This is a genomic window from Allomuricauda sp. ARW1Y1 (assembly GCF_013407935.1).
Lineage (GTDB): Bacteria > Bacteroidota > Bacteroidia > Flavobacteriales > Flavobacteriaceae > Flagellimonas.
The window spans coordinates 346,029-403,699 of sequence record NZ_JACBZU010000001.1; the positions used below are offsets into that span (position 1 = coordinate 346,029).

General features: G+C 43.6%; 55 protein-coding genes, 1 tRNA gene and 2 pseudogenes (1 of these 58 only partly in view). 36 read left to right on the plus strand and 22 right to left on the minus strand.

What is annotated here, in order from left to right; translation table 11 throughout:
- Together recJ and GGE08_RS01540 are read right to left on the minus strand one after the other, a co-directional pair.
- Positions 1 to 551, minus strand: the 5' portion of a protein-coding gene (recJ, locus tag GGE08_RS01535) for a single-stranded-DNA-specific exonuclease RecJ (protein WP_179383153.1). 1,138 nt of this gene lie to the left of the window's left edge; 551 of the gene's 1,689 nt are visible here — the first part of the coding sequence; it begins with the start codon at positions 549 to 551; the stop codon falls past the left edge of the window.
- A 308-nt stretch (positions 552 to 859) separates the two neighbouring features.
- Positions 860 to 1,282 carry an OsmC family protein gene (locus tag GGE08_RS01540; protein WP_179383154.1) on the minus strand — a complete coding sequence of 141 codons (423 nt, stop codon included), beginning with the start codon at positions 1,280 to 1,282 and terminating at the stop codon, positions 860 to 862.
- 55 nt (positions 1,283 to 1,337) lie between these two features.
- Here GGE08_RS01540 and GGE08_RS01545 point away from each other — a divergent pair, with 55 nt between their 5' ends.
- The 3 genes from GGE08_RS01545 to GGE08_RS01555 all read left to right on the plus strand — a co-directional run bounded on the left by GGE08_RS01545 (position 1,338) and on the right by GGE08_RS01555 (position 3,251).
- Complete coding sequence (locus GGE08_RS01545) at positions 1,338 to 1,940, plus strand: carboxymuconolactone decarboxylase family protein (RefSeq protein WP_179383155.1); 603 nt, start codon at positions 1,338 to 1,340, stop codon at positions 1,938 to 1,940.
- Between the two features lie 76 nt (positions 1,941 to 2,016).
- A complete protein-coding gene (locus GGE08_RS01550) occupies positions 2,017 to 2,598 on the plus strand; it encodes a hypothetical protein (RefSeq protein WP_179383156.1) in 582 nt (193 codons plus the stop codon).
- A gap of 68 nt (positions 2,599 to 2,666) precedes the next feature.
- On the plus strand, positions 2,667 to 3,251 hold the full coding sequence (locus GGE08_RS01555) for a Crp/Fnr family transcriptional regulator (protein ID WP_179383157.1): 585 nt from the start codon (positions 2,667 to 2,669) through the stop codon (positions 3,249 to 3,251).
- Here GGE08_RS01555 and rsmI read toward each other — a convergent pair.
- The gene (rsmI, locus tag GGE08_RS01560) at positions 3,248 to 3,922 is read right to left on the minus strand and encodes a 16S rRNA (cytidine(1402)-2'-O)-methyltransferase (RefSeq protein ID WP_179383158.1); all 675 of its coding nucleotides are present in this window, start codon (positions 3,920 to 3,922) and stop codon (positions 3,248 to 3,250) included. The two genes, GGE08_RS01555 and rsmI, sit on opposite strands and share 4 nt — an antisense overlap.
- 48 nt (positions 3,923 to 3,970) lie before the next feature.
- A complete protein-coding gene (locus GGE08_RS01565) occupies positions 3,971 to 4,666 on the minus strand; it encodes a hypothetical protein (RefSeq protein ID WP_179383159.1) in 696 nt (231 codons plus the stop codon).
- 155 nt (positions 4,667 to 4,821) lie between these two features.
- Between GGE08_RS01565 and GGE08_RS01570 the strand changes: the two genes are divergently transcribed.
- The 4 genes from GGE08_RS01570 (at position 4,822) to GGE08_RS01585 (ending at position 8,385) form a co-directional block, all read left to right on the plus strand.
- Positions 4,822 to 5,466: a thymidine kinase gene (locus tag GGE08_RS01570; protein ID WP_179383160.1), complete on the plus strand. Its 645-nt coding sequence runs from the start codon at positions 4,822 to 4,824 to the stop codon at positions 5,464 to 5,466.
- Entirely contained in the window at positions 5,459 to 6,565 is a 1,107-nt protein-coding gene (gene alr / locus GGE08_RS01575) for an alanine racemase (protein ID WP_179383161.1), read from the plus strand. The genes GGE08_RS01570 and alr overlap by 8 nt, the downstream gene beginning before the upstream one ends.
- A 79-nt stretch (positions 6,566 to 6,644) precedes the next feature.
- A complete protein-coding gene (gene mscL, locus GGE08_RS01580) occupies positions 6,645 to 7,052 on the plus strand; it encodes a large-conductance mechanosensitive channel protein MscL (protein ID WP_127140285.1) in 408 nt (135 codons plus the stop codon).
- Positions 7,053 to 7,386: 334 nt separating this feature from the next.
- Positions 7,387 to 8,385: an aspartate-semialdehyde dehydrogenase gene (locus GGE08_RS01585; RefSeq protein WP_179383162.1), complete on the plus strand. Its 999-nt coding sequence runs from the start codon at positions 7,387 to 7,389 to the stop codon at positions 8,383 to 8,385.
- On the opposite strand, the gene GGE08_RS01590 is transcribed toward GGE08_RS01585, so the two are convergent.
- Positions 8,366 to 8,722: a hypothetical protein gene (locus GGE08_RS01590; RefSeq protein WP_179383163.1), complete on the minus strand. Its 357-nt coding sequence runs from the start codon at positions 8,720 to 8,722 to the stop codon at positions 8,366 to 8,368. The genes GGE08_RS01585 and GGE08_RS01590 overlap by 20 nt on opposite strands.
- Before the next feature lie 144 nt (positions 8,723 to 8,866).
- On the opposite strand from GGE08_RS01590, the gene GGE08_RS01595 reads away from it, so the two are divergent.
- The 5 genes from GGE08_RS01595 (at position 8,867) to GGE08_RS01615 (ending at position 15,664) form a co-directional block, all read left to right on the plus strand.
- Entirely contained in the window at positions 8,867 to 11,023 is a 2,157-nt protein-coding gene (locus GGE08_RS01595; protein ID WP_179383164.1) for a prolyl oligopeptidase family protein, read from the plus strand.
- Between the two features lie 116 nt (positions 11,024 to 11,139).
- Positions 11,140 to 12,135, plus strand: a complete 996-nt coding sequence (locus tag GGE08_RS01600) for an ABC transporter ATP-binding protein (RefSeq protein ID WP_179383165.1) — start codon at positions 11,140 to 11,142, stop codon at positions 12,133 to 12,135.
- The gene (arfB, locus tag GGE08_RS01605) at positions 12,113 to 12,520 is read left to right on the plus strand and encodes an alternative ribosome rescue aminoacyl-tRNA hydrolase ArfB (protein ID WP_179383166.1); all 408 of its coding nucleotides are present in this window, start codon (positions 12,113 to 12,115) and stop codon (positions 12,518 to 12,520) included. The genes GGE08_RS01600 and arfB overlap by 23 nt, the downstream gene beginning before the upstream one ends.
- A gap of 133 nt (positions 12,521 to 12,653) precedes the next feature.
- Positions 12,654 to 15,269 (plus strand): M14 metallopeptidase family protein, encoded by a 2,616-nt coding sequence (locus tag GGE08_RS01610; protein WP_179383167.1) that lies wholly within the window; start codon positions 12,654 to 12,656, stop codon positions 15,267 to 15,269.
- Positions 15,270 to 15,590: 321 nt separating this feature from the next.
- Positions 15,591 to 15,664, plus strand: a tRNA-Arg gene (locus GGE08_RS01615).
- A 125-nt stretch (positions 15,665 to 15,789) separates the two neighbouring features.
- On the opposite strand, the gene GGE08_RS01620 is transcribed toward GGE08_RS01615, so the two are convergent.
- Positions 15,790 to 16,545, minus strand: coding sequence for a sulfite exporter TauE/SafE family protein (locus GGE08_RS01620; RefSeq protein WP_179383168.1), 756 nt, complete (start codon positions 16,543 to 16,545; stop codon positions 15,790 to 15,792).
- A 68-nt stretch (positions 16,546 to 16,613) separates the two neighbouring features.
- On the opposite strand from GGE08_RS01620, the gene GGE08_RS01625 reads away from it, so the two are divergent.
- Positions 16,614 to 18,416 carry a sodium:solute symporter family protein gene (locus GGE08_RS01625; protein ID WP_179383169.1) on the plus strand — a complete coding sequence of 601 codons (1,803 nt, stop codon included), beginning with the start codon at positions 16,614 to 16,616 and terminating at the stop codon, positions 18,414 to 18,416.
- A 6-nt stretch (positions 18,417 to 18,422) separates the two neighbouring features.
- On the opposite strand, the gene GGE08_RS01630 is transcribed toward GGE08_RS01625, so the two are convergent.
- Complete coding sequence (locus GGE08_RS01630; RefSeq protein ID WP_179383170.1) at positions 18,423 to 19,013, minus strand: riboflavin synthase; 591 nt, start codon at positions 19,011 to 19,013, stop codon at positions 18,423 to 18,425.
- 58 nt (positions 19,014 to 19,071) lie between these two features.
- Here GGE08_RS01630 and pdxA point away from each other — a divergent pair, with 58 nt between their 5' ends.
- From pdxA to GGE08_RS01665, 7 genes are all read left to right on the plus strand, one after another.
- On the plus strand, positions 19,072 to 20,124 hold the full coding sequence (gene pdxA / locus GGE08_RS01635; protein WP_179383171.1) for a 4-hydroxythreonine-4-phosphate dehydrogenase PdxA: 1,053 nt from the start codon (positions 19,072 to 19,074) through the stop codon (positions 20,122 to 20,124).
- A 110-nt stretch (positions 20,125 to 20,234) separates the two neighbouring features.
- Positions 20,235 to 20,768, plus strand: coding sequence for a DUF177 domain-containing protein (locus tag GGE08_RS01640; RefSeq protein ID WP_179383172.1), 534 nt, complete (start codon positions 20,235 to 20,237; stop codon positions 20,766 to 20,768).
- Between the two features lie 7 nt (positions 20,769 to 20,775).
- Positions 20,776 to 20,976 carry a 50S ribosomal protein L32 gene (gene rpmF / locus GGE08_RS01645; protein ID WP_014032589.1) on the plus strand — a complete coding sequence of 67 codons (201 nt, stop codon included), beginning with the start codon at positions 20,776 to 20,778 and terminating at the stop codon, positions 20,974 to 20,976.
- Positions 20,977 to 21,150: 174 nt separating this feature from the next.
- Positions 21,151 to 22,146 carry a beta-ketoacyl-ACP synthase III gene (locus GGE08_RS01650; protein WP_179383173.1) on the plus strand — a complete coding sequence of 332 codons (996 nt, stop codon included), beginning with the start codon at positions 21,151 to 21,153 and terminating at the stop codon, positions 22,144 to 22,146.
- A 26-nt stretch (positions 22,147 to 22,172) separates the two neighbouring features.
- Complete coding sequence (gene accB / locus GGE08_RS01655; protein WP_179383174.1) at positions 22,173 to 22,670, plus strand: acetyl-CoA carboxylase biotin carboxyl carrier protein; 498 nt, start codon at positions 22,173 to 22,175, stop codon at positions 22,668 to 22,670.
- Positions 22,671 to 22,752: 82 nt separating this feature from the next.
- A complete protein-coding gene (gene accC, locus GGE08_RS01660) occupies positions 22,753 to 24,111 on the plus strand; it encodes an acetyl-CoA carboxylase biotin carboxylase subunit (protein ID WP_179383175.1) in 1,359 nt (452 codons plus the stop codon).
- 32 nt (positions 24,112 to 24,143) lie between these two features.
- Positions 24,144 to 25,262 carry an FAD-binding oxidoreductase gene (locus GGE08_RS01665; RefSeq protein WP_179383176.1) on the plus strand — a complete coding sequence of 373 codons (1,119 nt, stop codon included), beginning with the start codon at positions 24,144 to 24,146 and terminating at the stop codon, positions 25,260 to 25,262.
- On the opposite strand, the gene GGE08_RS01670 is transcribed toward GGE08_RS01665, so the two are convergent.
- From GGE08_RS01670 to GGE08_RS01705, 8 genes are all read right to left on the minus strand, one after another.
- Positions 25,259 to 25,921, minus strand: coding sequence for an ABC transporter ATP-binding protein (locus GGE08_RS01670; RefSeq protein WP_179383177.1), 663 nt, complete (start codon positions 25,919 to 25,921; stop codon positions 25,259 to 25,261). The genes GGE08_RS01665 and GGE08_RS01670 overlap by 4 nt on opposite strands.
- Positions 25,922 to 25,930: 9 nt before the next feature.
- The gene (locus GGE08_RS01675) at positions 25,931 to 28,342 is read right to left on the minus strand and encodes an ABC transporter permease (protein ID WP_179383178.1); all 2,412 of its coding nucleotides are present in this window, start codon (positions 28,340 to 28,342) and stop codon (positions 25,931 to 25,933) included.
- Positions 28,343 to 28,373: 31 nt separating this feature from the next.
- Positions 28,374 to 30,809, minus strand: coding sequence for an ABC transporter permease (locus tag GGE08_RS01680; protein ID WP_179383179.1), 2,436 nt, complete (start codon positions 30,807 to 30,809; stop codon positions 28,374 to 28,376).
- Between the two features lie 22 nt (positions 30,810 to 30,831).
- Positions 30,832 to 33,231: an ABC transporter permease gene (locus GGE08_RS01685; protein WP_179383180.1), complete on the minus strand. Its 2,400-nt coding sequence runs from the start codon at positions 33,229 to 33,231 to the stop codon at positions 30,832 to 30,834.
- 22 nt (positions 33,232 to 33,253) lie between these two features.
- Positions 33,254 to 35,671, minus strand: coding sequence for an ABC transporter permease (locus GGE08_RS01690; protein WP_179383181.1), 2,418 nt, complete (start codon positions 35,669 to 35,671; stop codon positions 33,254 to 33,256).
- Between the two features lie 84 nt (positions 35,672 to 35,755).
- Positions 35,756 to 36,451 carry an ABC transporter ATP-binding protein gene (locus GGE08_RS01695; RefSeq protein WP_179383182.1) on the minus strand — a complete coding sequence of 232 codons (696 nt, stop codon included), beginning with the start codon at positions 36,449 to 36,451 and terminating at the stop codon, positions 35,756 to 35,758.
- 59 nt (positions 36,452 to 36,510) lie between these two features.
- Positions 36,511 to 37,761 (minus strand): efflux RND transporter periplasmic adaptor subunit, encoded by a 1,251-nt coding sequence (locus GGE08_RS01700; protein ID WP_179383183.1) that lies wholly within the window; start codon positions 37,759 to 37,761, stop codon positions 36,511 to 36,513.
- 8 nt (positions 37,762 to 37,769) lie between these two features.
- Positions 37,770 to 39,143: a TolC family protein gene (locus GGE08_RS01705; RefSeq protein ID WP_257023931.1), complete on the minus strand. Its 1,374-nt coding sequence runs from the start codon at positions 39,141 to 39,143 to the stop codon at positions 37,770 to 37,772.
- 172 nt (positions 39,144 to 39,315) lie between these two features.
- Here GGE08_RS01705 and GGE08_RS01710 point away from each other — a divergent pair, with 172 nt between their 5' ends.
- Genes GGE08_RS01710 through GGE08_RS01720 form a run of 3 tightly spaced genes read left to right on the plus strand, consistent with a single transcriptional unit; the run spans position 39,316 to position 42,486 of the window.
- Complete coding sequence (locus GGE08_RS01710; RefSeq protein ID WP_179383736.1) at positions 39,316 to 40,680, plus strand: sigma-54-dependent transcriptional regulator; 1,365 nt, start codon at positions 39,316 to 39,318, stop codon at positions 40,678 to 40,680.
- The gene (locus GGE08_RS01715; RefSeq protein WP_179383184.1) at positions 40,680 to 42,032 is read left to right on the plus strand and encodes a sensor histidine kinase; all 1,353 of its coding nucleotides are present in this window, start codon (positions 40,680 to 40,682) and stop codon (positions 42,030 to 42,032) included. The genes GGE08_RS01710 and GGE08_RS01715 overlap by 1 nt, the downstream gene beginning before the upstream one ends.
- 10 nt (positions 42,033 to 42,042) lie before the next feature.
- On the plus strand, positions 42,043 to 42,486 hold the full coding sequence (locus GGE08_RS01720; protein WP_179383185.1) for a 3-oxoacyl-ACP synthase: 444 nt from the start codon (positions 42,043 to 42,045) through the stop codon (positions 42,484 to 42,486).
- A 7-nt stretch (positions 42,487 to 42,493) separates the two neighbouring features.
- Here GGE08_RS01720 and GGE08_RS01725 read toward each other — a convergent pair whose 3' ends face one another.
- From GGE08_RS01725 to GGE08_RS01740, 4 genes are all read right to left on the minus strand, one after another.
- Positions 42,494 to 43,111: a hypothetical protein gene (locus tag GGE08_RS01725; RefSeq protein WP_179383186.1), complete on the minus strand. Its 618-nt coding sequence runs from the start codon at positions 43,109 to 43,111 to the stop codon at positions 42,494 to 42,496.
- A 242-nt stretch (positions 43,112 to 43,353) separates the two neighbouring features.
- A complete protein-coding gene (locus GGE08_RS01730; protein ID WP_179383187.1) occupies positions 43,354 to 43,770 on the minus strand; it encodes a GreA/GreB family elongation factor in 417 nt (138 codons plus the stop codon).
- A gap of 202 nt (positions 43,771 to 43,972) precedes the next feature.
- Positions 43,973 to 45,295 carry a sigma-54 dependent transcriptional regulator gene (locus GGE08_RS01735; protein WP_179383188.1) on the minus strand — a complete coding sequence of 441 codons (1,323 nt, stop codon included), beginning with the start codon at positions 45,293 to 45,295 and terminating at the stop codon, positions 43,973 to 43,975.
- A gap of 5 nt (positions 45,296 to 45,300) precedes the next feature.
- Complete coding sequence (locus tag GGE08_RS01740; protein ID WP_179383189.1) at positions 45,301 to 46,392, minus strand: sensor histidine kinase; 1,092 nt, start codon at positions 46,390 to 46,392, stop codon at positions 45,301 to 45,303.
- A gap of 205 nt (positions 46,393 to 46,597) precedes the next feature.
- Here GGE08_RS01740 and GGE08_RS01745 point away from each other — a divergent pair.
- The 11 genes and pseudogenes from GGE08_RS01745 to GGE08_RS01800 all read left to right on the plus strand — a co-directional run bounded on the left by GGE08_RS01745 (position 46,598) and on the right by GGE08_RS01800 (position 55,033).
- Positions 46,598 to 48,163, plus strand: a pseudogene (locus GGE08_RS01745) (N-6 DNA methylase).
- Between the two features lie 217 nt (positions 48,164 to 48,380).
- Positions 48,381 to 48,665: pseudogene (locus GGE08_RS16240) on the plus strand (type I restriction enzyme endonuclease domain-containing protein); the annotation flags it as partial.
- 566 nt (positions 48,666 to 49,231) lie between these two features.
- Positions 49,232 to 50,356, plus strand: a complete 1,125-nt coding sequence (locus GGE08_RS01760; protein ID WP_179383190.1) for a tyrosine-type recombinase/integrase — start codon at positions 49,232 to 49,234, stop codon at positions 50,354 to 50,356.
- 320 nt (positions 50,357 to 50,676) lie between these two features.
- A complete protein-coding gene (locus GGE08_RS01765) occupies positions 50,677 to 50,835 on the plus strand; it encodes a hypothetical protein (protein ID WP_179383191.1) in 159 nt (52 codons plus the stop codon).
- 181 nt (positions 50,836 to 51,016) lie between these two features.
- A complete protein-coding gene (locus GGE08_RS01770; protein WP_179383737.1) occupies positions 51,017 to 51,994 on the plus strand; it encodes an ATP-binding protein in 978 nt (325 codons plus the stop codon).
- A gap of 113 nt (positions 51,995 to 52,107) precedes the next feature.
- Positions 52,108 to 53,091, plus strand: a complete 984-nt coding sequence (locus tag GGE08_RS01775; RefSeq protein WP_179383192.1) for a DUF6371 domain-containing protein — start codon at positions 52,108 to 52,110, stop codon at positions 53,089 to 53,091.
- 75 nt (positions 53,092 to 53,166) lie between these two features.
- The gene (locus GGE08_RS01780; RefSeq protein ID WP_179383193.1) at positions 53,167 to 53,460 is read left to right on the plus strand and encodes a hypothetical protein; all 294 of its coding nucleotides are present in this window, start codon (positions 53,167 to 53,169) and stop codon (positions 53,458 to 53,460) included.
- On the plus strand, positions 53,448 to 53,690 hold the full coding sequence (locus GGE08_RS01785) for a hypothetical protein (protein WP_179383194.1): 243 nt from the start codon (positions 53,448 to 53,450) through the stop codon (positions 53,688 to 53,690). The genes GGE08_RS01780 and GGE08_RS01785 overlap by 13 nt, the downstream gene beginning before the upstream one ends.
- 78 nt (positions 53,691 to 53,768) lie before the next feature.
- Positions 53,769 to 54,209 (plus strand): hypothetical protein, encoded by a 441-nt coding sequence (locus tag GGE08_RS01790; RefSeq protein ID WP_179383195.1) that lies wholly within the window; start codon positions 53,769 to 53,771, stop codon positions 54,207 to 54,209.
- 9 nt (positions 54,210 to 54,218) lie between these two features.
- Complete coding sequence (locus GGE08_RS01795; RefSeq protein WP_179383196.1) at positions 54,219 to 54,794, plus strand: hypothetical protein; 576 nt, start codon at positions 54,219 to 54,221, stop codon at positions 54,792 to 54,794.
- A complete protein-coding gene (locus GGE08_RS01800; RefSeq protein WP_179383197.1) occupies positions 54,794 to 55,033 on the plus strand; it encodes a hypothetical protein in 240 nt (79 codons plus the stop codon). The genes GGE08_RS01795 and GGE08_RS01800 overlap by 1 nt, the downstream gene beginning before the upstream one ends.
- Before the next feature lie 183 nt (positions 55,034 to 55,216).
- On the opposite strand, the gene GGE08_RS01805 is transcribed toward GGE08_RS01800, so the two are convergent.
- The 3 genes from GGE08_RS01805 to GGE08_RS01815 are packed head-to-tail and all read right to left on the minus strand — an operon-like array spanning position 55,217 to position 56,410.
- Positions 55,217 to 55,846: a hypothetical protein gene (locus GGE08_RS01805; RefSeq protein ID WP_179383198.1), complete on the minus strand. Its 630-nt coding sequence runs from the start codon at positions 55,844 to 55,846 to the stop codon at positions 55,217 to 55,219.
- 16 nt (positions 55,847 to 55,862) lie between these two features.
- A complete protein-coding gene (locus GGE08_RS01810; protein ID WP_179383199.1) occupies positions 55,863 to 56,177 on the minus strand; it encodes an SH3 beta-barrel fold-containing protein in 315 nt (104 codons plus the stop codon).
- 8 nt (positions 56,178 to 56,185) lie between these two features.
- On the minus strand, positions 56,186 to 56,410 hold the full coding sequence (locus GGE08_RS01815) for a hypothetical protein (protein ID WP_179383200.1): 225 nt from the start codon (positions 56,408 to 56,410) through the stop codon (positions 56,186 to 56,188).
- 203 nt (positions 56,411 to 56,613) lie between these two features.
- On the opposite strand from GGE08_RS01815, the gene GGE08_RS01820 reads away from it, so the two are divergent.
- A complete protein-coding gene (locus GGE08_RS01820) occupies positions 56,614 to 56,916 on the plus strand; it encodes a helix-turn-helix domain-containing protein (protein WP_179383201.1) in 303 nt (100 codons plus the stop codon).
- Positions 56,917 to 57,147, plus strand: coding sequence for a hypothetical protein (locus GGE08_RS01825; RefSeq protein WP_179383202.1), 231 nt, complete (start codon positions 56,917 to 56,919; stop codon positions 57,145 to 57,147).
- Positions 57,148 to 57,671: the final 524 nt, after the last annotated feature.

Here is a 57,671-nt window from a genome sequence, read left to right on the forward strand (position 1 = left end):
TCCTGCTTCGGGTCTAAAACCGCAACGGCTTCGGGCAGCTGCTGCCCTGGTCGGTGATGATCGCAAACGATGACGTCAATTCCTTTTTCCTTGGCGTATTTTATTTGGTTGATGGCCTTGATGCCACAATCCAGGGCGATCATTAGGCTAACATCATTGTCCGCTGCAAAATCAATTCCCTGAAAGGAAATACCATATCCTTCCAAGTAGCGGTCAGGAATATAGGTTGCAACATTGGGGTAGGCTTCCATCAAAAAGGAGCTCATTAATGCTACGGAAGTCGTGCCGTCCACATCATAATCCCCGTACACCAAAATATTTTCGCCCTTTGCAATGGCTTGCTCAATCCGCTGGACGGCCTTATCCATGTCCTTCATCAAAAAAGGGTCATGCAAATGGGTCAACTCTGGTCGGAAAAATGCTTTTGCCTCCTCGAAATTGGTAATTCCCCGCTGAATCAACAGTTGGGCCACCAAATTCTCCACGCCCAAAGCTTCGGAAAGTTGGTCAATGGCTTCTTGTTCGGGTTTTGGTTTAATGGTCCAGCGCATCCATGTTAGGTTTTGGAAATGGTCAGTTCGAGTGTTTCGAAAGATTTTCGAAACGTATCGAGAACCATTGGTTAAACATTTTTAGCAAGATTGGGCAACGAATCAAAATGACCGTTAATGAGGCTTCTTTTTTGGTTTGACCATTTCATACCATATTTTAAAAATAAGATGGTCACTCCAGTGCTTGTAAACTTAGTACAAAAAACTAATTCTACAATTATCCCTTTAAAAGTGGAATTGCTTGTTTTCCATGAAAGCCACTTCTCGATACAATTCTGATTTTATCAGAATTACTCGAAGTGACACTCTTACTTATGATGAAACATGGTCTTAATATCCAACTCAGCAAATTTTCTGAACATTTCCATAACACCACAATATTTTTCTACCGAAAGGTCTACCGCTTTTTTGAGTTTTTCCTCATTTAAGTTGGCTCCAGTAAAGTGGTACTCTATGGTTACGGAGTCATAGTATTTCGGATGTTCATCGGTGAGGTTCGCAATGGTCTCTATTTTAAAATCATCTACCTCCAGCTTCATTTTTTTGATAAGCGAAGCAACATCCAGACCAGAGCAGCCTGCCAAAGAGGACAACATCAATGCTTTGGGGCGCAAACCGGCACCCGAACCGCCACTTTCTGCGCCAGCATCCATACGCACTGTATGCCCAGAAGGATTGTTGCTCTCAAAGGCCATTTCGCCTAACCATTTGGTTGTGATGTGATTTGTCATGATGATTAATTTTTGTTTCTTGTAGACTTCAAAAATACAATTTATAATCTCAACGATGGCCCTAGTAGACCCCCTTTCCCCCGACCATGATATCGAAACCAAGCAACTGGCCGAATTTTTCAACGAAACCCTTGGGTTTTGCCCCAATTCGGTGCTGACCATGCAGCACAGGCCTTCCATTTCCAAGGCTTTTATCAATTTGAACAAAGCGGTAATGGCCAATGAAGACCGTGTGACCTCCGCCTTAAAACGAATGATCGCTTGGGTAAGCAGCAACGCCACGGGTTGCCGGTATTGCCAAGCACATGCCATTAGGGCCGCAGAACGCTATGGCGCCGAACAGGAACAGCTGGAAAACATTTGGGAATACCGAACCCATAACGCGTTTTCGGAAGCAGAGAGGGCTGCTTTGGATTTTGCGCTTGCGGCTTCCCAAGTGCCCAATACGGTGAATGCTGATATTAAAAATAGGTTACATCAATATTGGAACGATGGCGAAATTGTAGAAATGATGGGGGTCATATCCCTTTTTGGGTACCTCAACCGCTGGAACGATTCTATGGGCACCAACATTGAAGATGGGGCCGTGGAAAGTGCCGAAAAATATTTGGGCGAAGTAGGTTGGGAAAAGGGCAAGCATGATGGGTCTAAATATTGAAATGCTTTTCTTGACCTGTATCAACATTTAAGTCTCTTTATTGTCCAAATTTTGCCATGAACAAAAACTACCGATCATGGCAAAACTGATTTTAACACCTGAAAATCAAATCCAACGATTAAATACCATTTTCAATTCGGTTGAGCAGCTGAGGGATGTACCTTTGGTTCAACTCAAAAAGCGTGTCAATCCCAAAAGTTGGAGCGTGTTGGAGGTGATTTTACACCTCAACATCGCCTATGGACATTACCACAAGAAGTTTGAGGAAATACTGCCCAACTTATCCAGTATTGATGTGGATCAGAAAAAATTTAAATGCAGGGCTTGGCAAAAATTTGTGATTGAAGGGCAAAGGCCCAAAAACAACGTCAGAAAATGGAAAATGAAGACGCTAAAACGTTTTGAGCCCATAATCGATTTGGAACATGTGAATGACAATAAAGCAAATGAAATTATTGATTCATTCTTTGCGTTGTACGGACATTTAAAGGAAACCATTGTAACTAGCAGGGGAAAGGACGTTACGAAAATAAAGTTTGCGTCCGCAATCGGACCCATTGTTAATTTTTATCTGCCAGAAAGTTTTGAGTTTCTCATTTGCCATTTGGAACGTCATTTGGTTCAGATTAGTGAAATTTTGAAACAGGTGGAAAACTAATCTGTTCATAAATACCTTACTGATTTTGCCCATTGTAGTATTTTTAGAAAAAATATCCTTTGGGCAATATGCAAGATGAAGATTTTTTGCTTTTAAAAAACCTCTTTTTCAATCTTCGGATGTCCGATAACGAGGAGGCACGCTTCAAGTCGCTTTGGTGCACAAAATCTTTCAAGCAATACGATTTAATTACTGAAGCGGGTAGCATTGAACGGAATTTTTACCTCGTCCTCGAAGGCGTACAAGCTATTTATGTCTTGAATGAAAAAGGCGAAAAGGTAGTTTTGGGCTTCTCGTACACAGGCAGCCCATCTGGGGTTTTTGATTCTTTTGTTAGCGGAGAACCTTCAAAAATTTTCTTGGAAGCCCTGAAGCCATCAAGACTTTTGGCTATCTCAAAAAGCGATTATCTTGGTCTGTTCAAAAACGATTCTTCCTTTTACCAATGGGGACATCATTTTTTTCAGGAAGTACTGTTTGGTAGGTTATCCCGAGAGGTGGAACTGTTGACCCTAACCGCGGAACAACGATATATTTCATTTATGCAAAGATGTCCGGACGAATTAAAGGTAATTCCCCAAAAATATCTGGCATCCTACCTCAACATGAAGCCAGAAACCTTTAGCAGACTAAGAGCTTCTACTGTTTACTAAGACTTCTTCCCCCCAACCACAATCACAAATTCCCCTTTTGGTGCCTTCGTGGTAAAATAGGCGATCAGCTCGGCTATAGTTCCTCGAACCGTTTCTTCATACAATTTGGTCAATTCCCTGGACACGGAAATAGCCCTGTCTTCTCCGAAGTACTCGCCAAAATGGGTCAAGGTTTTGATAAGCTTGTGGGGCGATTCGTAAAAAACCATGGTGCGGGTTTCTTCGGCCAATTCCAAAAGTCGGGTCTGGCGGCCTTTTTTTATGGGCAGAAACCCTTCAAACACAAATCGGTCGTTGGGCAATCCGCTATTTACCAACGCTGGAACAAATGCCGTTGGGCCAGGCAAACACTCTACCTCAATATCGTTTTCAACACAAGCGCGGGTCAACAAAAATCCAGGATCTGAAATAGCTGGGGTACCTGCATCGGAAATCAGGGCGTAAATGGCACCCTCTTTCATTTTTTGCACCAATCCATCCACCTGTTTATGCTCGTTGTGCATGTGATGGCTCTGCAAAGGAGTGTCAATCTCAAAATGCTTGAGCAGCTTACCACTGGTCCGGGTGTCTTCAGCCAAAACTACATCTACTTCTTTGAGCACCTTGATGGCACGAAGTGTCATGTCCTCCAAATTTCCAATCGGTGTTGGCACCAGATATAGCTTTCCCATAGACCAAAGTTACGGTCTTACCTCTAAATTAAAATGGTAAAATGGAATTTATGCGAACCTTTTCTCAATGAGTGACATGAAGCGGGCCTCATACTCTTCTTTCCCCTCCCAATTATTGTACTCCGGCTTCACCATATTGTTGATGAAAGCAATGGAGCGTTCTTGGGTATCGATGGTGTTGAGTTGGGAAAGCACCCGCGTATAATCTTCCATATTGTTGTTGAACAAGTGCTTTACAAAGGCCAGTTTGTCGTTCAAGCCGACCTGAAAATCCTTAGCAAGCCTATCGTTCAACGATTTTGGCTGAATGGACTGTGCAGTGGAAGTGTTGCCTACCTGTTTGGGAGTTACGTCTTCCATGTCGTTTTTCATTAAGTTGGGCTTTGCCACAAATTCAGTAAAAACCTTTTCCAGATCTTCGTCGGACGGCATTTCGGACACAATATCCCTGATCGTGTCCATCGAAGGAGTTGTAATGATATCCTCTTGGTGCGGATTACTTTCCGGAACAGATTTGTTACCGCTCAACACAGCATTGGCCATTTTCTCGAACCGTGAGGCAATCACGTTTTGGGAGACATCTACCTCCACATCGTTCAACTTCTCATCAATAAATTTGAGAACGGCCAGTTTCTCATAAATTTTTCTGGACTTATCATATAGTGCCGCAAGATCGGTATCCTCCCGCGCCGTAATAATCTCGGTGGACAATTTGATCAGCTCTTCCCTCAATTTCCGTATCATAGCTTTTCCTCTTTCGTATAAAAATATAACGATTTTGCGAATACCCTATCAACAAAAGGTTAAAATCTTATTGAAAACAGGGGTGCAATTTTTTAGTAGCTTTGTGCTGGTTCCCATATAACGGGAAAACAAACAATTTCTTTCAAAAATACGGTATGTTTCTCGAAAACACAGTCAACCCTAAGGAACAGTTTGGATGGATTGAGGTGATTTGCGGCTCCATGTTTTCCGGAAAGACCGAAGAGCTTATCCGTAGACTAAGGCGGGCCCAATTTGCCAAACAAAAGGTGGAGATTTTTAAACCCATTGTGGATACTCGCTATCATGAAGAAATGGTGGTCTCCCACGATGCAAACGAAATCCGGTCCACTCCGGTTCCCGCTGCAGCAAATATTCGCCTGTTGGCGGATGACTGTGATGTAATCGGCATTGACGAAGCGCAATTTTTTGACGATGAGATCGTAACCGTGTGCAACGATTTGGCCAACCGTGGTATCCGGGTGGTGGTTGCCGGGCTGGATATGGATTTTAAGGGCAATCCTTTTGGACCCATGCCCGCGTTAATGGCAACGGCAGAATATGTGACCAAAGTACACGCCGTTTGCACGCGAACAGGCAATCTGGCCAATTACAGTTTTAGAAAATCCCTTAACGATAACTTGGTGCTCCTGGGCGAAACCGAAGAATATGAACCGTTGAGTCGTGGGGCTTTCTACAAGGCCATGCTCCGGGAAAAAATCAAGGATATGGATGTAAAGTCCGAAGAGGTGAATTCCAAAAAAGAAAAATCCAATGAGTAAGGTCGGGGAAACTACCTTGGTCTTGGACCTATCGGCCTTGGAACACAATTACAAATACCTTCGTTCCAAAATTGAGCCCACCACCAAATTTTTAGGAGTAGTAAAGGCCTTTGCCTATGGGAGCGATATGGTGACCATTGCGCAAAAATTGGAACAATTGGGCGCCGATTACCTTGCCGTAGCCTACGCAAGTGAAGGGGTTCTGTTACGACAGGCCGGCATAAAACTACCGATATTGGTCCTGCATCCCTTGGCATCAAATTTTGATGATTTGATTGCCTATTGCTTGGAACCGAGTCTTTATTCGAAAAACATCCTAAAACAATTTCTGAAAGCTGCCGAGATACAAGAACAAAAGCAGTATCCCGTTCACATTAAGTTCAACACAGGGCTTAACCGTCTGGGTTTTGCCGAAACCGATGTTGATTTTATTGAGGAAGCCATCACAAAAAGTACATCCATTAAAATCGTTTCAACCTTTTCGCATTTAGCGGCCTCTGAAGATGGTAACGAAAGGGAGTTCAGTTTAGCGCAGATTCATTCCTTTACCACATCGAGCAAGGCATTGGCTGAAAAATTGGGCTACACTCCCATGCGGCATATGTTGAACACTTCCGGAATCATCAATTATCCGAAGGCTCAGTTCGAGATGGTCCGCAGCGGCATCGGATTGTACGGCTACGGTAATCAGGCCGAAGTGGATGCAGCCCTCAAGCCCGTAGCCACGCTCAAAACCGTTATTTCGCAAATCCATGAAATCGAGCCCAACCATTCCGTAGGCTACAACCGCGCTTTTAAAGCCGACCAAAAAACAAGGAGTGCCACTTTGCCCTTGGGCCATGCCGATGGTATTGGTCGACAGTACGGAAAAGGAAAAGGTTCGGTGAGTATCAACGGGAAAAAAGCACCGATTTTGGGGAATGTGTGCATGGACATGATCATGGTAGACGTCACCGGAATTGATTGCAAGGAAGGGGACGAGGTCATCGTGTTCGGTCCGGAAAAATCCGCAGAAGCGTTTGCAGCAGGAGCCAATACCATCTCCTACGAAATCCTAACCGCGATATCCCAGCGTGTAAAAAGAGTGGTGAAAAATTGACTTTTTTTCGGCACCATCGTCCTTGCAGACCACTTTTTTCTTTACTTTGTTGGTCAATAACCAATACTCAACTATAAAAATGGGATTTTTAAAAGAATTTAAAGAATTTGCCATGAAAGGAAACCTGGTGGATATTGCCGTAGGTTTCGTCATGGGTGCCGCTTTCAAAGAAGTGGTGTCTTCCTTCACTGGAGGTATTGTATCTCCACTGATCGGATTATTGTTTAACGCAGATTTCAACGATTTGAAATACGTCATCACCGAGGGGACTCCAAATGATGCAGGAGAAATTGTTGGGGAAATTGCCGTGCTCTACGGTGCATTCCTTACCAATGTCATCGACTTTATCATCGTGGCCTTTGTGATGTTCCTCATTGTGAAAGGCGTTAACAAGATGAAGAAAAAAGAGGAGCCCGCACCAGAAGCACCAAAGGGTCCAACCCAAGAGGAGTTGCTGGCAGAAATCAGGGATTTACTTAAAAAGTAATTCAAGATTCATATTCAATGATGATGCAATGTCATTTCGAGCGAAGTCGAGAAGTATTTGGGACAAAAAACCAATCATCAGGCCTCGACTGCGCTCGACCTGACAACGAGTTGCCTTAATCATTGGATGTTTTGCATCTGAAAGCATAAAAATAGTTGGTGCACTTTAGGCACCGCCGCTACATCACAGTAACCTTTAAAACCATCAATGTGTTTCGCTAACATGTTGATGGTTGTTTTATTTATAACATTTTGTTATTTTTTATTGATTGCTGCGAAAAAAGCTTGTTTAACTCCCTGACTAAAGTACCTTTGCGGCAAGAAATAATTTTTAGATGAAAGTAGCAGTCGTTGGAGCCACCGGAATGGTAGGCGAGGTTATGTTGAAAGTATTGGAAGAGCGCAACTTCCCTATTTCAGAATTATTGTTGGTTGCCTCGGAGCGTTCCGTGGGCAAGAAGCTTACGTATAAGAACGAAGAGTACACCGTAATCGGATTGGCAGATGCTGTAGCCGCCCGTCCGGATATTGCCATTTTCTCGGCAGGGGGAGACACTTCGCTCGAATGGGCGCCCAAATTTGCCGAAGTCGGAACTACGGTTATCGATAATTCTTCGGCTTGGCGTATGGACCCCACCAAAAAATTGGTGGTACCCGAAATCAATGCCAATACACTCACCGCCAATGACAAGATCATCGCCAATCCCAATTGTTCCACTATTCAGATGGTATTGGCCTTAGACCCATTGCACAAAAAATATCAAATGAAGCGCGTAGTGGTCTCCACCTATCAGTCCGTTTCAGGAACGGGAGTTAAGGCCGTTCAACAAATGGAAAACGAAGCCGCAGGCATCGAAGGTGAAATGGCTTACCCGTACCCCATCAACCGCAACGCCCTGCCGCATTGCGATGTATTCTTGGAAAACGGCTACACCAAGGAAGAGATGAAGCTCGCCCGAGAACCACAAAAAATATTGGACGACCGCACTTTTTCGGTTACCGCTACGGCAGTGCGCATCCCAACTGCTGGTGGACATTCCGAATCCGTAAACGTGGAGTTCCACAACGACTTTGACTTGGCCGAAGTCCGCCAGTTACTCAGCGAAACACCGGGTATTGTGGTACAGGACAACCCAGCAACCAACACCTATCCCATGCCCGCTTTTGCCAACGGAAGGGACGAGGTCTTTGTGGGCCGCATCCGACGGGACGAAACCCAACCCAATACATTGAACATGTGGATTGTAGCGGACAACTTACGCAAAGGGGCCGCAACTAATGCCGTACAGATTGCAGAGTATGTTGTGGAGCACTTTAGTCCAAAAACAGTTTAAAAAGTAGAGTGTCACCATAATGGTACACTGTTATGGTGTCACTATTAGCTTCTTTCTTAAATCTAAATTTAGGAACTACTTGCCTTAACACATAATTTTCAGGGAGGTTGCTTTCGTAATTAGCGAAAGCTTTCATGTTTTGAATTGGGCTAATTAAAGGGGTTTCTCCATGAATTGCAATGCTATCTTGTAAAAGAAGAATTCCTTTTTGCGTTTTTTTTACTCTTTCAACCATTAAATCAACTTCCATATCTTTTGTAACCACCTTTGAATCATCAGATATAAATTCATAGAAAATGATTGAAATGAAAAGCAAAAAAAGGACAGAAGCGAGCAATAGGCCAGTTTTTACTTCCTTGTAACTAATGTTCCTAAGTCTGTCTTCGAATGTCATCTGAAAGTTAAAAAACGTTAAGTGCTTTTTCTTTGCTAAAAATAGTCAATATTCATTGTATTTTTATCCGAATCAATCCTTGAAAACATGAAAAACATAAGTCTGTTGGCTGCTTTGGTTTTGTTTGCAGCCTGCCAGGAACAACCTAAAAAAAGAGAACCCATCACTGTGAACTATCCTACCACCAAAAAAGTTGACACCGTTGATAATTATTTTGGAACAGAGGTTCCCGACCCCTACCGCTGGTTGGAAGACGACCGCAGCGAGGAGACCGAAGCTTGGGTAAAAGAGCAAAACTCCGTCACCTTCGGGTATTTGGAAAAAATCCCTTTCCGCGAAGACCTTAAAAACCGTTTGGAAAAACTCTGGAACTACGAAAAAGTAGGATCACCTTTCAAAGAGGGCCACTACACCTACTATTACAAAAACAACGGCTTACAAAACCAATATGTGGTTTACCGTAAAAAGGATGGCGGCGAAGAAGAAGTCTTTTTGGACCCCAACACCTTTTCCGAGGACGGTACCACATCGCTGATGGGACTTAGTTTTACCAAGGACGGCTCCAAAGCGGCTTACCTCATCTCCGAAGGAGGAAGCGATTGGCGCAAGGGAATTGTCATCGATGCCGAATCCAAGGAAATTGTCGAGGACACCTTAGTGGACATCAAGTTCAGTGGTATTTCGTGGAAAGGAAACGATGGTTTCTTTTATTCCAGCTACGATAAGCCCGAAGGAAGCGAGCTTTCCGCAAAAACCGACCAACATAAATTGTATTATCACAAATTGGGAACGCCCCAGTCTGAGGATAAAATCATTTTTGGTGGCACACCAGAACAAAAGCACCGTTACGTAGGCGGTTCCGTTTCCGAAGACCAGAAGTATTTGTTCATTTCCGCTTCGGTGTCCACATCGGGCAACAAATTGTTTATGATGGACCTCTCCCAAGAGAATCCTGAATTGGTCACTATTCTGGACGACACCGATTCCGATACCTATGTAATCGATAACCAAGGTTCCACCCTGTACATGGTCACCAACCGTGAAGCACCCAACAAAAAAGTCGTGGTCGTGGATGCGGCCAACCCTACTCCAGATAATTGGAAAGACCTGATTCCCGAAACAGAAAACGTGCTTACTGCAGGTACTGGCGGCGGCTATTTCTTTACCGAATATATGGTCGATGCCATTTCCAAAGTGCTTCAATATGATTACGAGGGTAACTTGGTCCGCGAGGTGGAACTCCCAGGTGTAGGAAGCGCAGGAGGCTTTGGCGGCAAAAAAGAGGACAAGGAATTTTACTTCTCCTTCACCAATTACAACACACCGGGTTCTTTGTACAAATACAACGTAGAAACCGGGGAATATGAGCAATACTGGAAACCTCAAATTGACTTTAATCCCGATGATTATGAGTCCAAACAAGTATTCTACAACTCCAAGGATGGCACCAAAGTGCCCATGATCATCACCTACAAAAAAGGAACCGAATTGAACGGCCAAAACCCGACCATTCTTTACGGCTATGGCGGTTTCAATATCAGTTTGACACCCTCCTTTAGCATTGTCAATGCCGTTTGGATGGAGCAGGGCGGTATTTACGCCGTTCCTAACCTTAGAGGTGGTGGTGAATACGGTAAAAAATGGCATATTGCCGGAACCAAGCTTCAAAAACAGAATGTGTTTGATGACTTTATAGCCGCAGCAGAGTATTTGATCGAGAACAACTACACTTCCAAGGAATACCTAGCCATCCGTGGAGGATCTAACGGAGGCCTGCTGGTGGGCGCCACCATGACCCAGCGACCCGATTTGATGCAAGTAGCCTTGCCCGCGGTGGGTGTAATGGATATGCTCCGCTACCACACCTTTACCGCTGGTGCCGGATGGGCCTACGATTACGGAACTTCCGAGGACAGTGAGGAAATGTTCAACTATATCAAAGGATATTCCCCTGTACACAATGTGAAGGAAGGTACGGCGTACCCGGCAACTTTGGTCACCACTGGAGATCACGATGACCGTGTAGTTCCAGCACACAGCTTCAAGTTCGCTGCAGAACTACAGGAAAAACAAGCTGGAGATCAGCCTACCCTTATCCGAATCGAGACCAATGCCGGTCACGGAGCGGGAACCCCTGTGAGCAAAACCATCGAGCAATATGCCGATATTTTCGGGTTTACCTTTTTTAATATGGGGTACGATGAGCTTCCTAACCAGGCCGTGCTCAAAGAGTTTAAGGATTGATTCATCAACATAATGTCAGTTCGAGCGCAGTCGAGAACAAAACACATGCAAACCAATTTAGGTTTCGACTGCGCTCAACCTGACATTTTTTTTTGACAGATGAGCCATTTATTTTTATGCTAAAAGTCCAAGTACATTCTTTCGGGTATCAAGACCAACCCATTTTACAGGATATCGCTTTTGAAGTGGCCCCGGGGGAGCATGTGGCCCTGATGGGCGAAAGCGGCTCGGGAAAAAGCACCCTGCTCAAAATTATCTACGGTCTCCTTCATGTGGAAGAAGGTTCTGTTTTTTGGGGCGATACAGAAGCGCTTGGCCCCAATTTCAATTTGGTTCCCGGCGAACCTTACATGAAATATCTGGCACAGGATTTTGATTTGATGCCGTTCATTTCCGTTGAGGAAAACATCGGTCAGTTTCTTTCCGTTTTTGAACGCGAGACCCATCAAGAGCGTATTGATGAGCTACTTGATTTGATTGAGATGAAGTCTTTTGCAAAAACAAAGGTCAAGTTTTTGAGTGGCGGACAACAGCAGCGGGTTGCCTTGGCGCGAGTATTGGCACAAGAACCGGAAATCCTCCTTTTGGACGAACCGTTCGGGCATATCGATAATTTTAAGCGGCTCTCCCTCCGAAGGAATCTCTTTTTATATCTCAAAAAACAGGGCATTACCGTGCTCACCGCAAGCCATGATCCCAATGATGTACTGCCCTTTGCCGAACGCACCCTAATTATGGAACAAGGACAGATCATTGCCAACGAGAACACACAAGAACTCTATCTAAACCCGCCCAACTATTACACCGCATCCTTATTTGGACAGGTGAACAAGGTTCCCATGAAGTTATTAAAATCCTATTCCGAGATCGATAGGGATGTCCTTGTTTATCCGCATGAATTCAAATTTTCCGATTCTTCGGGCTTACGAGTGGAGGTTATCCATTCCTTTTTTAAAGGGAGTCATTACCTCAACGAAAGTAAAGCTGAAGATGGTACCCTTCTTTTCTTCAATTCTGACAAAGAACAAAGTCCCGGGTCAACCCTTTTTCTTAATGTATCTTTGAATACCATCAACAAAAGGCTCCAAGTTGGACAAAAAACAGATACATAGGGAACTTCAGTTTAAGGCCATGCGAAGCAGCGGGGCCGGAGGCCAACATGTGAATAAGGTTTCGTCCAAGGTAGAGCTCACGTTCAACATTCCCGAGTCGGAAGGGCTATCTGACAGGGAAAAAGAACGGCTGCTCCTTAAATTACAATCCCGTTTAACCAACGATGGGGCTTTGATGCTGCAATGCGACGAAGCCCGCAGCCAGCACAGGAACAAGGATTTGGTTGTAAAACGTTTTTTTGACGTCCTGAAAAATGCTCTTGTGGTTCCCAAAAAACGGAAACCTACGCGCCCCACAAAATCTTCACAAGAAAAACGGCTAAAGACCAAAAAGCGAACCGCCGAGAAAAAAGCATCCCGCAAGAATCCTAACTTGGACCGATAGCTTTCGCTCAACCACCTCTCTACCAACAGGATACCAAATTAAAAATGTTATTTAAACACAATTCAAAAGCAAGGGATTTAATATACTCGGCTCAATTGCTTAATTTTCAGTCAAATTATAACTAATTCAAAAAATGATTTCTAAAACAGCAAACCTCAAAACATGGCTGCTCTCCGCAGCGATGTGTTTGTCTTGCGCCGCGTTTTCCGTGGCACAGAATGTTCCCTCCCCCGAAGATGTTTACGGATTCAAGGTGGGAGCCGACTACAAACTGGCCGATTACTCCCAGATTGAAGATTACTTGTCAAAATTGGATGCAGCTTCCAACCGAGTGAAAAAAATCGAAATTGGAGAAACCGTATTGGGCCGTAAAATGTACCTCCTGTTCATTTCTACAGAAGAAAATCTTGCACAATTGGATAAGTGGAAGGACATCAGCACCAAATTGGCCAGTGTACAGGTCAACGATGACGAAGCCGTTCGCCTTTCCCAAGAAGGTAAGGCGATCGTTTGGGTCGATGGGGGCATGCACTCCACCGAATTGGCCCATGGGCAGATGACCTCGGAACTGGCCTATACCCTGGCCACCTCCGAAACCGAAGAAATGAAAAAAATCAGGGAAAATGTGATTACGCTATTGATGCCCGTAATGAATCCCGACGGTTTGGATATCGTGGTGGACTGGTACCGCAAAAATCTGGGCACGCCCTACGAAACCTCCCGTCCCCCAATTTTGTATCACTACTACATGGGTCACGATAACAACCGGGATTGGTTTATGAACATTATGCCCGAGACCTATAATGTGACCAAGATATTGTACAACGAATGGTATCCCCAGATTGTGTACAATCACCACCAGTCGTCCCCATCTTGGACCAAAATTTCGTTGCCCCCCTACGCGGACCCTGTGAATCCTAGGATTCATCCGGCCATTACCGCTGGCGTTAGCGAAGTGGGCTCTGCCATGACCAAGCGTTTTTCCTTGGAAAACATGCCTGGTGCCATCGCTGACAACTTTTACACCATGTTCTGGAACGGCGGTGGACGTACCGTACCTTACTATCACAACATGATCGGTATCTTGACCGAAACTGGACATACCACACCGACCCCAAGATTCTATGATCCGGAAAAACTTCCGAAAACCGTTGCAGGAGGCACCCCTACTGATGGTACCGACATTATGTACCCTGACCCATGGAAAGGTGGTGAATCCCATTTTCGCGACGCTGTGGACTATATGTTGACTGCGACTTGGGCCACGTTGGACCTTGCCGCAGACCGGAAGAGCAATTACCTGTACAACATCTATAAAATGGGTAAATCGGCCGTAGAAAAAGGCAAGAATGGAGATTTGTTTGCCTATGTTATTGGCAAAGAGCAATGGGATTCCTTTGAAGCGGTGAACTTGGTAAACGTCCTGCTCCAAGGCGGAATTGAAGTGGAAAGAGCCACCAAGGACTTTACCGTAAACGGCAAAGATTATGAAGAAGGATCTTACGTCATCTACACCGCACAGGCCTTTAGGCCTTATTTGTTGGACCTCATGGAAAAACAGGACTACCCTACCCGTTTTCAATATCCGGGGGGACCACCAGACACCCCCTACGATCTGGCCGGATGGACATTGCCTATGCAAATGGGAATCGATGTGGATAGGGTTGCCGAATCATTCAACGTACAAACCGAGAAAGTTACAGGGCTTGTGTCCTATTACGAAGGTGATGTAAATAGAAACGGCTCCTTTGGCTATGCATTGAGTGCCAACACCAATGCTGCCGTGGTCGCTACCAACAAAGTGTTAAAGGCAGGCGGAACAGCTTATAAAAGCATGACGGAATTCAAAGCGGGAAAAACAACCATGCCCGCTGGATCCTATATTGTTTCCGGAGACAAAGAGCTGATGGAATCCTTGGCCCAAGAGTACGGCCTTGAGTTTACCGGACTTGCTGCCAAACCCGAAGTACAACTGAAAAAAATCCATTTGCCCAAAGTAGGGCTCTACAAATCTTGGGTGGCCAATATGGACGAAGGGTGGACCCGTTATATCATGGATGAATACGAGTTTGATATGGATACCTTGCACGATGCGGATATCAAAACCAGAGACTTGTCTCAATATGATGCCATTATCATCCCTTCACAACGGCCAAGTTCCATTTTGCATGGACACAGTAATTTGAGCATGCCTGAAAAATTCACGGGAGGTATCGGATTAAAAGGTTCGGTGAAGTTGAGCGATTATGTGGATGAAGGAGGCACTTTGATCGCGTTCGATGAAGCCAGTGATTTTGTGATTGAACAGTTTGGCCTTCCCTTGCGCAATGCAGTGGCCAATGCCGACAGCAACGATTTCTTTATTCCCGGTTCCTTGATCAAGGCTGGCGTGGATACCACACATCCGCTTGCTTTTGGCATGAAGGATACGGTTGCTGTTTCTTTTAACCGAAGTAGGGCCTTCTCCATCGACAAACAGCGAAAAACAGGTGAAGGCGGTACGGAAGAAATTGCCGACGCTCCTGAACCCGATGTAGAGGTAATTGCCACCTATGCTGCCAAAGACCTTTTGATGAGCGGTTGGGCCATGGGCGAAGACAGGTATATCGCCAAAAAACCCGCCATGGTAAAAGCCAAGTACGGGAAAGGTTCTGCTGTTTTGTTTGCGTTCCGTCCCCAATTTAGGGCACAGCCACGCGGTACTTTTAAATTGATCTTTAATGCAATTTATGAAGGTGCTTCGGAGTAAAAGAACATCTTAATGTATAAAGGAAAGCCGCATCCAATTGGATGCGGCTTTTCTTATGGGATATTTAAATCATTTCAAAAAGTTATCAATCATTCAATTATTCATATCATTTGTCAAAAAGTAGATTTATCTAATGATTTTCGCTAAGCTTTAGTGAATTTTACCAATTCCTTTGGAGTTATTAACTGGATTCCATAGTTGTCAACAATCAAATTGTTGAGTATCTGTGGAAAACGCCCATGCTCTTTTGGTCATTCAACCGCCTGAATACTATAATTTTACTTTATCAAATAAATAAGGACTGCGCGCACAGTCCTTAAAAGCTCCGTAGCTCAATTGCATAGAGCAATGCTGAACGAAGGCATAGGTTGCAGGTTGGAATCCAGTCGGAGCTACTTAAAGAGGGAGGAAAGTTTTCCTCCCTTTTCTATTTATAAAGATAGAGAAAAGTGTTTTTATCCTTAAACTCATTTTATTACAAATATGAACAAATTGATGTTTGATCGATATTAACAGTTATCTATCTAAACAATATCGCCGCAGCGCCAATGGCGGTGACAATCAAAATAAAGCGTTTGTAATTTTTCTCGTTGATTTTCTTCACCAGAAAAACACCCAACAACAACCCAACAAAAATAGCAGGGAGCAATCGCAAGTTGATCAGCAGACTTTCCACGGTAATCGTTTTCCAAACAAAAACGTGAAAGGGCATTTTAAAAAGGTTGGTGATAAAAAACAGCCAAGCGGCAGTGCCCACAAACTCGTTTTTGGGCAAGCGCATCGCCAAAAAGAAAATATTGGTGAACGCTCCTGCCAAGTTTCCGATCATGGTGCATACTCCCGATAAAATCCCCATGGAACCCGAAAACAGCCAATGGGTGGGCACCTTTTTTGATTTTCGTCGGTCCCAAAACACCAGCATGCCCAAGCTAATGAAAATCACCACCACCATGGCCCATTTAAATTCGCGCTCGGGAAGGTCTTTTCCGATCAAGACCCCGATAAGGATACCTAAAATCATCCAAGGCAAAAACCGCAGAATATATTTCCATTGGGTGTGTCGGTTGTAATAGATCACTGCAAACGTATCTCCTACAATCAACAATGGGATAAAAAGCCCCGTAGAAGCCTTGGAACCGAACGCCAACGCCATCAAAGTCACATTAAAAATGGACATTCCCTTGAGTCCCGCTTTGGAAACCCCCATCAAAAAAACTGCGGTGGCGGCCATGGTCCATGCGGCTACGGAAATATCTGAGAAAGCGGAAAGAAACATGAAGACTTTTTACAGGTTCACAAAAGTAACCCAAAAAACCTATCTTTAACTCCAACCAAACTAAACAAATGAAACTAGAACTTTTAGATTACATCATCATCTTTGGATTCTTCGCCATCGTGCTTTTTATAGGAATCTATGTTTCCAAAAAATCAGGAAAAAATACCGCAGAATACTTTTTATCCGGCCGAAGCATGCCCTGGTGGCTGTTGGGCTTTTCCATGGTAGCCACCACTTTCTCCACGGACACGCCCAACTTGGTCACGGATTTTGTCCGAACCGATGGGGTTTCCGGAAACTGGGGCTGGTGGGCCTTTTTGCTCACGGGTTTGTTAACCGTATTCGTTTATGCGAAACTTTGGAGAAAATCGAATGTAGCCACGGATATGGAGTTTTACGATTTGCGCTACGGCGGAAAACCGGCCCATTTTCTTAGAGGATTCAGATCGTTGTATTTGGGGGTAGTTTTTAATGTGATGGCGATGTCGGCTGTAACCTTGGCCGCTATCAAAATAGGGCAGGTAATGCTTGGGCTGGAACCCATTGAAACTGTACTCCTTGGGGGAACCATAACCGTGATTTTTAGTGCCGTTGGTGGTTTTAGGGGTGTAGTTTATACAGATTTTCTATTGTTTTTCGTTGCCATGGGCGGAGCTATCGGTGCCGCTGTCTATTTGGTGAACATACCCGAAGTGGGCGGATTGGACAATATTTTGGCCAATGCCCAAGTACAGGAAAAAATGTCCATTTTACCCGACTTTTCCGATACGGAAGCCTTGATAGGCCTATTGATCATACCCTTGGCGGTACAATGGTGGAGTGCTTGGTACCCCGGCGGAGAGCCGGGCGGTGGAGGTTATATCGCCCAGCGGATGTTAGCCGCCAAAAACGAGAACCATGCTATTGGAGCAACTTTTTTCTTCAATATATTACACTATGCACTACGGCCTTGGCCTTGGATTTTGGTGGCTTTGGCCTCCATTGTGGTCTTCCCGGATTTGGAAAGCATCCAACAGGCGTTTCCGAATGTGCCAGAGAATATCCTCAAAAATGATTTGGCCTATTCCGCTATGCTCACCATGTTGCCCACGGGCTTGTTGGGTCTGGTCATGGCTTCATTGGGTGCGGCCTACATGTCCACTATCTCAACCCACCTCAACTGGGGTTCCTCTTATATTGTGAACGACTTTTACAAGCAACAGGTCAACAAAGATGCTTCGGAAAAGGAATTGGTAAACGTAGGACGAATCTCTACCGTTGTTTTGATGGTGCTGAGCAGTTTGTTCGCGTTGGAACTCAACAATGCCACCCAGTTGTTCGATATCATCATTATGTTCGGAGCCGGAACGGGACTTATCTTTTTGTTGCGATGGTTCTGGTGGCGTATCAACGCATGGAGCGAAATCGTGGCGATGTTCTCCTCTGGAATCATCTCCATTATTTTTTGGCAATTGGAAGATCCGTTGTTTTTGGCAGAAGGTGCTCCCTTTCCTGCATGGAGTAAATTCCCATTAGTGGTACTGATTACCACCATACTCTGGTTGGCCACCACATTTTTGACCAAACCGGAGGACAATAAGGTACTTTACCGTTTCTATAAAATCACGAAGCCGGGAGGTCCTGGATGGAACAAGGTTCATGAAGCGGCCAAGGCCGACGGAGTTACCTTGGAAGATGAAAATGCCAAGTGGAGTGTGCCATCGGGTGTTTTGGCCATGATTGTGGGCTGTATTTTGGTGTATGGATGTCTTTTTGCCACAGGAAATTGGATCTATGGAAACTATCCATTGGCCTTAGGACTAACGGTGATGGTGTTGATCGCGACATTCGTGCTCATCAGAATTTGGCGCGGCATGCGCAATGTATTTTGATGGAGTTTAGCCTCTAAGTTCCAACAATCGGGCAACGTATTTCCCGACCACATCAAACTCCAAGTTCACTCTTGTGCCTACTTTGTAGGCATGGAATCGGGTATGCTCATAAGTGTACGGAATAATAGCTACGCTAAACTTGTCCTTTTGGGAATCGACCACCGTGAGGCTTACCCCATCAACGGTAATGGACCCTTTTTCGATGGTAACGTTGTTGAGCTTGGAATCATAGATAAAGGTATAGACCCAACTCCCATCCTGTTCCGCAACCGATTGGCAAACCGCCGTTTGGTCCACATGTCCCTGTACAATGTGCCCGTCCAAACGTGCTCCCAATACCATGGCGCGCTCCAGGTTGACCGTATCGCCAACCTTAATGTCTCCAAGATTGGTCTTGTTCAAGGTCTCTTCAATCGCAGTGACGGTGTAACTATCCCCGTTAATGGACACCACGGTAAGGCATACTCCGTTGTGCGAAACACTCTGGTCAATTTTCAATTCGGAAGTGATTCCCGAACTAACGGTCAGGTGAAGATTTCCCCCGTCCTTTTCCAACTTTTCTACTTTCCCCAAAGTCTCTATGATCCCTGTGAACATGTGTCTTATTAATTGACTAGTTTTGTAATGCAAAAGTAGCCATAACGGCATTCATTTTATGAAGGAAAGTCAAAAAATAAGGTTAGGGATCTCCGTTGGGGATATTAACGGCATTGGGTGCGAGGTTGCGCTCAAAACATTTGAAGATGCAAGAATGTTGGACTTTTGCACTCCGGTCATCTTTGCATCCAACAAAACTGTCTCCCAACAGATCAAGGATTTGGGAATCGACATCAAGTTCAATGGCGTTCGTGATGCCGAACAGGCCATTGAGGGCAAGATCAATATTGTGAATGTCTGGAAAGAGGTGCCTGCCATAACCTACGGAGAGGCCACCAAGGAAGGCGGTGAGTATGCCATTAAATCGTTACGGGCCGCTGTTGACGCACTCAAAGAAGACAAGATAGATGTCTTGGTCACTGCGCCCATCAACAAGAACAACATACAATCGGAGGACTTCAATTTTCCGGGCCATACGGACTTTCTCGCCAGAGAATTGAAAGGAGAAAGCCTCATGTTTATGGTCACAAACTCCCTTCGTGTGGGATTGCTTACCGATCATATTGCGGTAAAGGATGTGGCCGAGGCCATTACCCCAAAATTGATTCGTGATAAGGTGATGACCATGGAAAAATCGCTAAAAATGGATTTTGGCATTCGTCGCCCCAAAATTGCCCTTTTGGGCATCAATCCGCATAGCGGTGACAACGGAACCATTGGCGAAGAAGATGACAAGATTTTAAAGCCCACCATAAAAGAATTGTTCAACAAAGGGGTTTTGGTTTACGGCCCATACTCCGCCGACAGCTTCTTTGGGTCCAAAAACCATGAAAATTTTGATGCCATTTTAGCTGCCTATCATGATCAGGGCCTCATTCCGTTCAAAACACTTTCCTTTGGAAAAGGAGTCAATTACACCGCTGGCCTGGACAAGGTCCGGACCTCCCCAGATCATGGCACCGCCTACGAAATTGCAGGAAAGGGGAAAGCCGATGAGAGTTCTTTTAAAGAAGCCGTATTTACCGCCATACAGGTTTTCAGAAATAGAACAGAATACTTGGAATTGACCAAAAACCCCCTGCAAAAGCAGAAAATTAAGCGCGGGGGCTAAAAAGTTGACTGCATTTTGGATATTTGTTGTAGCTAGAATTGCAGTTTTGTAAATTAGTAGTATCTTTGCACCCGCCTTTAAAGGCTGGTACACAATCCTTAAGTGTAGAAATGATGAAGCTGAAAGAGTTTTTTATCCCTTTTTCAGGTCTGAAGTTGGGAAAACATAAATTTGTGTACGAGATTGATGATGCGTTCTTTGAATCTTTTGACTACCAAGAATTTAACGGGGCCTCCGTCAATATAAGTGCTGTTCTGGAAAAGATGAGCACCATGATGGAACTCGAAATGAAAGCAACCGGCACCATAAATGTGGATTGCGATCTAACAGGCGAGTCCTATGACCAGCCCATCGATTCGGATTTGAAACTTGTCGTCAAGTTTGGCGAAGAGTACAACGATGAAGACGATGAAATTTTAATCATTCCGCATGGAGAGCACCAGTTCAATATAGCCCAATACATTTATGAAATGTTGGTGCTAGCTGTTCCCCAGAAAAGAGTACATCCCGGAGTTGAGGACGGAACCTTGCAATCGGACATCTTGGACAAACTGGAAGAGTTGCAGCCAAAAGAGCAAAAAGAACCATCGGAAAAAACAGACCCAAGGTGGGACGATTTAAAAAAGTTACTAACGGATAAATAGGTTTATAATGGCACATCCTAAAAGAAAAACATCAAAAACCAGAAGGGACAAAAGAAGAACCCACTACAAAGCAGTTGCGCCAACAATTGCCAAGGACTCCACAACAGGTGAAATGCACTTGTTCCACAGAGCTCACTGGCATGAAGGCAAATTGTACTACAGAGGTCAGGTTTTGATTGACAAAACAGAAGAGGAAACTGCGGCTTAAGCGCAAATCCCTTGTAATAAAGCAACTCCCGTTGAATTTTTAACGGGAGTTTTTTTATGGACCCTTCTTAACACCCAAAAACGGTTAATTTTACCAATAAAGTCATATAAAATGACTAATTTTCACCGCTTTTGGGTCAAATTTCAATCCTTTTGACAATAAAGAGAGGCTAAAATGAAGAAAACAACGGCAGCAATAACAGCTGTAGGAGGATACGTTCCCGATTTTGTGCTTTCCAATAAAGTATTGGAAACCATGGTCGATACCAACGACGAATGGATCACTACCCGAACAGGGATCAAGGAGCGAAGAATCTTAAAAGAAGAGAATGCAGGAACATCTTTTATGGCAATCAAAGCCGCAGAAGATCTTCTTGAAAAGAGGGGAATTGAAGCCTCAGAAATAGACTTTGTATTGGTGGCCACCGCCACCCCCGATATGCCCGTTGCGGCAACAGCTGCCTACGTCGCTTCGGAAATTGGAGCGGTAAACGCCTTTGCGTACGATCTTCAGGCGGCCTGTTCCAGTTTTTTGTATGGGATGTCTACCGCGGCCAGCTACATCGAATCCGGCAGATATAAAAAAGTATTGGTCATTGGGGCCGACAAAATGTCCTCCATCATTGATTATACCGATAGGACCACCTGTATCATTTTTGGTGACGGTGCTGGAGCTGTCCTTTTTGAACCCAACGAAGAAGGATTAGGGCTTCAGGATGAGTACCTCCGTTCCGATGGTATCGGGCGGCAGTTCTTAAAAATTGATGCCGGAGGCTCCATATTACCTGCATCCGAGGAAACCATCAAAAACAAACAACATTACGTTTACCAAGATGGGAAATCCGTCTTTAAATTTGCCGTTTCAAACATGGCCGATGTTTCGGCATTGATCATGGAGCGGAACAACTTGACCAAGGACGATGTGAACTGGTTGGCGCCCCATCAGGCCAATAAACGCATTATTGATGCCACCGCAAACCGCATGGGTGTGGAGGCGGATAAGGTAATGATCAACATTGACCGTTATGGTAATACCACATCGGCAACACTCCCCTTGTTGTTGCACGATTACGAAAAACAATTGAAAAAAGGAGACAATATTATTTTCGCCGCCTTTGGAGGTGGTTTTACATGGGGTTCCATTTATTTGAAATGGGCCTATAATTCTTAATCACACAACTAACTAAATTATATTCCATGGACATTAAGGAAATTCAAAGTTTAATCAAGTTTGTCGCCAAGTCCGGCGCCAGCGAGGTGAAGTTGGAAATGGAGGACATTAAAATCACCATTCGAACGGGAAGCACGGGCTCCGGCTCACCCGAAACCACCATTGTTCAACAGATTCCCGTTCCCCAGGCCACAGCGGCCGCTCCAGCACCACAGGCGCCAGCAGCTCAAGAAGCCGCTGCACCAGCACCGGCCGACACCAAAAAGGCAGATGATGATTCCAAATACATCACCATCAAGTCGCCCATTATTGGAACATTCTACAGAAAACCTTCCCCGGACAAGCCGCCGTTTGTTGAGGTAGGAACTTCCATCAGTAAAGGTGATGTACTTTGTGTGATAGAGGCGATGAAACTCTTCAACGATATCGAATCCGAAGTTTCCGGAAAGATTGTAAAGATTTTGGTTGATGATTCCTCACCAGTGGAGTTTGACCAACCATTATTCTTGGTAGACCCATCGTAGCGAATTTTAAATGATCGTTTTTGGGGCCGTTGGTTTCCAAAATCATTTAAGATTTAGAATTCCTAACTAAAGATTGTGTTCTATGTTTAAAAAAATATTGATAGCAAATAGGGGCGAAATTGCCTTGCGGATTATCAGGACCTGCAAGGAAATGGGTATAAAAACGGTAGCCGTTTACTCCAAGGCCGACGAGGAAAGTCTTCATGTCCGATTTGCCGACGAAGCAGTATGTATAGGCCCTGCGCCCAGTAGTGAATCGTATTTGAAGATTCCAAACATCATCGCTGCTGCCGAAATCACCAATGCCGATGCCATTCACCCTGGCTATGGGTTCCTGTCCGAAAACTCCAAATTCTCCAAGATTTGTGCCGAGCATGATATCAAATTTATTGGTGCCTCCGGCGAACAAATCGATAAAATGGGAGATAAGGCCACGGCCAAGGAAACCATGCGGAAAGCTGGTGTACCTACCGTTCCCGGTTCGGAAGGCCTATTGAAAGATGTTGCCCACGCCAAAAAAGAGGCGAAAAAGATGGGGTATCCTGTAATGATCAAAGCCACCGCCGGTGGTGGAGGTAAAGGGATGCGTGCCATTTGGTCTGAAGATCAAATGGAGAAAAACTTCAACAGTGCCGTTACCGAAGCAACAGCTGCTTTTGGAAATGGCGGAATGTACATGGAAAAACTGATTGAAGAGCCCCGACATATTGAAATCCAAGTTGTGGGAGATCAATACGGAAAAGCATGCCACTTGTCCGAAAGGGATTGCTCCGTGCAACGTAGGCACCAAAAGTTGACCGAGGAGACACCTTCTCCTTTTATGACGGACAAACTTCGTGAGGATATGGGCAAGGCCGCGGTAAAAGCAGCCGAATATATCAAATACGAAGGTGCTGGGACCATTGAGTTTTTGGTGGATAAACACCGTAACTTCTACTTTATGGAGATGAACACCCGTATCCAAGTGGAACACCCAATTACCGAGCAGGTGGTGGACTACGATTTGATTCGGGAACAGATTTTGGTGGCCGGTGGAGTACCTATTTCAGGAAAAAACTACTATCCAAAGTTACACTCCATCGAGTGCCGTATCAACGCGGAGGACCCTTACAACGACTTTAGGCCATCTCCAGGGAAGATTACCACCTTGCATACTCCAGGCGGACATGGCGTGCGTTTGGATACCCATGTGTACAGTGGCTATATGATTCCGCCGAACTACGATTCGATGATTGCGAAGTTGATTACTACCGCCCAGACCCGGGAAGAGGCCATCAACAAAATGAGAAGAGCTTTGGACGAGTTTGTAATCGAGGGAATCAAGACCACCATTCCGTTCCATCGTCAATTGATGGACCATCCTGATTATTTGGCTGGAAATTATACCACCAAATTCATGGAGGACTTTAAAATGGACCCAAAGTATAAAGAAGAACATTAATTTGAACCCCGATTTATCGGGGTTTTTTAGTTATGGAATTGAGTTATTGGGAACATAAAAGTTGGTTTTCCGATGTGGATTTCACCATCGTTGGAAGCGGTATCGTTGGACTCAATTGTGCCATCAGCCTAAAGGAAAAATATCCCAAATCCAATATCCTGATTCTGGAAAAAGGCAGTCTGCCACAAGGGGCAAGCACCAAAAATGCAGGTTTTGCCTGTTTTGGAAGTGTTTCCGAAATCTTGTCCGATCTAAACCATCATACGGAAGAAGAAGTGGTGCAACTGGTCCAAAAGCGTTGGAACGGTATCCAAAGGCTACGGAATTTGCTGGGGGATAAGGCCATCGATTTCCAATTGCTGGGCGGACACGAGCTTTTCCCGTTGGACAAACCAGACTTTTACGAAAAGTGTTTACAGTCTCTTCCTTATCTCAACAATCTATTGGAACCCGTTTTTGGGCAAAAGCCATTTAAGGCCACCGAGAATAGTTTCCATTTTGAAAACATTCAGGACAAATACCTCACGCATCAACTGGAAGGCCAATTAGATACAGGTAAAATGATGCGTTCCCTCATCCATAAATGTACCGCCATGGACATTCCCATTTTAAATGGGATTACGGTTCAGAATATCGAGCAACTCAACCAGAGCGCCTTGATTCGGACAACGGATTTTGAGTTTGTATCCAAAAAGGTGTTTGTCGCCACCAATGGGTTTGCATCGAAACTTTTAAAATCGGAAACAGTGCAACCGGCACGCGCCCAAGTCTTGATCACGGAGCCCATCAAAAGCTTGTCCGTAAAAGGAACTTTCCATTTTGATGAAGGCTATTATTATTTCAGAAATATAAATGATCGTATTCTGTTTGGCGGTGGACGCAATCTTGATTTTAAGACAGAGGAGACCATGATGTTTGGGCAAACCGAAATCATCCAACAAAAATTGGAGTCCCTTCTCCGTGAAATGATTTTGCCAAATCAATCCTTTCAAATTGAGCGGCGTTGGAGCGGCATTATGGGCGTGGGTGCGCAAAAGTCGCCCATCGTCAAGCAAATCTCCAATTCCATTGCCTGCGGTGTACGCTTGGGGGGAATGGGGGTTGCTCTTGGTAGCCTAGTTGGCCAAGAGTTGGCAGAGCTGGCAGATTAAACCATTCTCCCGTCCAGCAAGTTGATGATTCTGGAACCATACTCCGCGTTCTTTTCCGAGTGTGTTACTTGAATAACGGTTACCCCTTCCTCGTTCAATTGCTTAAATAGTTCCATGATTTCCTCGCCCTGTTTGGAATTCAAGTTGCCCGTAGGTTCATCGGCCAAAATCAACTTTGGGTTGGCGATCAACGCTCGGGCCACGCCCACCAATTGTTGTTGTCCTCCGCTCAGCTGTGCAGGAAAAAGGTCTTTTTTGCCCACAATGTTAAAACGGTCCAGCATATCGGCTACCATGGCCTTCCGCTCCGAACCTTTGACTTTTTTATAGATCAGAGGCATTTCCAAATTTTCCTGTACAGTAAGGTCGTCCAACAGATGGTAGGATTGAAATACAAAGCCGATGTATTGCTTGTATAGATTGGAACGGTGTTTTTCTTTGAGGGAATGAACCGATTCGTCCAAAAAATTGTACTCCCCTTCATCAAAGGTGTCCAACATCCCGATGACATTGAGCAAGGTAGATTTTCCTGAACCTGAAGGGCCCATTACAGAGATAAACTCTCCTTGTTCCACCAGTAAATTGATGTCTTTGAGCAAAAAAATGCGCTGGCCCCCAGAGTTGACCCATTTGAATATATTGTTGAGTTGTAGAAGCATGTGTTAGTGTTATTCGGTTCGTAAACTGTTAACTGGATTTGCGGATGCCGCTGTGACGGTTCTAGACCCTATGGTGATAAAGGCAATGAGGCCCGCCAATAGACCAGAGCCAATGAAAAACAATGGACTAAGGTTAACGTGCGACGAATAGTCTTGCAACCATTCATTTAGAAAATACCAAGCTATGGGGGTTGCAATGATAAAGGCTAGACCAACCAACTTTAAAAAGTCCTTGGTCAGCAATAGAGTTACCGAAGAAACACTTGCCCCAACAACCTTGCGCACTCCTATTTCCTTGGTGCGCTGCGCCACTACGAGCATGGAAATGGCAAAAAGACCCAAACAACTCAGGATGATTCCCAAAATACTGCCACTGGTAATAATGGTTGCCATGTTCTTTTCCCTTCTAAAGGTTCGGTCTACGTTTTCATCCAAAAATGAGCCCAAAAATTCAGCTTGTGGTTCAATCTTCTCCCAAGCCGATTTGATGGCTTCAAAGGAACTGGCAGGATTCTGTGGTGCAATTTTGACATAGGCATAATACAGGTCCCAATCCTTGTTCATAAACAGGGTGAGGGGCTCCACCTCTTTTTTGACATCTTGAAAGTTGTAGTTCTCAATGACCCCGATAACCGAATAGGTAACGGAATCATCCATGGGAATCCGAATGGACAAAGGGTCTTCCTCTCCCAATTGTTTGGCCATGCTTTCATTGATGACCAAGCTTAAACTGTCGGTGCTGAAATCGCGGTTGAACATTCGACCGGATTTGAGCTCAATATCCAAGGTTTCGGCATAGTCATAATCCACCGTCAAGGCATTAGTGAATATTCCTTTTCCCTTGTAATCAAAGCCCATGGCACTGCTGGAAAGACTTCCGTCCTTCCCAAGACCTAAGTTATTATCAGCACCGGAAACGCTCAAAATGTTCGGGTGCTGCGACAGTTCATCACGTAAGAGTTCCAATACCGCATAGCTATCCTTTCTCCCGTTCAAAGGAATGGAAACGACCTGTTCCTTGTTGTAGCCCAAGTCCTTGTTTCGCATAAATTCCAACTGCCCGTGAAGGACCAAGGTACCGCTGATCAGCATTATGGCAATCACAAATTGAAGCACAATCAGTCCGTTGCGCAAGCGGTTCTTGCCCAAATCCAACTTGCCCTTTAGCGCCCTTAGAGTACTTAATTTACTCATAAGCAGTGCTGGATATCCTCCTGCAATCAAGGTGATTCCAAAAATGGCCAGTGCAAATATTCCTATAATTTCCGGTTGGGTTACCTCAGCAAAAGTGGCCTTGGTGTTGAACAACGTCTTGAACGGGTCTATAAGGAGATTGCTCACCACAAGACCCAGTCCTATGGAAAGTAAAAATACGATTACACTTTCCATCCAAAACTGAAAAAACAGTTGTTTTTTGACTGCCCCTAAGGTCTTTCGCATCCCTATTTCCTTTAGTCTTTTTTCGCTGAGCGCAATGTTCATGTTGATGAAATTGGCACAAACGATAAATATGATCACCAGTGCCACACCCAAAATAAGGTAAGGGAATGTACGTGCAGTCTCTGCGCGCCCTTCCCTGTAGTTTACAAAGTGCATATCGGTTATGGGCAATAGATGCAGTTGTTTAAATTGGCCGTTCGCATCGGGTGTGGCTCCATCCCTTTGGGCACTTTCAATGCTGCCTGCGTAATGAAGATTCACAAATTCCCTTGTACTTTGCTCAAATTGCTCCGTTGTGATGCCTTCCTCCAATTGCAAATACACTGGAAAAAACTGAGAATTCCACTCGTCCTTGTTGGCTTCGTATTCTGGATGGTTCTCAAATGGAATCACGATATCAAAATCCATACTGCTGTTGGCAGGAGTATCCTCCAAAATAGCTGCCACGGTAAACGGACGCTCTTCACCCCCAATCTTCACTTGAATGGTCTCGCCCAATGCATCGAGAGTTCCAAACGTTTTCTGCGCGGTCTCCTCAGTGATGGAAACCGAGTTTTTGTTGGGCAAAGGATTTTCTTCATTGCCCCCTAAGACCGGGTAGGTAAACATTTGGAAAAATTCCGCGTCCACAAATTCCGCGTCCAAGCTTAGATCTTTCTCTTTGTAGGAAATCAAAGCATCCTCGCTCAATGACCTTGCGATGTGCTTTATGCCCGGCACTTCATCTTTGAGAGCAGCGGCCAACGGAACCGGATTGGACGTGCTCACCTCCACTCCCCTTGGCGTCTGGCTTGAGAGATACAATTGAAAGGTGTTGTCTTTGTTCTCATGGAACTGATCAAACGAAAGTTCGAACAAGGCTGTCATGGACAATAAGATGGCTACCGCAAAGGCACAGGTCAGCCCAATAATGTTGGCAATACTAAAGGTTTTGTTCTTGATCAAATTTCTCCAGGCAATTTTCAGATAATTTTTGAGCATAGCTTTCTTTTTTGATTGATGATAGATGGACCTATTCGTTTCTTAAACTTTTTACCGGATTTACAACGGCGGCTTTTATGCTTTGATAGCTCACCGTTAGCAGCGCAACGCCTACCGCCATAAGTGCGGATAGCGCAAAAATCCACCACGGAATATCGATACGGTACGAGAAATCCTGAAGCCATCTATCCATGGCGTACCAACCCAAGGGCAGTGCAATGACCACGGCCAATCCCACTAACTTTAGAAAATCAACGGACAAACGATAAACAATTTGGCCTACGCCAGCTCCCAGCACCTTTCGAACCCCGATTTCCTTTACCCGCTTTTGCGCGTTGAAGGTGGCAAGGCCCAACAAGCCCAAACATGCTATGATGATGGAAAGCATGGTGAAAATCATAAAAATCTCTCCTAACCGCTGTTCAGCCTCGTAGCTTGCGTTGAAGGAGTCATCCATAAAATAATGGTCAAATGGCTGTGTCGGGGCCATCTCTCTCCAAATATTCTCTATTTCGGCAATGGTTTGAGCCACGTCCCCGCCATTTAGCTTTATGGCCAAATTACTGGCAAATTCCCCGCCGTGGAAGAGCGCCAATGAGCCCACCTCATCCCTAAGGGTTTCGTAATGAAAGTTTTTCACCACCCCTATCACTGTGGACAAATTTCCTCCACCTTCCAGACCACCGACAAATTGAGTGCCTATGACGCTTTCTGGGGTCTTTCCCAAAACAGCTACTGCCTTTTCATTCAAGATGACAGCCGAAGAGTCGGTGGCAAACCTATCCAGGTCAAAAGTTCTCCCTGAAATCAAGGAAAGGTTCATTGTGGATAGGTAATCTTCGTCTACCTCCCATTGTTGCATATTGATGGATTTCTCTTGACTTCGGTCTTCCGCCAACAAATAGGTTCCGCTGCTTCGTGAGGAAGGTGTTGGCAGGTTACTGCTCAAGGTAGCATGGTTTACTTGGCTTATTCGAAGTACGGCATCTTTGAAGGCCTGCTTTTTACCTTCCAAGCTGTTAACTCCTCCTATCACCAGCACTTGATTTTTTCCATATCCGAGGTCCTTGCCTTGAATAAAGCGCAACTGTTGAAATACGGTCAACGTACCCATGATGAGAAACACGGAAATACTAAATTGAAAAATTACCAAAGCGTTTCTCACCCTGCCTCCTCCAATGGAATTGTCCCCTTGGCCCTTGAGCACTTTGGCTGCCACAAAACGGGACATGAAAAACGCGGGATAACTGCCCGAAAACAACCCCAAAACCAAGGCTGCGACGAGTAAAATCAACCAGAAAAATGGATTGGAATAGGGTATGGATAGCTCTTTCCCTGCTAAATCGTTATAAAAGGGCATGGCGACAGATGCAATAACGATGGCGAACAGTAAGGAACCCACGGCAATGAGCCCGGACTCCGTTAAAAATTGCCCTATCAAACCGCTTCGTTGCGAGCCTAAGGTTTTTCGAATACCAACTTCCTTTGATCGTTTTAGGGAATGTGCCGTGGACAGGTTCATAAAATTTACACTGGCCAAGACCAACAAGATAATGGCGATAGCCCCAAGAATGTATACATTTTTGATGTCGCTCACCGTGCTGAACTCAGGGCTTCGTCCAGAATGCAAATGAATATCCGTTAATGCAATGGTGGAGTAGTTTACATAGTTGCCGGAATCCAAAAATTGCTGTTCCGTAATTCCTGGGAAAAACCGCTGTGCATAAGGAATCAGGTATTTCCCGACCATGGCCTGCATTTCATCTTGAATATCCGAGCCCGAAGCACCCGGAACAAGCTTTACAAAGGTGTAGTAATTATGGTTTCCCCACTCGGCAAGTTGGGCATCTTCATACCCTGACATTGCCAAGAAAATAGGTTTGTCCCTGAAAATGGAGTTTTTGGGCAAATCTTCCATCACTCCCGTTACGGTATACACCTCTTGATCGTTGATCATCAAGGTTTTTCCAATAGCTTGATCAACAGGGAAATGTTTTTCGGCAGCGGTTCGCGTCATGATCATGGTGTTCGGCTCCACCAACGCCGAGCGTTCATCCCCATGCAACAATTGAATGCCGAACATCTTGAAAAAAGTGGAGTCGGCATACGCTATCTGGTGCTCGCGTACATTGTCCGTAGCATCTTGCAAACGAATGGAAATACTCCCTATGTTCCTGAAACGTGTGGCCATTTCAACCTCTGGAATGTCATTTACCAATGCTTCGGCCATGGGTGCCGATACTTCGGCCGTTTCTTCTTCGGCCCCACCAAATTTCATATCGGAATTAATCCGATAGATGCGGTCCGCATCCACGAACATTTTGTCGTGGCTCAAATCGTCATAAATGTACAGTCCGAGCAAAAGCCCACCAGCCATTCCAATCGCTAATCCAAATATGTTGAGAAATGTGAAGAATGGCTGCTTTTTAAGGCTTCTCCATGCTATTTTGATGTTGTTCTTGAACATGATCTTCGTTTTTTGATGTTGACTACTCCGTTCTTAGGCTACGGGCTGGGTTTGATTTTGCTGCCCTAATGGCCTGAAAGCTCACCGTAAGAATGGTTACGGCCAAGGCTCCCAGCATGGCCAAGGCGAAAATCCACCACTTGAGAATTACCCGATAGGGATATTCCTGCAGCCAGCCGTTCATCACATAATAGGCGATGGGAACTGCAATAAAGCAGGAGATGATCACCAATTTTAAGAAGTCTTTGGACAGCATATTCCAAACATTGAACACCGAAGCTCCGAGCACTTTGCGAACTCCGATTTCCTTGGTGCGCTGCTCCGCAACGAAGGAGGTCAGACCAAACAGTCCCAAACAACTGATCAGAATGGCCAAGGCGGTAAATATTCCCGATAATCTTCCTATCCGTTCTTCTGCCGCGAACTTTTCCCCGTACTCTTGGTCCACAAAGTCGTATTGAAATGGGATATCGGGAAAATGTTCCTTGAAAACCCTTTCTATTACCGCCAAATTCTGGCTGGCACTTTGTGATGGGTTCAATCTCATGTTATAGTAGGAACCATTTTCGTGTTTATCAAAAACGTACATGCCTTGTTTTACTGGCTCGTAGGGCGACTGCGCAATCATATCTTGCACCACGCCAATAATCTTCAAAGGCGGGGAAGGGTCTTCCTCATCATCATCCTTGATAAATTTACCGATGGGGTTCTCCAGTCCCATGTATTTTACCGCGGTTTCGTTGAGCAATACGGCATTGGAGTCCGATGGAAATTCCCTCGAGAAATCCCTGCCCTGCACAATCTTCAAGTTCAGGCTTTTGGCGTATTCGGGTGACACCTCGGTCCATGCCAAATCTTCTTGGAAACCTTCCGGCTTGCCTTCCCAGACGAATCCACTGCGGTTTGACCAAATATTTGTGGTTGGGGCACTGGAGGTGGACATTTCCACCACGGCTCCTGATGCGATGAATTCGTCCCGCATCAATTCAAATTTTCCCTGAAAATCTTGGCTCATCGTAGGAATCTGCACCAATCCTTCCTTATCATAGCCGATGGGTCTGTTTTTTGCGTAATTGATTTGCTGCATTACGATTACAGTGCCGATAATAAAGGCTACGGAAACGGTAAATTGTAGTACCACCAATATTTTACGGGGCAGTCCCGAGTGTTTTCCTGCTTTAAAAGTTCCCTTTAATACTTCAACCGGTCTAAATGAAGACAAGTAGAGCGCCGGATAGCTGCCTGCCAGTAAAGCGGTAAATAGTACGAACCCTAATGATGCGGCCCAAAAACCAACGGAAGACCACGGAAAATCGATATCCTTTCTGGCCAATTCATTGAATCCATTGAGGGCTAGTACCACAATAACCACCGCAATCAAAAATGCCAACAGGACCACAACAAACGATTCTCCCAAAAACTGGTTGATCAATTGGCTTCGCTGCGAACCGATGGATTTTCTAATACCGACTTCTTTCGCCCTTTTTTCGGAACGAGCTGTGCTCAGATTCATGAAGTTGATACAGGCCAATAAAAGGACAAAGGCTCCAATGATTCCAAATAGCCACACATATTTGATTCTTCCACCGACTTGCTGTCCATTTTCAAAGCGCCCCCTTAAATGCCAATCCTTCATGGGAAAGAGAAACAACTGCGCATTAAATTCCTTGGAATTTTCGTTCAGTTCCTGCTTTACCTTCAAAATTTTAGCGGTAACGGACTCAAAACTGGTATTGTCCGAGATTTGGACAAACATTTGGAACGAATTATTGCCCCACTGATCTTCAGCATTCTTGATCCACTCGTTCACGGAAACATATTTATCCCAAGGCATGATAAATTCAGTATCGTTGAACGAATTATTGAAGGGGATATCCTCATAAACTGCGGTCACCATCATATCGTATTGGCTGTTCACCTTTACGGTTTTTCCTATGGGGTCTTCATCCCCAAAAAGAGCCTTAGCGGTAGACTCACATAGCATGATAGAGTTGATTTCACGAACACCGTCCTTTTCGCCTTTTAATATGTTGAGGTCCAACATGTCGGGGGCCTCACGCTGCATAAAGTTCCCTGTTCTGGAAATGCTGGTTTCTTTATACTTTAGGTACTGGGAAGTGTTCCAAGAGGACATGACCAAATGCTGGAAATTGTCCATATAGCTTTCTCGCAAGGCTTTCTCCAAAGGACGTGGAATAGCGGGCCCTGTGCCCGTTTCACCATTGAATGTCTGCGATTGGAACACTTGCGCTATCTGGTTCTTATGGGTAAAGTAATCGTTATGGCTCAGCTCGTCGTTGATCCACAAACCAATAATCAGGGTAACGGCCATCCCAATGGCCAATCCGCCCACGTTGATGATGGTGTAACCCTTATTCTTTGAAAGGTTCCTCCAAGCTATTTTTAGATAATTCTTGAACATGGTTTTCGTTTTTTTGATTGATTTATTCCGTCCGCAAGCCTTTGGTGGGCTTCAAGAGCGCCGCCCCAATGGATTGATAGCTAATGGTTACAATCGCTACGCCTAGCGCTATGAGTGCTGCCAAAGAAAATATTTCCCAGCCTATGTTGATGTGGTATGCAAAGCCTTCCAACCACCGGTTCATCAAATACCATCCTATCGGAATTGCAATCCCAATGGAAATGACAATCAGCTTTAAAAAGTCGAGGGTCAGCAATTGGTATATGTTCTTGAACGGTGCTCCCAAAACCCGGCGTATGCTGATTTCCTTTCTACGCTGCTCTACCATAAAGGCCGAGAGGGCAAAAAGGCCCAAACAGGCCACAAGAATGGCGAACAGGGCAAAACTGTTGAAGATGCTGCCCATACGCTGCACATCGGCATGCATTTGGGCGAACTCTTCTTCCAAAAAGGTGTAGTTCATCGCTTGGTTGGGAATCGTACGGTTCCACACCTGCTCCACCGAGGCCAGTGCATCTGCAGGATTTCCCTTTTCCAATTTTATGGAAACGGCTCCTACATCTTTCCCAATGACCAACGACAATGACGAAATATCCTCTTTTAAAGACTTAAAGTGAAAGTCCTCGATTACCCCAATAATGGTAAATACTTGGCTGTTATTGTCCAATTTCTTGCCGATGGGGTCTTTCAATCCCAGTTCGGAGGCCATTTTGCTGTTGATTACGATAGAGTTGATGGAATCATAGGCATATTCTTTGGAGAAGTTCCTTCCTTTTTCAAGCTGAATTCCTAGGGTTTCGATATAATCATAATCGACCCGCCATTTTTGTGCAGGCACACCCCTTCCGCCATCATCCTGATCGTCCACCATAAAAGTGTTGCCGTTTCTGCTCCCACCATCAATGGGCAAATAATTGGTGGCTGTTACGCTCTTTACTTGCGATAGTCCCTCCAATTGCTCCTTAAAAGCTTCCATTTTGTTCCCTAAGATGTTAGTTCCTTCCAACACGACCACACGCTCCTTATCATAGCCAAGTTCTTTGCTGACGATAAAATCCATCTGGCGATAAATGATCAAGGTGCCGATGATCAAAATGACCGAAGTGGTAAATTGAAATATGACCAATCCGCTGCGCAACCTTCCGCTTTTGCTGCCTACGCTCAGGGTTCCCTTTAATACATTTACGGGCCTAAAGGCCGACAAATAGAAAGCGGGGTAGAGTCCCGCCAAAACCCCCACCAAAAGAGCGGCTACAAGCAGGATGGGAAGAAACCACCATTCGGACAAAGGCAGTTCCATGTTTTTGGCGGCTATTTGGTTGAAGGTAGGGAGTAGCACCCAGGCTAATCCAACACCCAAAACGAACGAAATGATGCTGAAAATCATCGATTCCGTGAGAAACTGCCCCACCAAATTGTTGCGAAAGGCCCCGATGGTTTTTCGCAACCCCACCTCCTTGGCCCGATTCGCTGATTTGGCGGTGGAAAGGTTGATGAAATTGATGATGGCCAACAACAGCACAAAAATGGCAATGGCCGCAAACAGCCAAACAAACTTAATGTCGCCGTGCTTTAGGCCATCCTGCATTTTCAGGTCGGATTTCAAATAAATATCGGTAACCGGTTGAAGCTTGTATTCCGCCGTTCTCAGCACATCGATAAAGTCGGCCGAACGCCCTCTTTTTATTTGGGCCGGAATGATATATTTTTCAACAATCAAGGACATTTTCTGCTCCAACGCCGGGATATCCGTATTCGGGTTTACCAGTACGTAGGTAAAGTAATTCTGGTTGGTCCAATTTTGATTGGTATCCTCAATGGGTAACAAAAAGTCAAAATCCAAGTGCGAGTTCTCCGGCACATCTTCCATAATTCCCGTAACCGTGTAAGGCTTGGAGGTGTCATTGTCCAAAAAAATGGTCTGCTGCAGGGCATCTCCGTTTGGAAAGTATTTATCCGCCTTGGAGCGCGACATCACAATACTACTGGGTCGTGAAAGTGCCGTTTGGGGGTTGCCTTCATCCAGCTGGATTTCCAAGATATCAAAAGCCTCTTGGTCGGCCAGAATAAAGTTCTCTTCAAAAGTGTTCTCGTTTTGTCCACTTACCCGCATTCCTCTTTTGCCAGCACCAAAAATCTCAATGGTATTGACTTTCCCCGCCTTGGTGATTTCTGGAAAATCGGATTGGAGCGCATCGGCAAAGGGCAATTGAAAATGCGTGCTCTTCATCACTTCGCCTTGGACCTCTCCTTGAAAAACCACCCGGTAGATCTGGTCCTTTTTTGTATAGTGCTCATCATAACTGATTTCGTTTCGGATAAAAAGAGCGATCAAAAGGCAGGCGGCAATTCCTACGGCAAAGCCTCCAATCTTGATAAACGTGAAGAGCTTGTCCTTTTTAATGGTCCTCCAGGCAATATTTAGGTGGTTTTTGAACATGTGATTGATTTGATTGTTTTTTGATTGACCCTTTGCTTCGACTACGCGCTCGGCAGCACTCGCTCAGGGCTGGTGAATAAACTCCTATACCATGCTTTTCAATGGTTTGTTTTGGCTTTCCGTTACAATTTGCCCGTCAAACAGGTTGATGACCCTGTGGGCGTAGTGTGAATCATGATCGGAGTGGGTCACCATTACGATGGTAGTTCCCTCTTGGTTAAGTTCCGTTAACAGGTTCATCACCTCAATACCATTTTTGGAATCCAGGTTACCTGTGGGCTCATCCGCCAAGATGAGTTTTGGGTTCGTCACAACGGCTCTGGCAATGGCCACTCTCTGTTGTTGACCTCCAGACAGCTGTTGTGGAAAGTGCTTTTCCCGATGGGCTATTTTCATGCGCTCGAGTACCTTTTGTACTTTTTCCCTGCGCTCTGCCTTGTTCATTTTAAGGTAGATCAAGGGCAGTTCCACATTTTCGAATACGGTGAGCTCATCGATTAGGTTAAAACTCTGGAACACAAAGCCCAAATTTCCTTTTCGGAGTTGGGTGCGTTGGCTTTCTTTGAGTCCGCCCACTTCGTGGCCCGCAAAATTGTAGCTCCCTTCAGTAGGGTTGTCCAGCATCCCGATAATGTTCAACAAGGTTGATTTTCCGCAACCGGACGGTCCCATAATGGCCACGAATTCGCCTTCTTCCACTTTGAGGTTCACCCCGTTGAGGGCCAAGGTCTCTACCTCCTCGGTGCGGAAGCTTTTTTTAAGGTTTGTAATCTGTATCATTTTTTGATGGTTGTTTTATAAAGACTGTTCTGTTTTAAGGATTGTTACAATTGTACGGGTCATTGGAGTACGATCCGTTCCGCATCACCAAAACTATCGTAGTTGCTGGTAATGACCTGTTCTCCGGGTTGAAGGCCCTCCAAGACCTCATAATATCTTGAGTTTTGCTTGCCCAAACGTACATTCCGTTTAATGGCCTCGTCCCCGTTGGGATTGACAACAAAGACCCACTGGCCCCCGGTACTCTGGAAGAAACCGCCTTTGGGCAACAATAAAGCGTCGTTGGATTCCCCCAGCTGCAGTCGAATGTTGTAACTCTGACCTGCACGGATGGTCTCGGGCCTATCGTCCACAAAAACCAAATCCACACGGAACCTACCGTTCCTTACTTCGGGGTAGACTTTGCGCAATCGCAGTTTGTATTCGTTGCCGTTGCGTTCCAAAACCGCCGAAAGGTCTCTTTTTACCCTATCGATATAATGCTCATCAATGTCAGCCTCGATCTTAAAATCAGTCAGTACGTTGATCTGTCCAATACGTTGGCCTTGTGATATGTTTTGACCGATTTCCGCATCCAAAAAACCCAATTGACCATCTGCAGGGGCCCGTACATTTAAGTGGTCCAAGCGTTCGTACACCATGGATAGTGTTTTTTGCATTCTATCCAAGTCGGCATCCAATCCTTTGAGTGAGGTTTCCCGTAGCTCATCGTCCTGCTCGGTTTGCAGTTTCACAATTTCATATTGCTTTTTGGCAAGTTCATAGTTTTCCTTGGACAGTAGATAGGCTTCTTTGGAAATCAATTCGTCCTGGTACAGCTCTTCGTTCTGTTCGTAATTCCGCTTTAAACGCTGCAGATCGTACTCGGCAGTGGCCAAAGACCGTCTTCCCTCCACTTGTCGGGAATCGAAAGTAAGTTTAGTGGAACGCAAATCGTTCTGTTTAAGTGCCAAATTACTCTCGCTCGCTAAAATCTGCTCATAAAGGGCCATGTTCTCCAACTTCAGGATAATGTCCCCTTTTTTGACCATCGAGCCCTCCTCTATCAATTTTTCGGAAACCCTTCCGCCTTCGTAGGCATCCATATAAATGGTTGCAATCGGGGCCACGTTGCCATTAATGGTGATATAGTCATCAAACTTTCCGTCGGTCACCGTGGAAATCGACAAACGTTCCTTTTCCGTTCTGAAAGTGGACACCGAGCTGGCAAATATGAATTTGTAGCCCACAAACAATAGCAATATCCCTAGTGCGATATATCCATAATGCTTGGGTTGTAGTCCTTTTTTCTTTTCTAATTGTATATCCATGGTCGTTGTTAGTTGATATTAAATATGGGCAGGCCCCTATAAAAATCCAGTGTGCTGTTATTTACCCGTAATCGAAGCTGGGCCTGTAAATTTTGATTTTGTGCGGTTGCAAACAAGTTTTTGGACTGTCTAAGTTCGATGGCATTGATCATCCCCTTTTCGTAGCGTTTTTGAGCAATGGCAAAGGCAAGGGCCTGAGACTCCATTCCCTTTTGCGTTTGTACCGTCTCCGCCATCAAAGCTTCGTGCTCTTGCACCAATTGTTGAATAATCTGATATAGCTCTTGCTCTGTGATTTTTGCATTGTTCTTTGCTCTTTCCAAAGCTATTTTCTGTTGCTTCACCCGGGAACGGCTGGCCCATCCACTAAATATCGGAACGTTCAAGGATGCTCCAATAAATTTGAAGGTATTGTCGCGTATTTGGTCCCTAAAAGGAATGGTAGTGCCCAAAGAGTCCCTGATGGTTTCAAAGTATCCGGTGCCGATACCGCCCTGCAAGCTAATGGAAGGATAAAGACCGCCTCGCGCTGCCGATAGTTGTTTTGTTGCGGCTTTTACGCGAAATTCTTGTGCTTTTATCGACGGCATAAAATCTTTGGCGGCAACAAATATGGAATCCGAAACCAAGGCTTCAGTCTTTTCAAAAGAACCTGCCGCGATAAGTTCAGGCTGTAACGTGATATCATTTTCGCCCTCAATGTTCATGGCTTGCAACAAGGTAAGCTTTGCCGCTTTCAACCTGTTTTCATTTTGGGTCAACGCTAAGCTGTCTGCATACAACAAGGATTCTGCCTCATATAAATCGGCCCCTGCCATCACCCCGAGTTCCACCTGCTTTTTGACCAAATCGTAATTGGTCTGGGATATTTGTACCTGCTCCTTCGCGATGTCGATAAGCCCTTGGATAAATTGGATGTCGTAATAGGCAGACATGACCCTAAAAGCCAATAAATACTTCTGCTGAAGACTTTCTTCTCGGGTCGCCTTGTACAAAAACTTAGAAGCCTTGATATTGTTTATTTTTTGGAACCCCTGAAAAAGGTCGAAGGACGATTGTAGGGAATAATTGTTGGAGAAGAATTCAGTATTCACAAAACTGTTGTTCTCTGGGTTGATCGATCGACCAAAATTTATGCTGTAATCGGCAAACCCATTGATTATGGGCAACAGATTGCGGACAGATTGGCGATAAGACTCCTTGTTTGAATCAGTATTCAGCTCAAAGTCATTGATTTGGAGATTGTTTTTTATGGCGTAGGCCACACACTCATCCAATGTCCAGACTTGCTGAGCCGACACCACCGTGGATGCAAATAAAAGTAATGTTGTTATGTATATTTTTAAATTCATAGTGATTTCCTGTGCCAAACTACTTTCCATTCTTATGCCAAAATAATTTTTGGCTGATAATCAGGTGTTTATGTGTAATTCCATATAAAATAATCCTTGCAGGTGTAAAAATTTTGTACAAAAAATGTCCAAATATTTTACAGTGGTGCGGAGCGTATCCCTGCAATTTGTAGTTTTAACCATCACCAAGAACAAAACACCCATGGTCGATGCCCATATTTTAGTGGTCGATGATAACAAAAGCGTACTGAGTGCTTTGGAGATACTGCTCCAGTTTGAATACAAAAGTGTACAGACCATTTTTAACCCAAATCAGATTTCCTCTTTCCCAAATCTCGAGGATATCGACATTGTGTTGTTGGACATGAACTTTTCCGCCGGGGTGAATACGGGAAACGAGGGTTTATATTGGCTCAATGAAATCAAAAAGAGGTCTCCCCATACTTCCGTAATTATGATGACCGCCTACGGAGCGGTGGACCTTGCCGTGAGGGCGCTCAAACAAGGAGCTTCCGATTTTGTGCTCAAACCTTGGAACAACGAGCGTTTGATGACCACGGTAAAATCTGCCTACGAACTGAGAAAATCCAAGCAGGAAATCCACAACCTGAAGAAAAAGGAGAACAATTTAAAGCAGGTCATCAACGAGGGGCGGAATTACATCATTGGTAAATCCAAAGCATTGACCACCGTGCTCAACTTGGTGGCCAAGGTAGCCAAGACGGATGTAAATGTCTTGATTACAGGGGAAAACGGCACGGGAAAGGAATTGATTGCCCGGGAACTGCACCGTTTATCTACCCGGAAGGACGAGGTTTTTATTGGGGTGGATATGGGGTCCATTGCCGAAAATCTGTTCGAGAGTGAACTTTTTGGGCACACCAAAGGCTCCTTCACCGATGCTAAAGAGGATCGGGCGGGCAAATTTGAGGCCGCCCACCAGGGTAGTCTTTTTTTGGATGAAATTGGCAACCTTTCATTACAAATGCAGGCCAAGCTCTTATCGTCCATCCAAAATAAATCGGTAGTTCGGGTGGGGTCCAACAAGCCCGTCAATGTGGATATTCGTTTGATTTGTGCCACCAATTGCAATCTGGAGCAAATGGTTGCCGATGGACTGTTCCGGGAGGATTTGCTGTACCGCATCAACACCATCCACATAGAAGTGCCGCCTTTGCGAGAACGTGATGATGATATTTTGGTGCTTGCCGATTTTTTCCTGAAAAAGTTTGCCCATAAATACGATAAAAGCGGTTTGCGGATGAACCAATTGGCCCAAGAAAAGCTGATGGAGTACCCTTGGCCCGGAAACATCCGGGAATTGCAGCATACCATGGAACGTGCCGTAATCCTCTCAGATGGTAGTGTGCTGAAACCCTCCGATTTTTTATTGCATGCCAAGCCCATGCAATCCATGGACAATGAACCCATGACCCTAAATGAAATGGAGCAACAGATGATTCTAAGGGCATTGGAACAAAACGAGGGCAATTACAGTGCGGCGGCCGAACAATTGGGCATTTCTCGGCAAACACTCTACAACAAGTTGAAGAAAAAGAACGACTGATGGCGAGCAGAAATTTTTACATCCAGCTCATTGTCCGCGTAGTGTTTCTTACACTTACGGCCATTGCCATGGCCTTTTCATTGGCCTACCTTTGGTACTTTACCATGGGGGTTTGTGCGCTTGCCTTGGTAATACAGGTGTTTTCCCTAATCACCTTTATCAATAGGACCAATAGGAAAATTGCCTACTTTTTTGATGCCATCAAGAACGAAGATTTTACATTGCGCTTTCCTGAGAGCGTTACCATAGAGTCCTTTAAGGAACTCAACCGTAGCCTGAATCGGGTGAACGGCTTGATCCATGAGGTCCATTTGCAGTTGCAGATACGGGAACAATACTATCAGGAAATTTTGAAGCAGGCCAGTATCGGGATTATGACCTTCAACGCAAAAGGACACATCCTCTTTGCCAACCCCACCTTGGAGCAGTTATTGGACTACACGCCCCTCAACCACATCAAACAGCTAAAACAAGTAGATGAAAAACTCTACGAAATCTTCAAGGATTTTAAACCCTTTCAGCGAAAGCTGTTTCAACTGTCCAACGAAAGGGAACAGACCCAATTGGCCTTGAAGTCTTCGCCCTTAAAACTCGACGGGCAAGAACTTTTATTGGTGGTAGCCCAAGACATTCACAAGGAACTGGACGAAAAAGAGACGGAGTCGTGGGTGCGTCTTATCCGGGTGCTCACGCATGAAATTATGAACACTATTACCCCGATTACCTCAATATCCGACTCCATCATCAAATATTATCGCAAGGGAAGCAAGATCACGCCCTTGGAGGAATTGGAAGAGAGCCAGATAAAAAATACGCTCAAAGGCTTGGAGGTGATCAAGGAACAAGGTGGCGATTTGATGGATTTTGTGCAATCCTATAGAAGTCTGCTGCATGTACCGGACCCCAACAAAATCCTTGTAAAAGGAAAGTCCCTTCTGGATAAGATAGATGTGCTTATGTCCGCTCGGCTCACCGATGGCAACACTGCATTTAAAACGCTATGTAATCCAGAAAACCTTGAATTTTATATTGATGAAAAACAGATTTCCCAAGTATTGATCAATTTGGCGAAAAATGCATTGCAATCTGTGGAAAACACCGAAAACGGAAAGGTGCTGATAGTGGCCGGAACCGATGAAAACGGCTCTAAATTTATTGATGTGATAGACAATGGCCCTGGCATCCCGCCCGAGGTAATGGACGAAATTTTTGTGCCCTTCTTCACCACCAAAAGTGAGGGAACGGGCATCGGATTAAGTCTATCCAAAAGGGTTATGCAGCTCCACGGCGGAAACATTCAAGTACGTTCAACTCCTGCTAAAGAAACCGTTTTCCGACTTACCTTTGCTTAATAGCAACGTGATGAAAAAAGACCTTTTGCAATTTTGTTGGAAACAGGTGGACGATAGGGCCGCCCGTCTCAAGAAACAGAGCGATGAGCTCCATGAATCCTTGGATTCCGAAACCAAGAACACGGCCGGAGACAAGCACGAAACGGGCCGGGCCATGGTGCAATTGGAACAGGAAAAATTGGGCCAACAACTACAGGAAGTGGACGCCATACGCGCGGTACTCCGCAAAATTGATATCGACAAACATACAGACTACATTCGTTTGGGGTCTTTGGTAAGGACCAGTATGGCCAACTATTTTGTTGCCATCTCGGCAGGGCTTTTTACTTCTGGGGAGGAAAAGGTGTATTGCATTTCGGCCAATGCACCGATTGCGCAAGCTTTATGGGGCAAAAAAAAGGGTGACTCCTTTGTTTTTAATGGAGCGGAACATTCCATTTTGGAAGTAATCTGACGATTTGCTAATCGTCTTCCACCCTTTGCATTTCCGGTTTTTCCTTCTTAAAGACGATAACCAGAAATAGGATTCCGATAATGATTAAAAATACGATTTCGATTGTTGAAAGCAGCTGGTTCATGCCCAGTGACCTTTTGGATTGTTCGGTGAGCAGTTTGCCCTCATCGAGCTGTACTTCGGAGAGTGCATCCAAGTTTTCGCCGATGCGGTTCAATACGGCAATCATTTCCTTTTTGGGCTCGTCATACTCAGCATGATTGGCTTCCAGACCTTGCAGGGTCGTATAGTTCTTTTTTAAACTTTCCAAATACCTGGATTCTTCCCGCGTTAACTCTGTATTCCCAAAATCGACCAAAATACTTTCGATGGTAGGTGTTTCGGGGATTTCTTGGTTCCCCAACTTGCCATTTGCCAAAAAGAGCTCCTTTTTGTGGAACAGATTGCTCAAACGGTAAATGTATTCCTGCACCACCAATCGGTCTTCAAAAACAGAATCCACCCCATGTTCTACGGCAGAAAAATTCCGGTTGTTCAAACGATTGGAGGCCAAAACCAGCAAAAATGCTACTGCAAGTACAAAGCCGGCATGGATACGTTGTCTAATGGTTTTAATATTTGGCATGATGTTAGGGTTTTATGGCCATATGCTCAGTTTGATGCATCCGCCCAGCTGTAAGCTAACCATTCATTCATTAAGGAGCAAACCTCAATGCTTTTGACTGGGCGGAATTCATCATCAAATCAACTATAAAAAACTTAATTCTTCTTGTTCAATGGCTTGGGCCACATTAACCTTTGTGCGCCTAAGACCCTTAAAATGAGTGTTCATCCGGTAGGGTTCCCATTCATTTTTATACTATCATTTCATAAATCTATACCAGAGGTCAACTGGTGTGATGGTGTCACCTTCACAATCCTAAAGGATTTTATATCGGATGGATTCCCCATTTTCACTTGATCGTCCACGGCCAGCCCTACCAGATTCGCCCCTAAAGCACTCACTACGGAAACAGTGCCTTCCTTGGTGTTCCCCTTTGTCGACGCAAGCAATTGGAAGGTTTGTCGAGATCCATTGATAAACTCCACGGTCACTTTGGAATTTAGTCGTACCACATCATCCGGAATATCCACTGCATCTTCCACCAAAGCCTTTTCAATTCGCTCCGCCAACTGCTCCAAGGCATCTTGATGCGCATAGTCATCGTAATACTTGTGAAAATTCAGTATTCGTTTTAGCGTTACGTAATCTTTTTTCTCCATGATAAGGCTTCCGTATTTCATTTCCAGCAATTAACGGAAGGGACGTTGGCACAAGGTCCCATCATTTTGTAGAAGTAAGGCAAATGCTGTGCCATGTAAGGTCCTTGGTTTGAAAACAACCGAGCAACTATCTGATTTTCAAGCATTTTGTATGGTCTTGAATAAAAAACTGTGCCCGTGGTGCTGGGTAAAATTGTACCGGTCGGGCATATTTGTATCGGTGCTATTTGAGCTTTTCCCGTAGAGTTTTCCGGTTGATACCCAAAATTTCAGCTGCCTTGGTCTTATTGCCTTGGGTGAAGAGCAGTACCTCTTCAATATATTCCCTTTCCTTTTCGTGCAGTGTCTTGAATCCCTTTTTAGGGAAATCGATTTTGTATTTGAGCACATCGGGCAGATGCTGCAATGTGATTTCGCCATCGCACATGATCACGGCCCGCTGCACTACATTTTCCAGTTCCCGGATATTGCCCGGCCACGAATAGCGTTTCAAGACCTCTAAGGCCTCATCCGAAATCCGAACAATTCGGTCTTTGTACTCTACTCCATATTTTTGGAGAAATTGCTCCACCAACAGCGGAATATCCGAGGGGCGCTCGCGCAGGGGCGGCACCTCAACGGTTACCACCGACAACCGATAAAAAAGATCTTCCCGAAAGGTTTTCTTGCGGATGAGTTCCTCCAAGTCGCTATTAGTGGCGGCGATTACCCGAACCTCCAATTTTTCCGCCTTTTGGGACCCCACTTTGGTCACCTCTTTTTCTTGTAGTACCCGCAGCAATCGGTTTTGCGCCCCCAAAGGGGCGTTTCCAATTTCATCCAAAAAAATAGTTCCGTTCTGTGCCGCTTGGAAAAAGCCGTCCCTGTTTTCGTTGGCTCCCGTAAAGGCGCCTTTGGTGTAGCCAAAAAGCTCGGCTTCGAGCAGGTTTTCTGGAATGGCGCCACAATTCACGGCAATAAAGGGCGCTCGCGCAAATTTGCCCGAATAGTGAATGGCCCGAGCCACTAGTTCCTTTCCTGTTCCGCTCTCGCCGCTCACCAATACCGTTGCCCTGTTGTCCTTGACCCGATCAATGATTTGGGTTACTTTTTGGAAGCTTGGCGAAGCACCGATCATGTCGCCGTAGCCTTTGAAAGTGGCAGGTTGGGGCCGTGAGGTAACCAGTTTACGGTTTTGTTTATTGGCAAACGCCCTTTTTACGGCGGTTTCCAACTCCACCTTGGTAAAGGGCTTGGTCAAATAATCTGCTGCCCCATGTTTTATGACTTTGGATGCATCTTCCGCGGATGGAAAGCCCGTCACCACCAATTTGGGCATATCGGGATAATGCTCGCTCACATATTTGACCAATTCCAGCCCATCAATTTCTGGCATATTGATATCGGTTACCAACAAATCAATTTCGGTATCCTTTAGGATATAGAGCGCCTCCTTTACCGAAACGGCCTTGAAGGTATGATAGTCCAACGATTTTAAATGACGCTGCAACAATTCGAGGATGTCGATATCGTCATCGACCAGCAATATGTTTTCCTTTTTTAGCAAAGTGGTTATTTTTTAGGGAATTGCAAGGTAAAGATAGTGCCTGTTGGCGTATTTTGGGCCACCTCGATGCTGCCTTGGTGGCTTTGCACAATGCCGTGCACCACGCTTAGCCCCAATCCCGAACCTTCCCCAACGGGCTTGGTGGTAAAAAACGGGTCAAAAATATGGGGTATGGCTTCCTTTGGGATGCCCGGGCCTTCATCAGCAATGCTTAATACCACCTTATCCGTATCGGATTCCAAGAGAACGGAAATGGTACTCTGCGGCGGTGAAAAGTAAATAGCATTCATAACCAGATTAAACACCACTTGGGTGAGCTGAATTTTATCGATACGCAGTTCAACAGTATCCTTGGAATGCTCAAAGGTACAGGCCACTTGTCTTTGGCGAAGCGTGGTACGCAACATCGTAATGGCCTCCTGGACCACCTCCACCACATTGATGACTTCCCGGGTTTCGGGCATTTCACAGGCGAAAAACATCAATTTTTTGACCACTTCGCGCGAAAATATGGCATTGGTCATGATTTTGTCCAAATCTTTGAGCGCCTGTGCATCGTCGCCGATACGTTCCTGCAACAACTCGGTAAAGCCCAAAATATTGGCCAGGGGTGTGTTCAGCTCATGTGCGATTCCGGCCGTGATCTCGCCCAAGATCCTAAGTCTGTCGGATTGTTCTACCTGACGGCGAATCTGCTCTTCCTTTTCCTTGATTTCCTTCCGCTCCAACAAGTTGCCCACCTTTAGGCAAACATTGTCCAACAGCTGCTGCTCCTCCTCCAAAAAATCCTTTAGCTTATATTGGGGAGAAGGGTACCCGACCTTGATAACGCCCTTAGGTTTATTGAACGCGGTAATGGCGGACTCCAAAAACACATAGTCCTCCCCTTTTTCCTTGGTTTTGATGTGGTATTCGGGGGTGGATAGCTGTACATAGGTATCAGTATCAAACTGCCAGGCCCGTTCCAGGCATTGTACGATTCCGAGCAGGGCCGTTTCCATGTCATCATAATCACAGTTGACGATAAGCGAGGTCACCTCGTACAGACAAGTCAGTTCCTTGATGCGTTCCTTGAGTTTTTGCTCGGTGGTGAACATGCGTTGGTCCTTTGTAGCAAATTAGTGAATTCTTGGGATTTGGGGGTTGCCTCGGCAACTTTGACAAAAAATTCCAGCGATACTATTCCCACATTTTTTGTAATATTGATTTCCCTCCACTAAACTCATTTTGATATGGGAATTTTTCTTTCGTTTCCGGAAGAGAAAGGCTCCACGAATTACATGATTTGAATAGATACACCTAATGGCAAAGACAACTACCAAAAAACAAAAATCCATGGAGGAAACCCTTTGGGATTCCGCCAATAAATTAAGAGGGTCGGTAGAATCCTCAGAATACAAACACGTCGTGCTGGCACTTATCTTTTTAAAGTTTGCCAGCGACAAATTCGAGGCGCGCCGACAAGAACTCATTGAGGAAGGCAAAGAAAAGTATCTCGAAATGAAAGAGTTCTACAACATGAAGAACGTCTTCTTTTTGCCTGAAACCTCTCGCTGGTCCTATATCATCCAAAATGCCAAGCAAGATGATATCGCCTTAAAAATTGATACGGCGCTACATACCATCGAAAAGAACAACCCAGCACTCAAAGGCGCTTTGCCAGACAATTACTTTTCCAGGTTACAATTGGATATTAGCAAACTGGCGGCTTTGTTGGATACCATTAACAATATAGATACCCAAAAGGACAAGGAACAAGATATTGTAGGACGTGTTTATGAGTACTTCCTGTCTAAGTTTGCCATCGCCGAAGGTAAGGGAAAAGGCGAGTTCTACACACCTAAAAGCATTGTAAAGCTCATTGCTGAAATGATAGAACCCTACGAAGGTATTATCTATGACCCAGCCTGTGGTTCTGGTGGTATGTTTGTACAATCCATTAAGTTTATAGAAAGCCACCATGGTGATAAACGCAATGTTTCTATCTACGGACAGGAGTATACCAATACGACTTATAAACTGGCTAAGATGAACCTGGCCATTCGTGGTATCTCGGCCAATTTGGGTGAAAAGGCGGCCAATACCTTTGCAGACGACCAGCATAAGGATTTAAAAGCCGACTATATCATGGCTAACCCACCATTTAACCAAAAGGACTGGCGTGCCGATAATGAACTGCTGGACGACCCTCGTTGGCGAGGTTATGACGTGCCACCCACCAGCAATGCCAATTACGGTTGGGTATTGACTATGGCCTCAAAACTCTCAGAACATGGCGTAGCTGGTTTTTTGTTGGCCAATGGTGCGCTCTCTGGTGGTGGAGAGGAATATAAAATCCGAAAGAAATTAGTAGAAAACGGACTGGTGGAAGCCATTGTGATTTTACCACAAAATATGTTTTATACCACGAATATCAGTGTGACGCTTTGGATATTGAATAAAAACAAAAGGCAACAAACGCGAGACATTGGAGATGTCACGCGCCATTATCGGGACCGAAAAGACGAAGTCTTGTTTATGGACTTGCGCCAAATTGGGGAACCGTTTGAAAAGAAATACATTCAGTTTAGTCCCGAACATATTGAACAGATTACTTCTACATATCACAATTGGCAACAGCAGGATAAAGGCTATGAAGATGTCCCGGAATATTGCTACTCAGCCCATATAGAAGAAATTGAGAAAAAAGACTTTTCACTAGTGCCAAGCAAGTATATTGAATTTAAAGATAGAGACTAGAATATTGACTTTGACGAAAAGATGACCAGCTTAAAGTCTGAATTTGAAGACTTGTTGCAACAGGAAGCAGAATCTAAACAGGAATTGTTAAATGTCTTTAAAGACTTAGGATTTGAAATCAAATTATAAGCGCCTTGGCGATTACATACAACTAGTTGATGAGCGCAACAAAGACTTGTCTATAAATTTACTTTTAGGATTAAGTATTTCTAAACAGTTTATTCCTTCTGTGGCAAACACTGTTGGAACGAATATGAAGAACTACAAAATTATCCGAAAAGGGCAATTCGCTTGTAGTATCATGCAGGTAAGACGTGACGGTAAAATGCCAGTGGCTTTACTAACCGATTTTGAAGAAAAAGCCTTCTATGATATTTTAAAGGAGCTTTGTGTAAAATACGATTTTACATATCCGGAAGACAAGTTGATATCGTTAGCACAGAAGGTTAAGGATGTTGTCGATGACAAAGCCAAGTACACCGATTGGAGCAAAAGAGCTGACATTAAAGCCGAGCTAAAAGCAGACTTAATCATTTTATTGGCAGAGAATGATTATCCACCTGTAGATAGGGATGAAGTGTATAAAGAGATTTTTGAGCAGGCTGAGAATTTTAAGCGATACAACAACTAACATGGACGAGTTAAATGAACCCGTTGCCAAATGGATTCAATAAATGTTCTAAAGGCATTGTCTATTTACCCCTATAAATTTATAGCTTCTTCCAAATCATCGATTTAGAGGGGTTTCCCGTGACCCCACCTGGGCTTACTTCGGCTCTGCTCAGCATAAACCCTGCCTGCCGTAGGCAGATTCTCTCGCTCGGTTTGTTTCATAAAAAAAGTCCCAGCTTTCGCTAAGACTTTTTGGCCACTTTGTGGTCCCACCTGTACCCGTGAGTTTAATACACCTTAATAGTTGTTAACAATCCTTATCATTCGTTTTTAAAGGGCTTATCACCTACTAATAGTTTTTATCACTAATTTTATGGTTATTAATGTTGTATACACATTATGGCTTCAATACATTTTTACCCTAGAACAAAGACAGGCAAGTCTAAAATACAAGTGCGGATTGTATTAGGAAGAAACAAAAGGTTCCTACTTAGTACCCGTATAAGTGTCGATGATGTGGAACGGGATTGGGACTTTAAAAAGAAAATGCCCAAAGAGGCAAGGCGTAAAAAGTTCCTGGAGGTATTGCGTACCAAATTCCTTAACCATATTACAGATGTTGAACTGGATTTGACTAAATCATTGGACGCAATTACAACAGATGATTTTAAAAAAATCGTGTATGATGTTAACCGTGTCCCGGAAAGATTAAGAACCTTCACAAAGACAGAAAAAGAAGATTTCAACACCTATGTAACAGCGTTTATTGATCGCTGCAAGAAGAAAGGCTATCGAACCAAGGGAAACCAGCACAAGCAATATTCAGAGGGTACACTAAGGAAATATTATCAATTGATAGATACGATTGCCCTATTTGAAAAGGAAGAGGGTAAAAAGGTGTACTTAAATTCTTTTGATTCCAAAACCACTGATTCTTTTGAATCCTTCCTAACTGAACAGTATGCAATCAGCACCGCAGGAAGAAAATTAAAATCCCTAAAAACTATTTTGACCGATGCGGACCGCAATAACAAAGAGGTAGACCCATACTTTAAGAACATAAGGGGCTTTTCATATGAAACAACGGTAGTTCCGTTAAGCGAAGCGGAACAGGAATTGATTTTTGCAACGCCAATGCCAAATAAAGAAATGGAAGTGGCTAAGGATTGGCTATTGATATTGTGCGGAACCGGGCAAAGGTTTGTTGATTGCAACGCATTATCTAAGGATATGATAAAAGATGATGTGATAGTCGTTACCCAAAAGAAAACTGGCAACATTGCCGAAATACCCATTTTCGACCGTGTAAGAAGGGTTATTGATAAATACAATGGTTTTCCTCCCAAGTTTAGTGATAATGAAAGCACACAAAACGTGAGGCTGAATTTACTCATTAAAGATGTATGCCAGGAATGTGATATTGATGAAGAGCTGGAGGAAGTGAAGAACGGAAAAAGAGGTAGATATAAGAAATACGAGTTGATCACCACCAAGACCGGACGTAAATCCTTAGCCACATATTTGTATAAGGAGTTAAGATGGGATGCCCAGAGCTGCATGGCAATTACAGGCCACAAACAGTTAGAAAACTTCTTTATTTATGTAGGTGGCAAAAATTCAGCAATCACAGAAGCTAATAAAAAAAGGGTGGAAGAAATCAATAAGGAAACTATTGAAAAACGTAGTGAATCCCTTAAAATTTCACCCTAAAAATGTTAATATAATGTTAAATTTACAAATAGTTGATAATCTGTACTTTATGATGTTTTTTAATATCAAATTGTATGAATTTTAAGCTAAAAAGGTATTAAAAAATGTGTTTTTAGCGCAATAGGTGCAAAAGACAAGTAGACACTTTAGCCCTTATCTCGTTAAAGTGTCATGAGGGGAAAATTAAAACCCATTAAAACAAAGAAAAGAGCGCAAGCCGACAAGTCGAACCAACGCCCTTGTAAGTGTGGTAACTACAAAGGTACAAATTCAAACCTCGGTTTTCGCTCAATAACAATTTTTAAAAACGAGAACAGACTATGAGCAGGAAACTTGTATCGGCCAAAGAATTGGCCAAAGCTTTAAATGTAAATCTTTATACGGTTTACCGAGCGGAGCAAAAAAGCGAAATCACTAATTACGGTATTGGTGGCGCAAAGAGGTACGATCTAAACGAAGTATTACAACTTAACGAATAAAAAAAGCCCTAATGCGACAGGAAGCAAATAGGGCTTTAAATATTGTTAAACGGTACGGTAAAGATAATAAAACAGATGCTATTTGCAGTGTTTACTCATTAAAATTTTGCCGTATTCTTCACAGTATCAATAGCCCGGAAGAGAAACAAAAATTATTGTCGAACGCTAAAAACTTGGCGTTATGAATTACGTGGAAGAAATGGATGCTGCTATCATAGAAAAAATGAGCAGTGAGCAAAGCAATGGTGTATCGCTAAACCATGAAGGACATTCCAGCACATACAGTGGGGAACAACTTCTTAACATGAAAGTTGATAACATACCATGCCTTTTAGAGCCGATTTTACCCAAAGTTGGTTTGGTGGCACTTGCAGGAAGCAGTGATACAGGTAAAAGTAGTTTATTAAGACAGTTGGCCGTGAGTATATGTCTTGGCGAGGAAAGGTTTCTTGATTGGCAATTAAAAACAGAACATAAAAAAGCATACTACGTAAGTACTGAAGATGATGAAAATGCCATTGCATTTCTATTGAACAAAACAAACCAAGACAGACAATTACCAGCAAGCGCATATTCTGGTTTAACATTTGATTTTGATTCACATCAAGTTTTGGAAAGATTGAATGAAAAGTTGGCAAAGAATCCAGTTGATATAGTCATTGTAGACGCATTCACAGATTTGTATGGAAAATCAATGAACGACACCAACCAGGTGAGGAGCTTTTTAAATGGTTACAGTCAACTTGCGCAAAAACACAAATGTTTGGTAATGTTTCTTCATCATACAGGTAAAAGAACAGAAGATTTGACTCCTAGTAAACATAATCTTTTAGGATCACAGGGCTTTGAGGCTAAAATGCGTTTAGTGATGGAATTAAGAAATGATTCGGTCCAACCCAACAAAAGGCATTTATGTATTGTTAAAGGTAATTATCTACCCAAAGAGCATAAAACTGAAAGTTATGTATTGTTGTTTGATGACTCATTGAGATTCCACCAAACGGGTGATAGGATTCATTTTGGGGAACTTGGCGCAAACAATAAGACTTCCACAAAAGAAACGGTACGAGAACTTAATGAACAAGGCCTGAATCAATCTGAAATTGCAACTAGGCTAGGTATATCGCAGCCAACAGTTAGTAGATACCTTAAAGAATGATTTATTCATTATTCACTCCCTAGGGTTTGAATATTGAATATTCACTGAATATTCACTGAATAACACTGTATATCAATGATTTAGAAGCGTTTTAATGTATTCATGAATAAATTATGATGAATAATAATTTAAGGTTAGATAGTAAACAAAGGAGAAGGATTAAATATTGCCCTTGTGGCAAATCCAATAGAGATGGAAAATTTGTTCCTTTTAAAGGGAGTGAAAAATATGGCTTTTGCCATAGTTGCGATAAATGGTATAACGACCAAAGCGGAGTAATTACTGATAATGTTGCGCCTACTCCAGATAAACCAACTTTCTACCATGAAAAGGGTTTGATAAAGAAAACGGTGAAGAAAAGTGGCAACAACAATTTTATTCACTTCCTAAGAAAAAACTTTGATCAAGAATTTGTTGAGAAAGCAATCAAAGAGTATTTCATAGGAACCTCCAAACATTGGGACGGTGCCACAATATTTTGGCAAGTAGACCAGGAAATGAAGGTAAGGCACGGTAAATTAATGTTGTACGATAAAGAAACCGGAAAAAGAAACCAGACATACAACAACAATGTAAGGACGGTTTTAGGCTTAAGGGATGATGCGCACGAGTTGAGGCAATGTTTATTTGGCCTTCACCTCTCAACGGTATACGATAAGAGAAAAATTGCTATTGTTGAAAGCGAAAAGACTGCAATCATCATGAGTATGGTCTATCCTGAATATCTATTTATGGCCACTGGAGGTAAAGGCAATTTTAAATACGACATGCTTAAACCAATTAAGGCTTACAACATTGTTGCTTTTCCTGATAAAGATGCCATTGATACATGGAGCAATGAGGCGGACAAGTTGAATAAGTACGGGTTTAAAATAACAGTGGATAAGACATTATTAAAGTTTGATGTGCCAAAGAATACGGATGTTGCTGATGTGTTCTTAAATCACGCCCCTACCCCTAAGAAGAATCCCGAACGGACATTAAGCACCGATGATTTAGCAGCAAACAAATTAAACGCTAAAAACCCTTTGTTTGAAAAGTTGGTTTCAGAGTTTGATTTGGTCCATAATAACGGTATGGAAATAATGATTGAGTAGAAAAAAGTAACGGGAATCTAACGATGTAAAAATTGTAACTGCCAAAACAACATAATAAACAATAAAAAATAAGCTATGAAATTTAATGAAAAATCCGCTTCGGTAGCGGGAAGAAAATCAAGCAGAAAAGGTATTCCGAACAAGGCCACCGAAGAAATCCGGAAAAACTATTTAGAGTTGGTAAATGGAAATATGAAAACCCTGGAGGATGATTTTAAATCATTGAAACCAAAAGAAAGGATTGAACTCACCATACAGTTATCCAAGTTCGTGCTGCCAACGTTAAAGGCCATTGACTACCAAAGCCAAATAAATGGAGCGATAGACCTTAAGCCAATTGTAATAGATATGTCAAAATGGGGAAAATAAAAATAGATACTATCGAAGAACTGGAAGCCTTTTTGCAGGAAAATCCAGTAACAAAAAAACAGGTGATTGCCATTGTGAACACTGCACTGGGTGTGTTTATGGATGGTGAGTTTTCATCAAATAAAGTTCCTACAAAAGAAGAAAAGGCACTACTGATGAAAAGGGTAAGATCTTTTGTTGATGAATGGCCTATGGAGCCGGGCAGGGAAAGACCTTTATTTATAAACTAATTTTTAGACAAGTCTAAATGGACAAAAAATGGAGTTATCCGTTTAAATAGTAGAAAGTAATTATTAAAAATCAAAAGTATGAATACAATCAAGTATTTAGCTGATCGGGAAACCCGTATCGAGTTCACAGGCAACCCGCCTATGTTGGATAGGCCAGTGTTCCTCCTAAACCAAGAAGGTGAGCGCATAGGGGCAGCACCGGAAGGTGAGCATCTATTGGAATCCGGTAAAGTGGCCGTAATAGATAATAATGGTTTACTAAAGGGAGTTAGGGAAAAAAAGGGAAAACCAACCACTATAGATTTAAGGAGGAATCCCAAACCATCAACCTACAAGATGTTTTTCAATTCAGATGGTACTTTAAAGAACAATGTCCGTCTTTCGTTGGAGTCGCAACCCAATAGTAAAAATGAATTATTACGCCTTGCTAAAATGCATATTGAAAATCCAATTACCAGAGATGAGAGGTTGCGAAATTCAGTTATCGAGGCAAGAATGAAAAAAATAGTTGAACAATAAAAAAGTGAAATGAAATTAAAGTTTTTAGAAGAAGATTACCAAAGAGCGGAGCAAAGAGAGAGCGAATTATTTGCAGCCCTTGAAGAAATGAAAGCCATTTATAAAAATGCCATTGGCAAAGATGTGGATGACTATGTTGCATTATTGAAAGACCCGACTACATATCTGGTCCAAAAATACTGGAGCCTTTATTGTGAGGGCAAACCGGAACACCTGGACAAGGATAGGGTTTTCTTCAATGAAACAGGTGTTGATTCAAACGCTATGGAGGGGCTAAAAAAGACGTTTTATAGGGCTTTTGACCTTTTACGGGATTCTGCCCCAACAATCACCAAAAAAGCCGTTAAATCGAACCTAAGCAAAGAAGGGTATTATCTGGAGTTGGATGATGAGAAGAAAGATGAATACATAGCTTATAAAGCGTTCGTGGATGCTGCTAGGGTGTTAGAAGAAAAGTATGGAGCGAAAGGAGGTTATAATTTGGTGAGGTTTGCGGATAAATTGATCTATGAAGATATGAATGAGGTAAAACCGGACCCTTACAAGTTTGCCAAGTTGAACAATGAATTTAAAAGAGCGCAGTGATGATACCACACAAGAAAGTACATTACAGGGTTGCCAGGTATGAGGGGTTTACGGATGACCAGCTTGAAACGGAACTAAAGGCCCTAAAGTTGCGGATGTTGAATTTTAACGAACTCGGTGGAGGCCTCCAAGGTTTTAAAACAATATTACAGACCTTTTTGGATGCGGATGCAGCTATCGCAGAACATCAAAACAGAAATAAGAATCTAGAGGCAATATCTATGGTTTTTGGAGAATAATACAGGCCAGTATACCGGGCAAGGTATCTTTGGTCATGGAGATTTAACATTACGGCCCGGTACTGGCTTTTTAAAAAGCAATTTTCAATCCATTTCATTCTTTTGTTTTAATTACTTTTTTCAATGCGAACACCCCCTGATAATGGGGGTGTTTTGTTTTCAATTCTTATGACCATTTACAGCCTAAACCAGTTGTTCCTTTCCTTTTTTGATAAGCCCCCTATAAATGGAATTTGAGAACTCTCTCAGCAATTCATTTGGAACCTCGTGTCTAAAATCATGAGTGGCGATCAAATCATCCGCACCCTTGTAAAATACCTCCATTAAATCATCTTCCTGTATGTCGCTGGGGACGTTGGCAAACAAGATTTTCAATAATTGGGAGTACGAACATAGGTAGTTATCAGCATCCAAACCAATATCCGAAATTTTTGCATAGAACACATAACTCATCAGATGGCTACCTATAACCTTTAAAGCGTCCTCGTGGGCCATTTTTAGGACCATAGCACCCGGTTCAAATTTGGTATTGTCCAGGGCCACCATAGCGTCATAAATCCTTTCAGCGGCCAATTTATACTTTCCGTTTTCCACTTTGGCATTTTCCGTAAAGGCGTTGGAATATTTACAATAGGACTCCTGGGGAAGTTCCATAAAGTCAATGTTGAAAAGTGCCTCAAAAACATCGTAACTGGGATAAAACTCCTGCATATCGCTATCGAGCAATTTGCTTAAGCTATCACAAAGGACTTGTTGCCTAACAATGCTTTCCAAAATTTTTACTGCATTTTCTTTGGTGATTTGTGTTTTCATGTTTGTATAAATTAGATTAATAGATTCTTACTAGGTTTTCGGCTTTGAAACATCTAAAGGCTAATTTTTCCATATCGTAGTAGCTTACTACCTTGGGATTGGGTTTTCTTAACCCTTTAACGTCCCCTAAAAATTTGCTTTCCAATGTTCCGTAAGCGTAACGGATTGAGCCATCCACTTTTTCAAAGGCAAACTTTACGGTTCCCTTTACCATTGCCTTTTTTAATCTGTAAATCTGCCATGCCTTCACTAGACATATTGCAAATGCTTTACCCGTGCTACGGGCAATTTCGTGGGCCCTTCTGAATACTTGTGTTCTAAATGATTCCATGGTTGTATTTATTTGATTGTTGTAGCTGAAAAATGTACGTTGGTCCAAACCCCGTTATTCATTCTGTGGGTAAACTCATTGAAGTTTTTGGCGGGTTTAATAATGTATTTATTACCAACGGTAACAAAGCCAAACCCAGCTCCTAGAGCCTCGAAGGCCAAAACCGCCTTACCAAAGCCCTTTAAAGTGTTAAAGGTGTATTTACGGACGCCTTTCGATGTGATAAGTGTCATTGTTATCGTTTTACCCATCAACCATTCTTTATGGTTTCTCATTTCTGTTTTAAAGGTCGCTGCATCCATGATTAATGTTTAACTTTAATTTTATGTGTCAAATATAAGTTTTAATTTAATATTATACAAGTTTAAATTAAATTTTAACATATATTATTAAAGTTTAAGTATAATTGTTATCTTTGGACGTATAATTTAGTTTTATGGATATTTTGAATTTGAAACCCTTAATGGACGGCAAAGGATTGACGGGGAAGGATTTTGCGGAAGAGCTTGGTATATCGCCGGTGGCCTTATCTAATATAATGCAGGGCAACAGTTTCCCCAGGGCCAATGTATTGATGAAGATGGCCGATATTTTAAATGTAGAGGTACGGGATCTATTTAAATCTAGTAAAGGAGGAAAAGAACTTTATGGGTTCATAGAGTATGACGGAACGGTCCACACTATTAAAAGTGTAACGGATTTGGAAGCTGTATTATCTAAAGTAAAAGAGCTAAACTAAATGGACTGTTCTACAATTATAAACACGGTGGGATTGGCTTTTGATATTGCCGGGGTTGTTCTTTTATTTTATTACGAGCCTCCAAAAGAAACTCATGCCCTATTATTACAATCTGCACCATCAAAGGAACGGCGTGAAAAAACTAAAAATTTAAAACGGAAGTTTTCTGGGTTGGCATTAGTACTGCTTATAATTGGTTTCTTGCTTCAAATAGTTTCTAATTTCGTATAAATAAAAGGTGTCCCACTCCTAGTAAAGTGGGACAAACCACATAAAAACAACCGTAAACCCCTTTAATATCAGGGGTTTTTATTTTTTAAAGGTGTCCCAATAATGGGACGTTGTGTTAGTCTTTTGATGCTATGGGACAAAAATTATAGTTTTATAAAAAGTCATTACAAACCTTAATTTAGAATAAGGCTAGATCATAATGAATTAAATTTGTTTAATAAATCAAAAACAAAAAAGCCCCGTTAATAAGGGGCTATGATTTAATCTTTGCTCCTCCACCATTTGGAGGTTTGAGATGGGAAAATTAAAGTGTGCGGCTTCTCATTAGAGTACGGCTTTAATAAATTACCATCGGAAAGGGAGTTAGTTTAGCGGCTGGCTCCCTTTTTCATTATCCAAAGTTAATAATATAATCCTAATTAAAATTAAGTTATAAACAGGGCAAAAAAGCGATGTTTTAAGGCAAAAAAAGACACTGATGTTGTATACAAAAAAATAAAGCCTTGACTTTCAATAAGTTAAGG

Bases quoted from the DNA above. Each gene is read 5' to 3' on its own strand.
- GGE08_RS01540 (WP_179383154.1), bottom strand. From the start codon at position 1,282: ATGACAAATCACATCACAACCAAATGGTTAGGCGAAATGGCCTTTGAG.
- GGE08_RS01545 (WP_179383155.1), top strand. From the start codon at position 1,338: ATGGCCCTAGTAGACCCCCTTTCCCCCGACCATGATATCGAAACCAAG.
- GGE08_RS01550 (WP_179383156.1), top strand. From the start codon at position 2,017: ATGGCAAAACTGATTTTAACACCTGAAAATCAAATCCAACGATTAAAT.
- GGE08_RS01555 (WP_179383157.1), top strand. From the start codon at position 2,667: ATGCAAGATGAAGATTTTTTGCTTTTAAAAAACCTCTTTTTCAATCTT.
- rsmI (WP_179383158.1), bottom strand. From the start codon at position 3,922: ATGGGAAAGCTATATCTGGTGCCAACACCGATTGGAAATTTGGAGGAC.
- GGE08_RS01565 (WP_179383159.1), bottom strand. From the start codon at position 4,666: ATGATACGGAAATTGAGGGAAGAGCTGATCAAATTGTCCACCGAGATT.
- GGE08_RS01570 (WP_179383160.1), top strand. From the start codon at position 4,822: ATGTTTCTCGAAAACACAGTCAACCCTAAGGAACAGTTTGGATGGATT.
- alr (WP_179383161.1), top strand. From the start codon at position 5,459: ATGAGTAAGGTCGGGGAAACTACCTTGGTCTTGGACCTATCGGCCTTG.
- mscL (WP_127140285.1), top strand. From the start codon at position 6,645: ATGGGATTTTTAAAAGAATTTAAAGAATTTGCCATGAAAGGAAACCTG.
- GGE08_RS01585 (WP_179383162.1), top strand. From the start codon at position 7,387: ATGAAAGTAGCAGTCGTTGGAGCCACCGGAATGGTAGGCGAGGTTATG.
- GGE08_RS01595 (WP_179383164.1), top strand. From the start codon at position 8,867: ATGAAAAACATAAGTCTGTTGGCTGCTTTGGTTTTGTTTGCAGCCTGC.
- GGE08_RS01600 (WP_179383165.1), top strand. From the start codon at position 11,140: ATGCTAAAAGTCCAAGTACATTCTTTCGGGTATCAAGACCAACCCATT.
- GGE08_RS01610 (WP_179383167.1), top strand. From the start codon at position 12,654: ATGATTTCTAAAACAGCAAACCTCAAAACATGGCTGCTCTCCGCAGCG.
- GGE08_RS01620 (WP_179383168.1), bottom strand. From the start codon at position 16,545: ATGTTTCTTTCCGCTTTCTCAGATATTTCCGTAGCCGCATGGACCATG.
- GGE08_RS01625 (WP_179383169.1), top strand. From the start codon at position 16,614: ATGAAACTAGAACTTTTAGATTACATCATCATCTTTGGATTCTTCGCC.
- GGE08_RS01630 (WP_179383170.1), bottom strand. From the start codon at position 19,013: ATGTTCACAGGGATCATAGAGACTTTGGGGAAAGTAGAAAAGTTGGAA.
- pdxA (WP_179383171.1), top strand. From the start codon at position 19,072: ATGAAGGAAAGTCAAAAAATAAGGTTAGGGATCTCCGTTGGGGATATT.
- GGE08_RS01640 (WP_179383172.1), top strand. From the start codon at position 20,235: ATGATGAAGCTGAAAGAGTTTTTTATCCCTTTTTCAGGTCTGAAGTTG.
- rpmF (WP_014032589.1), top strand. From the start codon at position 20,776: ATGGCACATCCTAAAAGAAAAACATCAAAAACCAGAAGGGACAAAAGA.
- GGE08_RS01650 (WP_179383173.1), top strand. From the start codon at position 21,151: ATGAAGAAAACAACGGCAGCAATAACAGCTGTAGGAGGATACGTTCCC.
- accB (WP_179383174.1), top strand. From the start codon at position 22,173: ATGGACATTAAGGAAATTCAAAGTTTAATCAAGTTTGTCGCCAAGTCC.
- accC (WP_179383175.1), top strand. From the start codon at position 22,753: ATGTTTAAAAAAATATTGATAGCAAATAGGGGCGAAATTGCCTTGCGG.
- GGE08_RS01665 (WP_179383176.1), top strand. From the start codon at position 24,144: ATGGAATTGAGTTATTGGGAACATAAAAGTTGGTTTTCCGATGTGGAT.
- GGE08_RS01670 (WP_179383177.1), bottom strand. From the start codon at position 25,921: ATGCTTCTACAACTCAACAATATATTCAAATGGGTCAACTCTGGGGGC.
- GGE08_RS01675 (WP_179383178.1), bottom strand. From the start codon at position 28,342: ATGCTCAAAAATTATCTGAAAATTGCCTGGAGAAATTTGATCAAGAAC.
- GGE08_RS01680 (WP_179383179.1), bottom strand. From the start codon at position 30,809: ATGTTCAAGAACAACATCAAAATAGCATGGAGAAGCCTTAAAAAGCAG.
- GGE08_RS01685 (WP_179383180.1), bottom strand. From the start codon at position 33,231: ATGTTCAAGAATTATCTAAAAATAGCTTGGAGGAACCTTTCAAAGAAT.
- GGE08_RS01690 (WP_179383181.1), bottom strand. From the start codon at position 35,671: ATGTTCAAAAACCACCTAAATATTGCCTGGAGGACCATTAAAAAGGAC.
- GGE08_RS01695 (WP_179383182.1), bottom strand. From the start codon at position 36,451: ATGATACAGATTACAAACCTTAAAAAAAGCTTCCGCACCGAGGAGGTA.
- GGE08_RS01700 (WP_179383183.1), bottom strand. From the start codon at position 37,761: ATGGATATACAATTAGAAAAGAAAAAAGGACTACAACCCAAGCATTAT.
- GGE08_RS01705 (WP_257023931.1), bottom strand. From the start codon at position 39,143: ATGGAAAGTAGTTTGGCACAGGAAATCACTATGAATTTAAAAATATAC.
- GGE08_RS01710 (WP_179383736.1), top strand. From the start codon at position 39,316: ATGGTCGATGCCCATATTTTAGTGGTCGATGATAACAAAAGCGTACTG.
- GGE08_RS01715 (WP_179383184.1), top strand. From the start codon at position 40,680: ATGGCGAGCAGAAATTTTTACATCCAGCTCATTGTCCGCGTAGTGTTT.
- GGE08_RS01720 (WP_179383185.1), top strand. From the start codon at position 42,043: ATGAAAAAAGACCTTTTGCAATTTTGTTGGAAACAGGTGGACGATAGG.
- GGE08_RS01725 (WP_179383186.1), bottom strand. From the start codon at position 43,111: ATGCCAAATATTAAAACCATTAGACAACGTATCCATGCCGGCTTTGTA.
- GGE08_RS01730 (WP_179383187.1), bottom strand. From the start codon at position 43,770: ATGAAATACGGAAGCCTTATCATGGAGAAAAAAGATTACGTAACGCTA.
- GGE08_RS01740 (WP_179383189.1), bottom strand. From the start codon at position 46,392: ATGTTCACCACCGAGCAAAAACTCAAGGAACGCATCAAGGAACTGACT.
- GGE08_RS01765 (WP_179383191.1), top strand. From the start codon at position 50,677: ATGAGCAGGAAACTTGTATCGGCCAAAGAATTGGCCAAAGCTTTAAAT.
- GGE08_RS01770 (WP_179383737.1), top strand. From the start codon at position 51,017: ATGAATTACGTGGAAGAAATGGATGCTGCTATCATAGAAAAAATGAGC.
- GGE08_RS01775 (WP_179383192.1), top strand. From the start codon at position 52,108: ATGATGAATAATAATTTAAGGTTAGATAGTAAACAAAGGAGAAGGATT.
- GGE08_RS01780 (WP_179383193.1), top strand. From the start codon at position 53,167: ATGAAATTTAATGAAAAATCCGCTTCGGTAGCGGGAAGAAAATCAAGC.
- GGE08_RS01785 (WP_179383194.1), top strand. From the start codon at position 53,448: ATGGGGAAAATAAAAATAGATACTATCGAAGAACTGGAAGCCTTTTTG.
- GGE08_RS01790 (WP_179383195.1), top strand. From the start codon at position 53,769: ATGAATACAATCAAGTATTTAGCTGATCGGGAAACCCGTATCGAGTTC.
- GGE08_RS01795 (WP_179383196.1), top strand. From the start codon at position 54,219: ATGAAATTAAAGTTTTTAGAAGAAGATTACCAAAGAGCGGAGCAAAGA.
- GGE08_RS01800 (WP_179383197.1), top strand. From the start codon at position 54,794: ATGATACCACACAAGAAAGTACATTACAGGGTTGCCAGGTATGAGGGG.
- GGE08_RS01805 (WP_179383198.1), bottom strand. From the start codon at position 55,846: ATGAAAACACAAATCACCAAAGAAAATGCAGTAAAAATTTTGGAAAGC.
- GGE08_RS01810 (WP_179383199.1), bottom strand. From the start codon at position 56,177: ATGGAATCATTTAGAACACAAGTATTCAGAAGGGCCCACGAAATTGCC.
- GGE08_RS01815 (WP_179383200.1), bottom strand. From the start codon at position 56,410: ATGACACTTATCACATCGAAAGGCGTCCGTAAATACACCTTTAACACT.
- GGE08_RS01820 (WP_179383201.1), top strand. From the start codon at position 56,614: ATGGATATTTTGAATTTGAAACCCTTAATGGACGGCAAAGGATTGACG.
- GGE08_RS01825 (WP_179383202.1), top strand. From the start codon at position 56,917: ATGGACTGTTCTACAATTATAAACACGGTGGGATTGGCTTTTGATATT.